The 55,685-nt window shown below is 66.1% G+C and carries 52 protein-coding genes, 1 other RNA gene and 1 pseudogene (2 of these 54 running past the window's edge); 40 read left to right on the top strand and 14 right to left on the bottom strand.

Annotated elements, in window-relative coordinates; all coding sequences use genetic code 11:
- The 3 genes in view from F3I62_RS06040 to F3I62_RS06030 are tightly spaced (at most 52 nt apart) and all read left to right on the top strand, a layout consistent with a single transcriptional unit that may run on beyond the window.
- Nucleotides 1-590, top strand: the 3' portion of a protein-coding gene (locus tag F3I62_RS06040) for an iron ABC transporter permease (protein WP_160489036.1). 394 nt of this gene lie to the left of the window's left edge; only the last 590 of its 984 coding nucleotides appear in the window; its start codon lies beyond the left edge, outside the window; it ends in the stop codon at nt 588-590.
- Complete coding sequence (locus F3I62_RS06035; protein WP_160488768.1) at nt 590-1,357, top strand: heme ABC transporter ATP-binding protein; 768 nt, start codon at nt 590-592, stop codon at nt 1,355-1,357. The genes F3I62_RS06040 and F3I62_RS06035 overlap by 1 nt, the downstream gene beginning before the upstream one ends.
- A 52-nt stretch (nt 1,358-1,409) precedes the next feature.
- Entirely contained in the window at nt 1,410-2,294 is an 885-nt protein-coding gene (locus F3I62_RS06030; RefSeq protein WP_160488767.1) for a ChaN family lipoprotein, read from the top strand.
- Between the two features lie 125 nt (nt 2,295-2,419).
- Here F3I62_RS06030 and algW read toward each other — a convergent pair whose 3' ends face one another.
- Nucleotides 2,420-3,562: a Do family serine endopeptidase AlgW gene (gene algW / locus F3I62_RS06025; RefSeq protein WP_160488766.1), complete on the bottom strand. Its 1,143-nt coding sequence runs from the start codon at nt 3,560-3,562 to the stop codon at nt 2,420-2,422.
- 112 nt (nt 3,563-3,674) lie between these two features.
- On the opposite strand from algW, the gene F3I62_RS06020 reads away from it, so the two are divergent.
- From F3I62_RS06020 to cysN, 3 genes are all read left to right on the top strand, one after another.
- Complete coding sequence (locus tag F3I62_RS06020; RefSeq protein ID WP_160488765.1) at nt 3,675-4,433, top strand: Nif3-like dinuclear metal center hexameric protein; 759 nt, start codon at nt 3,675-3,677, stop codon at nt 4,431-4,433.
- Nucleotides 4,434-4,564: 131 nt separating this feature from the next.
- The gene (gene cysD / locus F3I62_RS06015) at nt 4,565-5,482 is read left to right on the top strand and encodes a sulfate adenylyltransferase subunit CysD (RefSeq protein WP_160488764.1); all 918 of its coding nucleotides are present in this window, start codon (nt 4,565-4,567) and stop codon (nt 5,480-5,482) included.
- Between the two features lie 12 nt (nt 5,483-5,494).
- Nucleotides 5,495-7,393 carry a sulfate adenylyltransferase subunit CysN gene (gene cysN / locus F3I62_RS06010; protein WP_160488763.1) on the top strand — a complete coding sequence of 633 codons (1,899 nt, stop codon included), beginning with the start codon at nt 5,495-5,497 and terminating at the stop codon, nt 7,391-7,393.
- A 219-nt stretch (nt 7,394-7,612) separates the two neighbouring features.
- Here cysN and F3I62_RS06005 read toward each other — a convergent pair whose 3' ends face one another.
- Nucleotides 7,613-8,047 (bottom strand): ZapG family protein, encoded by a 435-nt coding sequence (locus tag F3I62_RS06005; RefSeq protein WP_160488762.1) that lies wholly within the window; start codon nt 8,045-8,047, stop codon nt 7,613-7,615.
- Nucleotides 8,048-8,185: 138 nt separating this feature from the next.
- Between F3I62_RS06005 and F3I62_RS06000 the strand changes: the two genes are divergently transcribed.
- The 3 genes from F3I62_RS06000 (at nt 8,186) to zapE (ending at nt 11,610) form a co-directional block, all read left to right on the top strand.
- On the top strand, nt 8,186-8,809 hold the full coding sequence (locus F3I62_RS06000; RefSeq protein WP_160489035.1) for an alpha/beta fold hydrolase: 624 nt from the start codon (nt 8,186-8,188) through the stop codon (nt 8,807-8,809).
- Between the two features lie 199 nt (nt 8,810-9,008).
- The gene (locus tag F3I62_RS05995; RefSeq protein WP_160488761.1) at nt 9,009-10,355 is read left to right on the top strand and encodes a tryptophan--tRNA ligase; all 1,347 of its coding nucleotides are present in this window, start codon (nt 9,009-9,011) and stop codon (nt 10,353-10,355) included.
- A gap of 160 nt (nt 10,356-10,515) precedes the next feature.
- Nucleotides 10,516-11,610 (top strand): cell division protein ZapE, encoded by a 1,095-nt coding sequence (zapE, locus tag F3I62_RS05990; protein WP_160488760.1) that lies wholly within the window; start codon nt 10,516-10,518, stop codon nt 11,608-11,610.
- A gap of 55 nt (nt 11,611-11,665) precedes the next feature.
- Here zapE and F3I62_RS05985 read toward each other — a convergent pair whose 3' ends face one another.
- Nucleotides 11,666-12,568 carry a GlxA family transcriptional regulator gene (locus F3I62_RS05985; RefSeq protein ID WP_160489034.1) on the bottom strand — a complete coding sequence of 301 codons (903 nt, stop codon included), beginning with the start codon at nt 12,566-12,568 and terminating at the stop codon, nt 11,666-11,668.
- A 234-nt stretch (nt 12,569-12,802) separates the two neighbouring features.
- On the opposite strand from F3I62_RS05985, the gene F3I62_RS05980 reads away from it, so the two are divergent.
- Nucleotides 12,803-13,939: an acyl-CoA dehydrogenase family protein gene (locus tag F3I62_RS05980; protein ID WP_160488759.1), complete on the top strand. Its 1,137-nt coding sequence runs from the start codon at nt 12,803-12,805 to the stop codon at nt 13,937-13,939.
- A 57-nt stretch (nt 13,940-13,996) separates the two neighbouring features.
- Here the strand turns inward: F3I62_RS05980 and F3I62_RS05975 are convergent, their stop codons facing one another.
- On the bottom strand, nt 13,997-15,034 hold the full coding sequence (locus F3I62_RS05975) for an NADP(H)-dependent aldo-keto reductase (protein ID WP_160488758.1): 1,038 nt from the start codon (nt 15,032-15,034) through the stop codon (nt 13,997-13,999).
- 277 nt (nt 15,035-15,311) lie between these two features.
- On the opposite strand from F3I62_RS05975, the gene rplM reads away from it, so the two are divergent.
- The 7 genes from rplM (at nt 15,312) to F3I62_RS05940 (ending at nt 20,124) form a co-directional block, all read left to right on the top strand.
- A complete protein-coding gene (gene rplM / locus F3I62_RS05970; RefSeq protein WP_016490991.1) occupies nt 15,312-15,740 on the top strand; it encodes a 50S ribosomal protein L13 in 429 nt (142 codons plus the stop codon).
- A 14-nt stretch (nt 15,741-15,754) separates the two neighbouring features.
- Nucleotides 15,755-16,147: a 30S ribosomal protein S9 gene (rpsI, locus tag F3I62_RS05965; RefSeq protein WP_160488757.1), complete on the top strand. Its 393-nt coding sequence runs from the start codon at nt 15,755-15,757 to the stop codon at nt 16,145-16,147.
- Between the two features lie 250 nt (nt 16,148-16,397).
- Nucleotides 16,398-16,991, top strand: coding sequence for a ubiquinol-cytochrome c reductase iron-sulfur subunit (gene petA / locus F3I62_RS05960; RefSeq protein ID WP_160488756.1), 594 nt, complete (start codon nt 16,398-16,400; stop codon nt 16,989-16,991).
- Entirely contained in the window at nt 16,991-18,202 is a 1,212-nt protein-coding gene (locus tag F3I62_RS05955; protein WP_160083456.1) for a cytochrome bc complex cytochrome b subunit, read from the top strand. The genes petA and F3I62_RS05955 overlap by 1 nt, the downstream gene beginning before the upstream one ends.
- Complete coding sequence (locus F3I62_RS05950; RefSeq protein WP_160488755.1) at nt 18,202-18,984, top strand: cytochrome c1; 783 nt, start codon at nt 18,202-18,204, stop codon at nt 18,982-18,984. Before F3I62_RS05955 ends, F3I62_RS05950 begins: the two co-directional genes overlap by 1 nt.
- 90 nt (nt 18,985-19,074) lie before the next feature.
- A complete protein-coding gene (locus F3I62_RS05945) occupies nt 19,075-19,692 on the top strand; it encodes a glutathione S-transferase N-terminal domain-containing protein (protein WP_160082409.1) in 618 nt (205 codons plus the stop codon).
- An 18-nt stretch (nt 19,693-19,710) separates the two neighbouring features.
- Complete coding sequence (locus tag F3I62_RS05940) at nt 19,711-20,124, top strand: ClpXP protease specificity-enhancing factor (RefSeq protein ID WP_160082407.1); 414 nt, start codon at nt 19,711-19,713, stop codon at nt 20,122-20,124.
- A 103-nt stretch (nt 20,125-20,227) separates the two neighbouring features.
- Here the strand turns inward: F3I62_RS05940 and F3I62_RS05935 are convergent, their stop codons facing one another.
- The 4 genes from F3I62_RS05935 to F3I62_RS05920 form a co-directional block, all read right to left on the bottom strand.
- Nucleotides 20,228-20,761: a BON domain-containing protein gene (locus F3I62_RS05935; RefSeq protein WP_160488754.1), complete on the bottom strand. Its 534-nt coding sequence runs from the start codon at nt 20,759-20,761 to the stop codon at nt 20,228-20,230.
- A complete protein-coding gene (locus F3I62_RS05930) occupies nt 20,758-21,351 on the bottom strand; it encodes a phosphoheptose isomerase (RefSeq protein WP_160082403.1) in 594 nt (197 codons plus the stop codon). The genes F3I62_RS05935 and F3I62_RS05930 overlap by 4 nt, the downstream gene beginning before the upstream one ends.
- A gap of 156 nt (nt 21,352-21,507) precedes the next feature.
- Complete coding sequence (locus tag F3I62_RS05925; RefSeq protein ID WP_160489033.1) at nt 21,508-21,858, bottom strand: YraN family protein; 351 nt, start codon at nt 21,856-21,858, stop codon at nt 21,508-21,510.
- A complete protein-coding gene (locus tag F3I62_RS05920; protein ID WP_160488753.1) occupies nt 21,851-23,668 on the bottom strand; it encodes a penicillin-binding protein activator in 1,818 nt (605 codons plus the stop codon). The genes F3I62_RS05925 and F3I62_RS05920 overlap by 8 nt, the downstream gene beginning before the upstream one ends.
- 90 nt (nt 23,669-23,758) lie before the next feature.
- On the opposite strand from F3I62_RS05920, the gene rsmI reads away from it, so the two are divergent.
- From rsmI to lpxC, 18 genes are all read left to right on the top strand, one after another.
- Nucleotides 23,759-24,664 carry a 16S rRNA (cytidine(1402)-2'-O)-methyltransferase gene (gene rsmI, locus F3I62_RS05915; protein ID WP_160488752.1) on the top strand — a complete coding sequence of 302 codons (906 nt, stop codon included), beginning with the start codon at nt 23,759-23,761 and terminating at the stop codon, nt 24,662-24,664.
- A gap of 40 nt (nt 24,665-24,704) precedes the next feature.
- Nucleotides 24,705-25,052: RNase P RNA component class A (gene rnpB, locus F3I62_RS05910), an RNA gene on the top strand.
- 311 nt (nt 25,053-25,363) lie between these two features.
- The gene (gene mraZ, locus F3I62_RS05905; protein ID WP_160488751.1) at nt 25,364-25,819 is read left to right on the top strand and encodes a division/cell wall cluster transcriptional repressor MraZ; all 456 of its coding nucleotides are present in this window, start codon (nt 25,364-25,366) and stop codon (nt 25,817-25,819) included.
- Between the two features lie 2 nt (nt 25,820-25,821).
- Nucleotides 25,822-26,763 (top strand): 16S rRNA (cytosine(1402)-N(4))-methyltransferase RsmH, encoded by a 942-nt coding sequence (gene rsmH, locus F3I62_RS05900; RefSeq protein ID WP_160488750.1) that lies wholly within the window; start codon nt 25,822-25,824, stop codon nt 26,761-26,763.
- Nucleotides 26,760-27,053: a cell division protein FtsL gene (ftsL, locus tag F3I62_RS05895; protein WP_160488749.1), complete on the top strand. Its 294-nt coding sequence runs from the start codon at nt 26,760-26,762 to the stop codon at nt 27,051-27,053. The genes rsmH and ftsL overlap by 4 nt, the downstream gene beginning before the upstream one ends.
- Nucleotides 27,050-28,801, top strand: coding sequence for a peptidoglycan D,D-transpeptidase FtsI family protein (locus F3I62_RS05890; protein ID WP_372240086.1), 1,752 nt, complete (start codon nt 27,050-27,052; stop codon nt 28,799-28,801). Before ftsL ends, F3I62_RS05890 begins: the two co-directional genes overlap by 4 nt.
- Nucleotides 28,801-30,264 (top strand): UDP-N-acetylmuramoyl-L-alanyl-D-glutamate--2,6-diaminopimelate ligase, encoded by a 1,464-nt coding sequence (locus tag F3I62_RS05885; RefSeq protein WP_160488748.1) that lies wholly within the window; start codon nt 28,801-28,803, stop codon nt 30,262-30,264. Before F3I62_RS05890 ends, F3I62_RS05885 begins: the two co-directional genes overlap by 1 nt.
- Nucleotides 30,257-31,624, top strand: coding sequence for a UDP-N-acetylmuramoyl-tripeptide--D-alanyl-D-alanine ligase (gene murF, locus F3I62_RS05880; RefSeq protein ID WP_160488747.1), 1,368 nt, complete (start codon nt 30,257-30,259; stop codon nt 31,622-31,624). The genes F3I62_RS05885 and murF overlap by 8 nt, the downstream gene beginning before the upstream one ends.
- Nucleotides 31,625-32,707, top strand: coding sequence for a phospho-N-acetylmuramoyl-pentapeptide-transferase (mraY, locus tag F3I62_RS05875; protein WP_160488746.1), 1,083 nt, complete (start codon nt 31,625-31,627; stop codon nt 32,705-32,707).
- A gap of 6 nt (nt 32,708-32,713) precedes the next feature.
- Nucleotides 32,714-34,060, top strand: coding sequence for a UDP-N-acetylmuramoyl-L-alanine--D-glutamate ligase (gene murD, locus F3I62_RS05870; protein WP_160488745.1), 1,347 nt, complete (start codon nt 32,714-32,716; stop codon nt 34,058-34,060).
- Complete coding sequence (ftsW, locus tag F3I62_RS05865; RefSeq protein ID WP_160488744.1) at nt 34,057-35,283, top strand: putative lipid II flippase FtsW; 1,227 nt, start codon at nt 34,057-34,059, stop codon at nt 35,281-35,283. The genes murD and ftsW overlap by 4 nt, the downstream gene beginning before the upstream one ends.
- Nucleotides 35,273-36,343: an undecaprenyldiphospho-muramoylpentapeptide beta-N-acetylglucosaminyltransferase gene (gene murG / locus F3I62_RS05860; RefSeq protein WP_160488743.1), complete on the top strand. Its 1,071-nt coding sequence runs from the start codon at nt 35,273-35,275 to the stop codon at nt 36,341-36,343. The genes ftsW and murG overlap by 11 nt, the downstream gene beginning before the upstream one ends.
- Before the next feature lie 34 nt (nt 36,344-36,377).
- On the top strand, nt 36,378-37,778 hold the full coding sequence (gene murC, locus F3I62_RS05855; protein ID WP_218572768.1) for a UDP-N-acetylmuramate--L-alanine ligase: 1,401 nt from the start codon (nt 36,378-36,380) through the stop codon (nt 37,776-37,778).
- Nucleotides 37,775-38,716 carry a D-alanine--D-alanine ligase gene (locus F3I62_RS05850; protein ID WP_160488741.1) on the top strand — a complete coding sequence of 314 codons (942 nt, stop codon included), beginning with the start codon at nt 37,775-37,777 and terminating at the stop codon, nt 38,714-38,716. Before murC ends, F3I62_RS05850 begins: the two co-directional genes overlap by 4 nt.
- 3 nt (nt 38,717-38,719) lie before the next feature.
- Entirely contained in the window at nt 38,720-39,577 is an 858-nt protein-coding gene (locus F3I62_RS05845; RefSeq protein ID WP_160488740.1) for a cell division protein FtsQ/DivIB, read from the top strand.
- 20 nt (nt 39,578-39,597) lie between these two features.
- Nucleotides 39,598-40,845, top strand: a complete 1,248-nt coding sequence (ftsA, locus tag F3I62_RS05840) for a cell division protein FtsA (RefSeq protein ID WP_160488739.1) — start codon at nt 39,598-39,600, stop codon at nt 40,843-40,845.
- A 55-nt stretch (nt 40,846-40,900) separates the two neighbouring features.
- A complete protein-coding gene (gene ftsZ, locus F3I62_RS05835) occupies nt 40,901-42,097 on the top strand; it encodes a cell division protein FtsZ (protein ID WP_160488738.1) in 1,197 nt (398 codons plus the stop codon).
- Nucleotides 42,098-42,209: 112 nt separating this feature from the next.
- Complete coding sequence (lpxC, locus tag F3I62_RS05830) at nt 42,210-43,121, top strand: UDP-3-O-acyl-N-acetylglucosamine deacetylase (protein WP_160488737.1); 912 nt, start codon at nt 42,210-42,212, stop codon at nt 43,119-43,121.
- Nucleotides 43,122-43,181: 60 nt separating this feature from the next.
- Here lpxC and F3I62_RS05825 read toward each other — a convergent pair whose 3' ends face one another.
- A complete protein-coding gene (locus F3I62_RS05825) occupies nt 43,182-43,637 on the bottom strand; it encodes a DUF721 domain-containing protein (protein WP_160488736.1) in 456 nt (151 codons plus the stop codon).
- Nucleotides 43,638-43,874: 237 nt separating this feature from the next.
- On the opposite strand from F3I62_RS05825, the gene secA reads away from it, so the two are divergent.
- The 4 genes from secA to F3I62_RS05805 all read left to right on the top strand — a co-directional run bounded on the left by secA (nt 43,875) and on the right by F3I62_RS05805 (nt 49,611).
- On the top strand, nt 43,875-46,613 hold the full coding sequence (gene secA, locus F3I62_RS05820; protein WP_160488735.1) for a preprotein translocase subunit SecA: 2,739 nt from the start codon (nt 43,875-43,877) through the stop codon (nt 46,611-46,613).
- 121 nt (nt 46,614-46,734) lie between these two features.
- Nucleotides 46,735-47,952, top strand: coding sequence for a bifunctional glutamate N-acetyltransferase/amino-acid acetyltransferase ArgJ (gene argJ, locus F3I62_RS05815; protein WP_160488734.1), 1,218 nt, complete (start codon nt 46,735-46,737; stop codon nt 47,950-47,952).
- An 85-nt stretch (nt 47,953-48,037) separates the two neighbouring features.
- Nucleotides 48,038-48,670, top strand: coding sequence for a glutathione S-transferase family protein (locus tag F3I62_RS05810; protein ID WP_160488733.1), 633 nt, complete (start codon nt 48,038-48,040; stop codon nt 48,668-48,670).
- Entirely contained in the window at nt 48,667-49,611 is a 945-nt protein-coding gene (locus F3I62_RS05805) for a Nudix family hydrolase (RefSeq protein ID WP_160488732.1), read from the top strand. Before F3I62_RS05810 ends, F3I62_RS05805 begins: the two co-directional genes overlap by 4 nt.
- A 58-nt stretch (nt 49,612-49,669) precedes the next feature.
- Here the strand turns inward: F3I62_RS05805 and F3I62_RS05800 are convergent, their stop codons facing one another.
- The 4 genes and pseudogenes from F3I62_RS05800 to F3I62_RS05785 all read right to left on the bottom strand — a co-directional run.
- Nucleotides 49,670-50,254 carry a cob(I)yrinic acid a,c-diamide adenosyltransferase gene (locus F3I62_RS05800; protein WP_160488731.1) on the bottom strand — a complete coding sequence of 195 codons (585 nt, stop codon included), beginning with the start codon at nt 50,252-50,254 and terminating at the stop codon, nt 49,670-49,672.
- Nucleotide 50,255: 1 nt separating this feature from the next.
- Entirely contained in the window at nt 50,256-52,277 is a 2,022-nt protein-coding gene (locus F3I62_RS05795; RefSeq protein WP_160488730.1) for a PAS domain-containing sensor histidine kinase, read from the bottom strand.
- Nucleotides 52,278-52,323: 46 nt separating this feature from the next.
- Entirely contained in the window at nt 52,324-53,235 is a 912-nt protein-coding gene (locus F3I62_RS05790) for a putative 2-dehydropantoate 2-reductase (RefSeq protein WP_160488729.1), read from the bottom strand.
- Between the two features lie 10 nt (nt 53,236-53,245).
- Nucleotides 53,246-54,223 (bottom strand): annotated as a pseudogene (locus F3I62_RS05785) (response regulator); the annotation flags it as partial.
- 138 nt (nt 54,224-54,361) lie between these two features.
- Between F3I62_RS05785 and F3I62_RS05780 the strand changes: the two are divergent.
- Nucleotides 54,362-54,841 carry a YajQ family cyclic di-GMP-binding protein gene (locus tag F3I62_RS05780; RefSeq protein WP_160488727.1) on the top strand — a complete coding sequence of 160 codons (480 nt, stop codon included), beginning with the start codon at nt 54,362-54,364 and terminating at the stop codon, nt 54,839-54,841.
- 42 nt (nt 54,842-54,883) lie between these two features.
- On the opposite strand, the gene F3I62_RS05775 is transcribed toward F3I62_RS05780, so the two are convergent.
- A protein-coding gene (locus F3I62_RS05775; RefSeq protein WP_160488726.1) for an AmpG family muropeptide MFS transporter crosses the window boundary here: on the bottom strand, nt 54,884-55,685 show its end. The gene runs 809 nt beyond the window's last position; the window shows 802 of its 1,611 coding nt (coding positions 810-1,611); its start codon lies beyond the right edge, outside the window — the gene reads right to left on this strand; its stop codon occupies nt 54,884-54,886.

Here is a 55,685-nt window from a genome sequence, read left to right as displayed (position 1 = left end):
GCTTCGGTCGCCGCGACGGGCAGACCCACGTCGCCACCCTGCTCCTGGCCGGGGTGGCGCTGACCGCCATGGCCGGCGCCGGCGTCGGCCTGTTCACCTACCTGGCCGACGACGCCACCCTACGCAGCCTGACCTTCTGGAACCTCGGCAGCCTCAACGGTGCCAGCTACTCGCGGCTGTGGCCGCTGCTGCTGGTGACTGTCGGCGTGGCCATCTGGCTGCCGCGGCGAGCGGCGGCGCTGAATGCGCTGCTGCTGGGCGAATCGGAGGCGCGCCATCTGGGCTTCGATGTCGAGCGGGTCAAGCTGGAACTGGTACTGTGCACGGCGCTGGGCGTCGGCGCGGCGGTGGCGGCGGCCGGGCTGATCGGCTTCATCGGCCTGGTGGTGCCGCACCTGATGCGCCTGCTGGTCGGCCCCGATCACCGCGTGCTGCTGCCGGCCTCGCTGCTGGCCGGCGCCAGCCTGCTGCTGCTCGCCGACCTGGTCGCGCGCCTGCTTCTGGCCCCGGCGGAACTGCCGATCGGCATCGTCACCGCGCTGCTCGGCGCGCCGTTCTTTCTCTATCTATTGCTGCGGGGGCGCACCTGATGTTGCGGGCCAAGAACCTGGCGGTGCAGCGCGGCCCTTGCACCGTGCTGGCGGATGTCGACCTGGAACTGCACCCCGGCGAAGTGCTCGGCGTACTCGGGCCCAACGGCGCGGGCAAGAGCACCCTGCTCGGCGCCTTGTGCGGCGAGCTGAAAGCGGCCCGTGGCGAGGTCAGCCTGGCCGGCCGGCCTCTGGCCGAGTGGTCCGGGCCGGCGCGGGCGCGGCGCCTGGCGGTGCTGCCGCAGAGCTCGACGCTGAGCTTCGCCTTCGCGGTGGAGCAGGTGGTCGGCCTCGGCCGTCTGCCCCATGCCAGCGGGCGGCAGCGCGACGACGAGATCGTCGGCGAAGCCCTGCGCGCCGCCGATGCCGCGCACCTGGTCGGGCGCAGCTACCTGGCGCTGTCCGGCGGCGAACGCCAGCGCGTGCACCTGGCGCGGGTGCTGGCACAGCTGTGGCCGGGCGCGGCGGGGCAGACCCTGCTGCTCGACGAGCCGACCTCGATGCTCGACCCGCTGCACCAGCACACCACCCTGCAGGCCGTGCGCGAGTTCGCCGGGCGCGGCGCGGCGGTGCTGGTGATCCTGCATGACCTCAACCTGGCGGCGCGCTATTGCGACCGTATCCTCCTGCTGCAGCGCGGCCGGCCCCACGGCCTGGGCACGCCGGATGCGGTGCTCGACGCGGCGGGGCTGGAGGCGGTGTTCGGCTTGCAGGTGCTGATCCAGCGCCATCCCGAACGGGGCCACCCGCTGATCGTGGCGCGCTGATGGGTTTATCCAGCGGCCTGGGCTGCTGGTGCGGATAGCCAAGGAAACGTCCATGCGTATGCTGTCGCTCTGTGCTCTTTTCCTGCTGGCGGCCTGCCAGTCCCGCGGCGTGCTGCCGCCACCAACGCCGATTGCCACCGAGGGGCGCGACCATCCCCAGCTGGGGCAGATTATCGATCTGGCCAGCGGTGAGCGGCTGGCAGCGGAGCAGCTGGTCGAGCGCCTGGCCAAGGCGCCGCGGGTGCTGGTCGGCGAGCAGCACGACAACCCCGATCACCACGCCCTGCAGCTCTGGTTGTCGCGCGAGCTGGCCGCGCGACGCGCCCAGGGTAGCGTGCTGATGGAGATGATCAATCCGGATCAGCAGGCCAGGGTCGAGCAGGCCCAAGGGCTTGCCCGTGCCGGTGAAGGCCTCGGTGACCCCTTTGTCGCGCTGGCCTGGCAGCCGAGCTGGGCCTGGTCGCTGTACGGGCCGCTGGTGCAGTACGAGTTGCGCCAGCCCTATCCGCTGCTGGCGGCCAACCTCGATCGCGGCGAGATCCTGCAGATCTATCGCCAGCGCCCGGCGCTGAGCGGGCCGGCCTCCAGCGCGCCGGCGGTGCGGGAGCGGCTGCAGGCCGATATCCGCGAGTCGCACTGCGGCCTGCTGCCGGACAGCCAGCTGCCGGCCATGCTCGCCGTGCAGCAGCAGCGCGATCGGCGCATGGCCGAGCGCTTGCTGGCCGCGCCACAGCCGGCCCTGCTGCTGGCCGGGGCCTTCCACGTGCGCAAGGACCTCGGCGTGCCGCTGCACCTGGCCGACCTGGGCGCGGCGCAGGGTAATGCCGTGCTGATCCTCGCCGAGGTGGGCGCCACGGTCGAGCCGGGCAGCGCCGACTACGTCTGGTACACCGCTGCCCAGCCGGCGCAGGATCACTGCGCGCAGTTGCGCCGCTGATGGGGGCGGAGAGTCCGCCTGCGTTGCAGCGCAGGAGCTTTGGCCTGGATCGCGGGTAAACCCGCGCCTATCAAAAGGCCTGGTCGGCGCCGAGGAAAAAGCCCGGCGGGTGCCGGGCTTGCTTGTTACTGGGTGCTCTGCGGTGGGCGCATGCCCACCTCGGCGCTCAGCGCGAGGGTCTCGCCCCCACGCAGCACCTCGATGGCGATGCTCTCGCCGGGCTTGGTGCGTGCCACCTGGTTCATCGAGCGGCGACCGTCGACCGCGGCTTCGCCGTCGATGGTCAGGATCAGGTCGCCCGGCTGCAGGCCGGCTTTCTGCGCCGGGCCGTCGCGGTAGATGCCGGCGACCAGGATGCCCGAATGCCCGCCCAGGCCGAAGGACTCGGCCAGCTCCGGGGTCAGCGGTTGCACCTCGATGCCCAGCCAGCCGCGGATCACCTGGCCGTGCTCGACGATGGCCTTCATCACCTCGGTGGCCAGCTTGACCGGGATGGCGAAGCCGATGCCCTGGGAGCCGCCGGACTTGGAGAAGATCGCCGTGTTGATGCCGATCAGGTTGCCGTGGGCATCGACCAGCGCGCCGCCCGAGTTGCCGGGGTTGATCGCCGCGTCGGTCTGGATGAAGTCCTCGTAGGTATTCAGGCCCAGCTGGTTGCGCCCGGTGGCGCTGATGATGCCCATGGTCACGGTCTGGCCGACGCCGAAGGGGTTGCCGATGGCCAGGGTGACATCGCCGATGTTGATCTGGTCGGAGCGGCCGAGGGTGATCGCCGGCAGGTCCTTGAGGTCGATCTTGAGTACCGCCAGGTCGGTTTCCGGGTCGCTGCCGATCACCCGGGCCAGGGTCTCGCGGCCGTCCTTGAGGGCCACCACTATCTGGTCGGCGCCGTTGACCACGTGGTTATTGGTCAGCAGGTAGCCTTCCGGACTCATGATCACCGCCGAGCCCAGGCTCGACTCCATGCGCCGCTGCTTGGGCAGGTTGTCGCCGAAGAAACGGCGGAACACCGGGTCGTCGAACATCGGCGCCGCCGAGCGGCTGACCACCTTGGTGGTGTACAGGTTGACCACCGCCGGCGCGGCCAGGCCGACCGCCTCGGCGTAGGACACCGGGCCTTCCTGGACCATGCCGTAGCGCGGCGCCTGCTGCAGGTTGACGTCCTGGCTGGGCAGGCCGACCCATTGCGGGTAACGCTGGATGATCAGCATCGCCAGCAGCAGGCCTGCCAGCAGGGGCCAGCCGTAGAAACGCAGGGCCTTGAGCATCGGGGGAGAGTCCTGGGGGTTGCGAGGGCACGGAGCGGCCCTTAAGGTGGCGGCATTATAGAGGGGCTCTGCGCCAGAAAGCAGTGCCTGCAACGGCTTGAGAGGAATCCGTATGGCCATCGCGCTGCGTACCCTGGTCGAGGAAGCCGACCGTTTCCTGAATGCCGCACGGATCGGCGACTACTGTCCCAACGGCCTGCAGGTCGAGGGTCGGCCCCAGGTGCGGCGCATCGTCAGTGGCGTCACCGCCAGCCAGGCGCTGCTGGATGCCGCGGTGGAGGCCGAGGCCGACGTGCTGCTGGTGCACCACGGCTACTTCTGGAAGGGCGAGGATGCCTGCATCACCGGGATCAAGCGCCGCCGCCTGCAGACCCTGCTGAGCCATGACATCAGCCTGCTGGCCTACCACCTGCCGCTGGACCTGCACCCGGAAGTCGGCAACAACGTGCAGCTGGCGCGTCAGCTCGACATCACCGTGGAAGGCCCGCTCGATGCCGACAACCCCAAGGTGGTCGGCCTGCTCGGTTCGCTGGCCGAACCCGTGAGCGCACGCGACTTCGCCCGGCGGGTGCAGGAAGTGCTCGGCCGCGAGCCGCTGCTGGTGGAAGGTGCGGGGATGATTCGGCGGATCGGCTGGTGCACCGGCGGTGGCCAGGGCTATATCGATAATGCCATCGCCGCCGGCGTCGATCTGTTTCTCAGCGGCGAGGCCTCCGAGCAGACCTTCCACAGCGCCCGCGAGAACGGCATCAGTTTCATCGCCGCTGGCCACCACGCCACCGAGCGTTACGGCGTGCAGGCCCTCGGCGAGTATCTGGCGCGGCGCTTCGCCGTCGAGCACCTGTTTATCGATTGCCCGAACCCCATATAAACCGCTGATTTTCCGGGCATAAAACTAGATCTTTTCGATCTAAGTAGTCGCCTGAATAGAAGCGGGCGCTGTGCTAGAGTGCGCCCTCGTCCACGGCCCGCCGGCCGTTCACTCCAGATCTGTGACTAGCCATGCTCGATAAACTGACGCACCTGAAACAGCTCGAGGCGGAAAGCATCCACATCATTCGTGAAGTGGCCGCCGAATTCGACAACCCGGTGATGCTGTACTCCATCGGTAAAGATTCCGCCGTGATGCTGCATTTGGCGCGCAAGGCGTTCTTCCCTGGCAAGCTGCCGTTCCCGGTCATGCACGTGGACACTCGCTGGAAGTTCCAGGAGATGTACAGTTTCCGCGAGAAGATGGTCAAAGAGTACGGCCTGGACCTGATCACCCACATCAACCCCGATGGTGTGGCGCAGGACATGAACCCCTTCACCTACGGCAGTGCCAAGCACACCGACGTGATGAAGACCGAGGGCCTCAAGCAGGCGCTGGACAAGTACGGCTTCGACGCCGCCTTCGGTGGCGCGCGCCGTGACGAAGAGAAGTCCCGCGCCAAGGAGCGCGTGTACTCCTTCCGCGACAGCAAGCACCGCTGGGACCCGAAGAACCAGCGCCCCGAGCTGTGGAACCTGTACAACGGCAAGGTCAAGAAGGGCGAGTCGATCCGCGTGTTCCCGCTGTCCAACTGGACCGAGCTGGACATCTGGCAGTACATCTATCTGGAGCAGATCCCGATCGTGCCGCTGTACTTCGCCGCCGAGCGCGAAGTGATCGAGAAGAACGGCACGCTGATCATGATCGACGACGAGCGCATCCTCGAGCACCTGTCGGACGAAGAGAAAGCCCGTATCACCAAGAAGATGGTGCGTTTCCGCACCCTCGGCTGCTACCCGCTGACCGGCGCGGTGGAGTCCACGGCGACCACGCTGACCGACATCATCCAGGAAATGCTCCTGACCCGAACTTCCGAACGCCAGGGCCGCGTGATCGACCACGATCAGGCCGGGTCGATGGAAGAAAAGAAACGTCAGGGCTACTTCTAAGGATTCTGCACCATGAGCCATCAATCCGATCTGATCAGCCAGGACATCGTTGCGTACCTGGCCCAGCACGAACGCAAAGAGCTGCTGCGCTTCCTCACCTGCGGCAACGTCGACGACGGCAAGAGCACCCTGATCGGGCGCCTGCTGCACGACACCAAGATGATCTACGAAGACCATCTGGAAGCCATCACCAAGGATTCCAAGAAAGTCGGCACCACCGGCGATGAAGTGGACCTGGCGCTGCTGGTCGACGGCCTGCAGGCCGAGCGCGAGCAAGGCATCACCATTGACGTGGCGTACCGCTACTTCAGCACTGCCAAACGCAAGTTCATCATCGCCGACACCCCCGGCCATGAGCAGTACACCCGCAACATGGCGACCGGCGCCTCCACCTGCGACCTGGCGATCATCCTGATCGACGCGCGTTACGGGGTGCAGACCCAGACCAAGCGCCACAGCTTCATCGCCAGCCTGCTGGGCATCAAGCACATCGTCGTGGCCATCAACAAGATGGACCTCAAGGGCTTCGATCAGGGCGTATTCGAGCAGATCAAGGCCGACTACCTGAAGTTCGCCGAAGGCATCGCGCTCAAGCCGAGCTCGCTGCACTTCGTGCCGATGTCGGCGCTGAAGGGCGACAACGTGGTGAACAAGAGCGAGCAGTCGCCCTGGTACACCGGCCAGTCGCTGATGGAAATCCTCGAAACCGTGGAGGTGGCCGGTGACCGCAACTTCGACGACCTGCGCTTCCCGGTGCAGTACGTCAACCGTCCCAACCTGAACTTCCGCGGTTTCGCCGGCACCCTGGCCAGCGGCATCGTGCGCAAGGGCGACGAAGTGGTCGCGCTGCCGTCGGGCAAGGGCAGCAAGGTCAAGTCCATCGTCACCTACGAAGGCGAGCTGGAGCATGCCGGCCCGGGCCAGGCGATCACCCTGACCCTGGAAGACGAGATCGACGTGTCCCGCGGCGACATGCTGGTGCATGCCGACAACCGTCCGCAGATCAGCGACAGCTTCGACGCCATGCTGGTGTGGATGGCCGAGGAGCCGATGCTGCCGGGCAAGAAGTACGACATCAAGCGCGCCACCAGCTACGTGCCGGGCTCGATCGCCAGCATCGCCCACCGGGTCGATGTGAATACCCTGGAAGAAGGCCCGGCGAGCAGCCTGCAGCTCAACGAGATCGGCAAGGTCAAGGTCGCCCTGGATGCACCGATCGCCCTCGACGGCTATGCGCAGAACCGCACCACCGGTGCCTTCATCGTCATCGACCGGCTGACCAACGGCACCGTCGGTGCCGGCATGATCATCGCCGCACCGCAGGCCCACCCGGCCGGCGGTCACCACGGCAAGCTGGCCCATGTATCCACCGAAGAGCGTGCCACCCGCTTCGGCCAGCAGCCGGCCACCGTGCTGTTCAGCGGCCTGTCCGGCGCCGGCAAGAGCACCCTGGCCTATGCCGTGGAGCGCAAGCTGTTCGACATGGGCCGCGCCGTGTACGTGCTGGATGGGCAGAACCTGCGTCACGACCTGAACAAGGGCTTGGCGCAGGATCGCGCCGGGCGCACCGAGAACTGGCGGCGTGCCGCCCACGTCGCGCGGCAGTTCAACGAGGCCGGCCTGCTGACCCTGGCCGCCTTCGTCGCCCCGGATGCCGAAGGCCGCGAGCAGGCCAAGGCGCTGATCGGCAACGAGCGCCTGCTCACCGTCTACGTGCAGGCCTCGCCGGCCGCGTGCCGCGAGCGTGATCCGCAGGGCCTGTATGCCGCCGCTGGCGACAACATCCCGGGCGAGTCCTTCCCCTACGACGTACCGCTGGATGCCGATCTGGTGATCGACACCCAGAGTCTGTCGGTGGAGGAGGGCGTCAAGCAGGTGCTCGATCTGCTGCGTAGCCGCGCCGCGATCTAAGCCTATGGTGGTCATAAAAGCCCCGCTCATGCGGGGCTTTTTTGTGTGCGGTTGGTGGCGGCACTATCCGTAGGGCGTGTCAGGCTTCGCGGCTGAAGCCGCTCCTGCAAGAGCCCTGGGCCCTGGCGACAGCGGGCTGAGTGCCCGTACTTGGCTCGTGTCGCGTCCAATAAAAAAGCCCCGCATTGGCGGGGCTTTTTCTCGGCGGTTAGTCGCAGATCAACGCTTGAGGCCGAAGGTCTCGTCCAGCGTGCCCGGAGCATCCGGCGCTTTCGGGGCGTAGTCCTTGGGTGCTTCGTTGCTTTTCGGCGGGGTCAGGCGTTCGCGTTTTTCGCCGCCGTCTTCGGCCTGCAGGGCGGCGAGCAGGCGCTGGCGGGTCAGTTCGTCGAGGGCCAGGCGGTTGGCGCCGTCGGCCAGGTGTTCCTGCACTTCCTGGTAGCTCTGGGTGAGCTTCTTCACCAGGCTGGCGGTGGTGTTGAAGTGGGTCACCACTTCGCTCTGGTAGGAGTCGAAACGCTGCTGCATTTCATCCAGCTGGCGCTGGGTACGGCTGGGCGCGGCGTTGGGCAGCAGGCGCGCCAGGGCAAAGCCGATGGCGACGCCGCCCAGCAGGGCAATGGCGGTGAGCAACCAGGGCGATATCGTCTGTTCCACGAGTCCTTCCTCTCTATACGGCTTTGCTTTACGGTAGCGGCTCCAAACCGCGCTGTATACCGCTTGCGAGCCGTGTTGTGCGTTGTGCCTAACCAAGACGTGTCGACCCGACCCGGGGTCACGGAGTTCCCGCAGTTGATCCGCGAAACCCCTCTCTCCCTCGATGGCCCGTGCGGCCCGCTGGAAGCCCTCTACCTCGAAGTGCCGGACGCCAAGGGCGTGGCGCTGCTCTGCCACCCCAACCCGGTGCAGGGCGGCACCATGCTCAACAAGGTGGTCTCCACCCTGCAGCGCGCGGTGCGCGACATGGGCTACAGCACCCTGCGTTTCAACTACCGCGGCGTCGGCGCCAGTGCCGGCAGCCATGACATGGGCACCGGCGAAGTGGACGATGCCGAAGCGGCCGCGCGCTGGCTGCGTGCCGAGCATCCACAGTTGCCGTTGAACCTGTTCGGCTTCTCCTTCGGCGGCTTCGTCGCTGCGGCCCTGGGCGGCCGCCTGGAGGCCCAGGGTGCCGGCGCGCAGCGACTGTTCATGGTCGCCCCGGCGGTGCAGCGCCTGCAGGCGCCGGAGCAGCTGCCCGAGCGCGCCACACTGACGGTGATCCAGCCGGAGCAGGACGAAGTGATCGATCCCGCCCTGGTGTTCGCCTGGTCGGCGGCGCTGCAACGTCCTCATGAGCTGCTGAAAGTGGCAGAATGCGGCCACTTTTTTCACGGCAAGCTTCCCGAGCTTAAAGACCTGGTGCAGCCGCGCTTATGATCTGCTGCGCGTCGGCCATGCGTCGTTAAAAACAGGCTCGGAAGCAGCTTGCTGCTGACGCGCTTCAGCGCGGCCCGAAGGGCGAGTTCAACGAGCAATGCTCATTTACCAAAGTAAACTCCGCTTCCTCGCCTGTTTTTGCCTAGCCTGGCTCTAGCTCGCGAGATCATAAGTCGGCTCAAGTAAAGCGAACCCGAACATGACCACCCGAATCCTGACTGGCATCACCACCACCGGAACCCCGCACCTGGGCAACTACGCGGGCGCCATTCGCCCGGCCATCGTCGCCAGTCGCGCGGCCGATGCGGACTCGTTCTACTTCCTCGCCGACTACCACGCGCTGATCAAGTGCGACGACCCGGCGCGCATCCAGCGTTCGCGCCTTGAGATCGCCGCCACCTGGTTGGCCTGTGGCCTGGACGTGAACAAGGCGACCTTCTACCGCCAGTCCGACATCCCCGAGATTCCCGAGCTGTGCTGGCTGCTCACCTGCGTGGCCGGCAAGGGCCTGCTCAACCGCGCCCACGCCTACAAGGCCTCGGTGGACAAGAACATCGAGCAGGGCGAAGACCCGGATGCCGGCATCACCATGGGCCTGTTCAGCTACCCGGTGCTGATGGCCGCGGACATCCTGATGTTCAACGCGCACAAGGTGCCGGTCGGGCGCGACCAGATCCAGCACGTGGAGATGGCCCGCGACATCGGCCAGCGCTTCAACCACCTGTTCGGCCAGGGCCGGGAGCTGTTTACCCTGCCGGAAGCGGTGATCGAGGAGGAAGTGGCGACCCTGCCGGGCCTCGATGGGCGCAAGATGAGCAAGAGCTACGACAACACCATCCCGCTGTTCGGTTCGGCCAAGCAGCTCAAGGATGCCATCGCCCGCATCGTCACCGACTCCCGGCTGCCGGGCGAGGCCAAGGATCCGGACAACTCGCACCTGTTCACCCTGTTCCAGGCTTTCGCCACCCCGGCCCAGCAGGCCGAGTTCCGCGCCGAGCTGCTCGCCGGCCTGGCCTGGGGCGAAGCCAAGCAGCGCCTGTTCCAGCTGCTCGACAACGAACTGGGCGAGGCGCGCGAGCGTTACCACGCGCTGATCGAGCGTCCGGCGGATCTGGAGGACATCCTCCTCGAGGGTGCGGCCAAGGCGCGCAAGACCGCCACCCCGTTCCTCGGCGAACTGCGCGAGGCGGTGGGCCTGCGTTCCTTCCGCAGCCAGGCGCAGAGCGGCGAAGCCGGCAAGAAGAAGGCGGCCAAGAGCGCGCGCTTCGTCAGCTTCCGCGACGAGGACGGCAGCTTCCGTTTCCGCCTGCTGGATGCCGCCGGCGAGCAGTTGCTGCTGTCCAGGTCCTTTGCCGATGGCAAGGCGGCGGGCCAGGCCAGCAAGCGCCTGCAGTCCGGCGAGGCGCTGGATGTGCGCGAGCAGGGCGAAGGCTTCGGCCTGTGGCTGGATGGCGAGCTGGTCGGCGAAAGCCCGGCCTTTGCCGATGCCGCGGCCCGTGACGCGGGTATTGCCCGCCTGCGCGAGGCTTTGGCGCCGCAGGAATAAGCGCTGCGTAGGTTGGGTTGAGGCGCGTAGCGGCGAAGCCCAACATGGCCATGCCGCCACTGTTCGTTGGGCTTCGCCGCGCTCAACCCAACCTACGATTGCCAAGCACGGGGTGCGTCGTTAAAGTGACCGCCCCGTTTTTGTTACCGAATTTCCCATCATGACTCCTCTTGCGCGCTACCAGGCCGACCTGCAACGGCCGGACTTCTTCCACGACGCCGCCCAGGAAACTGCCGTGCGTCATCTGCAGCGCCTGTACGACGACCTGGTGGCCGACTCCAAGAGCAAGCCGGGCCTGCTCGGCGGCCTGTTCGGCAAGAAGCGCCAGGGGCCGGTCAAGGGCCTGTACTTCTGGGGTGGGGTCGGGCGTGGCAAGACCTACCTGGTCGATACCTTCTTCGATGCGCTGCCGTTCCCGCAGAAGATGCGTACGCACTTCCACCGCTTCATGAAGCGCGTGCACGAGGAAATGAAGACCCTCAAGGGCGAGAAGAACCCGCTGACCATCATCGGCAAGCGCTTCGCCGACGAGGCGCGGGTGATCTGCTTCGACGAGTTCTTCGTTTCCGACATCACCGACGCGATGATCCTCGCCACCCTGCTGGACGAGCTGTTCAAGAATGGCGTGACCCTGGTGGCCACCTCCAACATCGTCCCGGACGGTCTGTACAAGGACGGCCTGCAGCGCGCGCGCTTCCTGCCGGCGATCGCCCTTGTCAAGCAGCACACCGAGGTGGTCAACGTCGACAGTGGCGTCGATTACCGCCTGCGGGCCCTGGAGCAGGCCGAGCTGTTCCACTGGCCGCTGGATGCCGAGGCCGAGGTCAGCCTGGAGAAGAGCTTCCGCAGCCTGCTGCCCGAGCACTGCGTGGTGGAAGAGAACAAGGCGCTGATGATCGAGAACCGCGCGATCATGGCGCGCAAGGAAGGCGACGACGTGGCCTGGTTCGAGTTCCGCGAGCTGTGCGACGGCCCGCGCAGCCAGAACGACTACATCGAACTGGGCAAGATCTACCACGCGGTGATCCTGGCCAACGTCGAGCAGATGGGCGTGGCCAAGGACGACATGGCGCGGCGCTTCATCAACCTGGTGGACGAGTTCTACGACCGCAACGTCAAGCTGATCATCTCCGCCGAAGTGGAACTGAAGGACCTGTACACCGGCGGGCGCCTGAGCTTCGAGTTCCAGCGTACCCTCAGCCGTCTGCTGGAGATGCAGTCCCACGAGTTCCTGTCGCGGGCGCACAAGCCATAAATCGGCCTGTGCCGATGTGAAAAAGGGGTTGCCAGTCGGCAACCCCTTTTGCGTTTCAGGCGCCGTCCTTGTGCAGGAACTGCCGGCGATACTGGTTGGGTGACAGCTCGGCGTGCTGGCGGAACAGGCGGGCGAAGAAGCTGGCGTCGTCGTAGCCGACTTCGTAGCTGATGGTCTTGATGCTCTTGCGCGTGGAGCTGAGCAGGCTCTTGGCCGTCTCGATGCGCAGGCGCTGCAGGTAGTGCAGTGGCTTATCGCCGGTCGCGGCCTGGAAGCGGCGCATGAAGTTGCGGATGCTCATGCCGTGCTCGCGGGCCACGTCCTCGATACGGAATTTCTCGGCGAAGTGTTCTTCCAGCCACTGCTGGACCTGCAGGATGGCCACGTCCTGGTGCAGCTTCTGTCCACCGAAGCCGATGCGCCCCGGGCTGTAGCTGCGCTGGGTCTCGTAGAGGATGTCGCGGGCCACGCCCTGGGCGATGGAGGCGCCGCAGTAGCGTTCGATCAGGTAGATGTACATGTCGCAGGCCGAGGTGACGCCGCCGGCGCAGTACAGGTTGTCGGCGTCCGACAGGTGCTTGTCCTGGTTGAGCAGAACCCTGGGGAAGCGCTCGGCGAATTCGCGGAAGAAGCGCCAGTAGGTGGTCGCCTCCTTGCCGTCGAGCAGGCCGGCCTCGGCCATCCAGAATACCCCGGTGGCTTCGCCGCACAGGGCGGCGCCGGCGGCATGCTGTTCGCGCAGCCAGGGAATGATCTGCGGGTAGCGCTGGCGCAGCTCGTCGAAGTCGCCCCAGAAGGCCGGCAGGATGATCACGTCGGCGGCTTCCAGCGTGCCATCCACCTGGATATTGGCCTGGCTGAAGCTGGTCACGGCCTGGCCGTCGGGGCTGACCACGCGGATCTGGAAGTTGGTGGCCTGGTCCAGGCCTTGCTGCTTGCTGTAGCGCAGGCCGGCCATGTGGAAGAAATCGCGCGCCTGCATCAGGGTGGCGGCGAATACGCCCTCGGTGGCGAGGATGCAGATGCGGGTCTGGGCGGTTGTCGCAGGCATGGCAATTATTCTTATTGGTGGTGAAACGGTCATTCAGTGGCTGGATCGTCTTATTTTTTGTCGCATGTGTCCAGTGTCTAGTCCTCCTGGCCTGGCCTAGAGTGAAGCTCACTCCATGACCACTCAGATGCAGGTGTAACAATGATTCCAAGAACCCTGTTCAGTCACGAGCACGAGCAGTTTCGCGAGTCCGTGCGTAAATTCTTCGAGCAGGAGGCCGTGCCGTTCCACGCCCAGTGGGAGAAGGACGGTCACATCGATCGCGCCCTGTGGAACAAGGCCGGTGAGGCCGGCATGCTCTGCTCGCACATCCCGGAAGAATACGGCGGCATGAGCGCCGATTTCCTCTACAGCGCCGTGGTGATCGAGGAGCAGTCGCGCCTGGGGCTGTCCGGCATCGGTTTCTCCCTGCATTCGGATATCGTCGCGCCGTACATCCTGCATTACGGCTCCGAGGAGCAGAAACACAAGTACCTGCCGAAACTGGTCAGCGGCGAGCTGGTCACCGCCATCGCCATGACCGAGCCGGGCACCGGCTCCGACCTGCAGGGGGTGAAGACCACCGCCGTGCTGGACGGCGACGAGTACGTGATCAACGGCTCGAAGACCTTCATCACCAACGGCTTCCTTGCCGATCTGGTGATAGTCGTCGCCAAGACCGATGCCAAGGCTGGGGCCAAGGGCATCAGCCTGTTCCTGGTCGAGGCCAACACCCCGGGCTTCGCCAAGGGCAAGCGCCTGGAAAAGGTCGGCATGAAGGCCCAGGACACCTCCGAGCTGTTCTTCCAGGACGTGCGCGTGCCCAAGGAAAACCTGCTGGGCAAGGAGGGCATGGGCTTCGTCTATCTGATGCAGGAGCTGCCGCAGGAGCGCCTGACCGTGGGCCTGCTGGCCATCAGCTCGGCCGAGGCCGCGCTCGAGTGGACCAAGGACTACACCCGCGAGCGCAAGGCATTCGGCAAGGCGGTGGCGGACTTCCAGAACACCCGCTTCAAGCTGGCCGAGATGGCCACCGAGATCCAGATCGGTCGGGTGTTCGTCGACCGCTGCCTGGAACTGCACCTGCAGGGCAAGCTGGATGTGCCGACCGCAGCGATGCTCAAGTACTGGAGCACCGACCTGCAGTGCAAGGTGATCGACGAGTGCGTACAGCTGCATGGCGGCTACGGCTACATGCTGGAGTACCCGATCGCCCGCGCCTGGGCCGATTCGCGGGTGCAGCGCATCTACGCCGGCACCAACGAGATCATGAAGGAAATCATCAGTCGCGCGCTCTGAATCGGCGCTGACAGAAAAAAGCCCGGCAGATGCCGGGCTTTTTTCTTGGCGTGAAGATCAGGGCGCCGGATTGGGCTGTTCGCGGTGGATCGCCTCGATGGCCTCCAGCAGTTCCTCGCTCAGCTCCAGGCTCATGCTGCCCAGGTTGCTTTCCAGTTGCTCCAGGCTGGTGGCGCCGATGATGTTGCTGGTGACGAAGGGCTGGCGAGTGACGAATGCCAGGGCCATCTGTGCCGGATCCAGGCCGTGTTCCTGGGCCAGCCTGACATAGCGGCTGCAGGCAGCCTGGGATTGCGCATTGGTGTAGCGCGAGAAGCGGCTGAACAGGGTGATCCGTGCGCCTGCCGGGCGGGCGCCGTTGTCGTACTTGCCGGAGAGCATGCCAAACGCCAGAGGCGAGTAGGCCAGCAGGCCGCACTGTTCGCGCATCGCCACCTCGGCCAGGCCTACCTCGAAGCTGCGGTTGAGCAGGTTGTAGGGATTCTGCACCGACACCGCACGCGGCAGGCCCAGGCTGTCGGCCAGTTGCAGGTACTTCATGGTGCCCCAGGGGGTTTCGTTGGACAGGCCGATATGGCGGATCTTGCCGGCCTTGACCTGTTCGCCGAGCACTTCCAGGGTTTCCTGCAGCGGGGTGAAGTCCTGTTCCTGGTGGTGATAGCCGAGCTGGCCGAAGAAGTTGGTGCTGCGCTCCGGCCAGTGCAGTTGGTACAGGTCGATCCAGTCGGTTTGCAGGCGCTGCAGGCTGGCGTCGAGCGCGGCGACTATATGCGCGCGGTTGTGCTTGAGCTGGCCGTCGCGGATGTAGTCGATGCCATTGCCGGGGCCGGCCACCTTGCTGGCCAGAATCCACTCGCTGCGGTTGCCGCGGGCCTTGAAGTAGTTGCCGATGATCCGTTCGGTGGCGCCATAGGTCGTGGCGCGAGGCGGTACCGGGTACATCTCGGCGGTGTCGAGGAAGTTGATGCCGGCGGCGCGGGCGCGGTCGATCTGGGCGAAACCCTCGGCCTCGTCGTTCTGTTCGCCCCAAGTCATGCTGCCCAGGCACAGGGCGCTGACCTTGAGATCGCTGCGGCCCAGTTGACGGTATTCCATGCGCTGCTCCTTGGCTGTGGCGGAAACGGCAAGCATAAAGCAGGTTGCTATTTTTGCAGTAATCGGCATAATTTCGCGGCTTTCTCGGCGGGGATGCCTAGCCTGTTCGAGAAAGAAGGTGGGGATGCCTAGCCCGCCGAAACCCCCGCCGTAGCGGACGCGCTGACCCGAGCCCCCGATAGCGTCTGTTTTCCGGCCGTCTTTGACTTGTCAAAGCAAGCACTATTCAGTAAGATCCGCCGTCTTATTTTCAGGGCGGCCCCTGAGGCTATAGCGAATGAAGACTTTTACTGCAAAACCGGAAACTGTTAAGCGCGACTGGTACGTCGTCGACGCTGCCGGCCAGACCCTGGGTCGTCTGGCCACTGAAATTGCAAGCCGTCTGCGTGGCAAGCACAAGCCGGAATACACCCCGCACGTTGATACCGGCGACTACATCGTCGTCATCAACGCCGAACAGGTGCGTGTGACCGGTGCCAAGACCACCGACAAAATGTACTATTCGCACTCCGGTTTCCCGGGTGGCATCAAGGAAATCAACTTCGAGAAGCTGATCGCCAAGGCCCCCGAGCGCGTGATCGAGACCGCGGTCAAGGGCATGCTGCCGAAAAACCCGCTGGGTCGCGACATGTACCGCAAGCTGAAGGTGTACAAGGGTGCTGTTCACCCGCACACCGCTCAGCAGCCCCAAGAACTGAAGATTTAACGGAATAGTTCATTATGTCGGCGACTCAAAATTACGGCACTGGCCGTCGCAAGACCGCTACCGCACGCGTCTTCCTGCGTCCGGGTACTGGCAAGATCTCCATCAACAACCGCACCCTGGATACCTTCTTCGGTCGCGAAACCGCTCGCATGGTCGTGCGTCAGCCGCTGGAGCTGACCGAGACCACCGAGAAGTTCGACATCTATGTCACCGTTCTCGGTGGTGGTGTCAGCGGTCAGGCCGGTGCGATCCGTCACGGTATCACCCGCGCCCTGATGGACTATGACGAAGGTCTGCGTCCGGCCCTGCGTAAAGCTGGCTTCGTGACTCGCGATGCCCGTGAAGTTGAACGTAAGAAAGTGGGTCTGCGTAAGGCGCGTAAGCGTCCTCAGTACTCCAAGCGTTAATCGCTGCTGCGTTCAAAAGCGCCCAGTTTCCTTTCGGAGCTGGGCGTTTTTTATGGGCGCCTATATACCCTGCGACAACGTGCCGCATTGGTGAATGCCGCGGCTGGCAAGGCTTCCGGGCAATTTGTATCCGGTAATTACCTTGTCAGAAAAGGGGCTTTTCTTTACCATTCGGCAAATTTTGTGCGGCTAGCTTTTTACCTAGTAGAGGCCTGAACAACAGGCCACAAAGCTGATGGGAGACGACTGAATGAGCAATGACGGCGTGAATGCAGGCCGGCGTCGCTTCCTGGTAGCGGCCACCTCTGTGGTGGGCGCTGCCGGAGCGGTGGGTGCTGCGACTCCGTTCGTGGGGTCATGGTTCCCCAGTGCCAAGGCGAAGGCCGCTGGTGCACCGGTGAAAGTGAATATCAGCAAGGTCGAGGCCGGCCAGCAGATGATTGCTGAATGGCGTGGCCAGCCGGTGTTCATCGTGCGCCGTACCGAGGAAATTCTCGGTAACCTGGCCAAGCTCGAGGGCGTTGTCGCCGACCCGGAATCTGCTGCTTCGGTGCAGCCGACCTATGTCGACAAGAAGACCCGCTCGATCAAGCCCGAACTGCTGGTGCTGGTCGGTCTGTGCACGCACCTGGGCTGCTCGCCATCCTTCCGTCCGGAAGTGGCGCCTGCCGACCTCGGTGCCGAGTGGGTGGGCGGCTACTTCTGCCCTTGCCATGGCTCCCGCTACGACCTCGCAGGCCGTGTCTACAAGGCCCAGCCTGCGCCCTTGAACCTGCCGGTGCCGCCGTACTCGTACGAGTCGGATGATGTCATCGTCGTCGGCGTGGACCAGGAGAAGGCATGATGAACAAGTTCATGGCATGGGTCGATGCGCGCTTCCCCGCGACCAAGATGTGGGAAGACCATCTGTCCAAGTATTACGCTCCGAAGAACTTCAACTTCTTCTATTTCTTTGGCTCCCTGGCACTGCTGGTGCTGGTCAACCAGATCGTTACCGGTATCTGGCTGACCATGAGCTTCACCCCGTCGGCCGAAGAAGCCTTCGCTTCCGTCGAATACATCATGCGTGATGTGGAGTTCGGCTGGATCATCCGCTACCTGCACTCCACCGGCGCCTCGGCGTTCTTCGTGGTGGTGTACCTGCACATGTTCCGCGGCCTGCTCTACGGCTCCTACCAGAAGCCGCGCGAGCTGGTGTGGATCTTCGGCATGCTGATCTACCTGTGCCTGATGGCCGAAGCCTTCATGGGCTACCTGCTGCCGTGGGGCCAGATGTCCTACTGGGGTGCCCAGGTGATCATCTCGCTGTTCGGTGCCATTCCGGTGATCGGTGATGACCTGACCCAGTGGATCCGTGGTGACTACCTGATTTCCGGCATCACCCTGAACCGCTTCTTCGCCTTGCACGTGATCGCCCTGCCGATCGTCCTGCTCGGCCTGGTCGTGCTGCACATCCTGGCGCTGCATGAAGTCGGTTCGAACAACCCGGACGGCGTCGACATCAAGAAGAAGAAGGACGAGAACGGCATTCCGCTCGACGGCATCGCCTTCCATCCCTACTACACCGTGAAAGACATCGTCGGCGTGGTGGTCTTCCTGTTCGTCTTCTGCGCCATCGTGTTCTTCTTCCCGGAGATGGGTGGCTACTTCCTCGAGAAGCCGAACTTCGAACAGGCCAACCCGTTCAAGACCCCGGCCCACATCGCCCCGGTGTGGTACTTCACGCCGTTCTACGCGATCCTGCGCGCCGTTCCGGACAAGCTGCTCGGTGTTATCGCCATGGGCGCCGCCATCGCCGTGCTGTTCGTCCTGCCGTGGCTGGATCGTAGCCCGGTCAAGTCGATGCGCTACAAGGGCTGGCTGAGCAAGATCTGGCTGCTGGTGTTCTGCGTATCCTTCGTGATCCTTGGCGTGCTCGGCGTGCTGGCCCCGACTCCGGGTCGTACCCTGCTGTCGCAGATCTGCACCGCGCTGTACTTCGCCTACTTCATCCTGATGCCGTTCTACACCCGGATGGAGAAGACTAAACCGGTTCCGGAAAGGGTGACTGGCTGATGAAAAAGCAATTTATCGCACTGATGTTCGCTGTACTGCCGGCCTTTGCTCTGGCTCAGGCGGCGCTCGAGTATCCGAATGACCATGTCGACATCGACCTGGCCGACAAGGCTGCCCTGCAGGATGGCGCGCGTACCTTCGCCAACTACTGCATGGGTTGCCACAGTGCCAAGTTCCAGCGCTACGAGCGCGTGGCCAAGGACCTGGGCATTTCGGAAGAGCTGATGATGGACAACCTGGTCTTCACTGGCGCCAAGATCGGCGACCACATGAAGATCGGCATGCAGCCCAACGATGCCAAGGTCTGGTTCGGCGCTGCGCCGCCCGACCTGACCCTGGTCGCTCGTGTGCGTGGCACCGACTGGCTGTACACCTACCTGCGCACCTTCTATGAGGACCCGACTCGTCCTTACGGGGTGAACAACAAGGTGTTCCCGAACGTCGGCATGCCGAACGTGCTGGTTGGCCTGCAGGGCCGCCAGGTCATCGGTTGCAAGCAGGTTCAGGTGGTCGAGCACGGCAAGAAGCAGTACGACCCGCTGACCGGTGCGCCGATCACCCACGAAGCCTGTGATCAGTTGACCGTTGTGCCGAAAACCGGCGCGCTGACCGAGGCGGAGTTCGACCAGAAGATCCACAACCTGGTGACCTTCCTGGCCTACTCGGCCAACCCGGTCAAGCTGGAAAGCCAGCGCATCGGTGTCTATGTGCTGCTGTACCTGGCCTTCTTCTTCGTGTTCGCCTACCTGCTCAAGCGCGAATACTGGAAGGACGTGCACTGATCCATCGCGTTACCGCTATAGACGCACGCGCCCATAATGGGCGCGTGCGTTTTTCTGTTTCTGCAATCTGGTTTTTTAAGGAGGGGCATCATGGCCGCACCGAATAAGTTGGCCTGCTATTCCGACCCCGCCGATCACTACTCCCATCGCGTGCGCCTGGTGCTGGCCGAGAAGGGCGTGAGTGCCGAGATCATCGACGTCGCTCCGGGCCGTTGCCCGCCGCAGCTGGCCGAAGTCAACCCATACGGCAGCGTGCCGACCCTGGTTGACCGCGATCTGGCGTTGTACGAGTCGACCGTGGTGATGGAATATCTGGACGAGCGTTATCCCCATCCGCCGCTGCTGCCGGTCTACCCGGTGGCGCGGGCCAACAGCCGCCTGCTGATCCATCGCATCCAGCGTGACTGGTGCAAGCAGGTCGACCTGATCCTCGATTCGCGCAGCAAGGAACCGGCCCGGGTCCAGGCGCGCAAGGAATTGCGCGAGAGCCTGACCGGTGTATCCCCACTGTTTGCCGATAAGCCGTTTTTTCTCAGTGAAGAACTGAGTCTGGTAGATTGCTGCTTATTGCCGATTCTCTGGCGCTTGCCGCTGCTGGGGATCGAGCTGCCGAAGCCGGCCAAGCCACTGCTCGACTACATGGAGCGGCAGTTCGCCCGTGAGGCGTTCAAGGCCAGTCTGTCCGATGTCGAACGCGACATGCGCTAACTCAGGAGGTCGTCCGTCATGAATTCCAGTCGTCCCTACCTGGTGCGAGCCCTCTACGAGTGGATCCTCGACAACGATTGCACGCCGCATCTGCTGGTCAGCGCGGAGTTTCCGGGGGTGCGCGTGCCACCGGGCTTCGCCAGCGATGGGCAGATCGTGCTCAACGTGTCGCCCAGTGCCGTGCGCAACCTGCACATGGACAACGAGGCGGTCAGCTTCGAGGGGCGTTTCGGCGGGGTGGCCCATTCGCTGTTCATCCCGGCCGGCGCCATGCTGGCGATCTATGCGCGGGAGAACGGGCAGGGCATGGTCTTCGAGCTGGAACCGCCGGTCGACGAGGACGATGACGAGCAGGGACCGGATGACGATGGTCCGTCCGGCGGTGAGCCGTCGCGGCCGAGTGGGCGGCCGAGCCTGAAGGTGGTCAAGTAAGTCTTGGTGGATCATTCGGATAGAAACGACAAGGGCGCCTAGGGCGCCCTTGTCGTTTCTGTGTCGTGCAGTTCCGGGGCGGCGAACCCCGCTAGGCGCTGCCTCAGTTGGTGTACTGGAACAGCTTGACGATCTTCTGCACGCCGGATACGCCGGCGACCACGTTGCCGGCGCTGGCGCCTTCGGCGCGGGTCACCAGGCCCATCAGGTAGACGATGCCGTTCTCGGTGATCACCTTGATCTTGGCGCTTGGCACCGTGCTGTCGGCCAACATCAGGGTCTTGATCTTCGAAGTCATCAGCGCATCGTTGCTGCGAGCCAGGGCCGATGTCGGCTGCAGCACCTGCAGTTCATTGTGGATCTTGGTCACGCCCTGGACGTTGCGCGCCGCCTGGGCGGCCTTGTCCTTGAGCTCGGCGCGCGGGGTCTGGCCGGCGAGCAGGATCACCCCGTTGTAGCTGGTGACCACCACGTGCGAGGTCGGGCTGGTCAGATCCGGGTGCGCGCGCGACACGGCCGAGCTGACGTCCGGGCCGAGGAACTGGTCGTCGATCTTGTTGCCGATGCTGCGGTTGCTGCAGGCGCCCAGCAGCAGGCTGAGGGCGAGGGTGGCAAGAATCAGTGGATTGCGGGTCATTCTTCACTCCCGAACAGTTGGCGGTCGATCAGGTCGCACAGGCAGTGGATAGCCAGCAGGTGCACTTCCTGAATGCGTGCGGTGACCTTGGAGGGCACGCGAATTTCCACGTCTTCCGGTAGCAGCAGCGAGGCCATGCCACCGCCGTCGCGCCCGGTCAGAGCTACGACCACCATTTCGCGATCATGTGCGGCCTGGATGGCCTGAATCACGTTGGCCGAGTTGCCGCTGGTGGAAATCGCCAGCAGCACGTCGCCGGGTTGGCCGAGGGCACGGATCTGCTTGGAGAACACCTCGTTGTAGCTGTAATCGTTGGCGATCGAGGTGATGGTCGAGCTGTCGGTGGTCAGGGCGATGGCCGGCAGGCTCGGGCGCTCGCGCTCGAAGCGGTTGAGCAGCTCGGAGGAGAAGTGCTGGGCATCACCGGCGGAGCCGCCGTTGCCGCAGCTGAGAATCTTGCCCTCGTTGAGCAGGGCGTTGACCATCACCTGGCTGCCATGCTCGATGAACGGTACCAGCACTTCCATGGCCTGCTGCTTGGTGTCGATGCTGGCCTGGAACATCTGGCGGATTCGGGATTGCATGTCCATCGGATAAGACCTTCGGTGTACGGGCTGGGTCAGCCTCTACGGTGAGGGAGTGCCATAAGGCGTGGCGAATTATAACGACTCGCATCTGGCGTGCTGTCCGGCTTTTTACCCGACTTGCCCGGTGCGGGTCGACAGGAAAGCGTTGATCGGGGCGATTCAGGTCTCAAAAGCGTTCTTTAGCCAGTCCAGTTGCGTGGGGTCGAGGGCGACCACGTCAAAGCGGCAGGGCTGCCTGGCCCAGCGGCTTTCCTGCTGCAGGAAGTGCTGGGCGGCGTGGATCAGGCGTTGCTGCTTGCGCAAATCGACGCTTTCCAGGGCGCCGCCCCAGGCGGCATGCCGGCGGTAGCGGACTTCGACGAATACTACTGTATCGCCGTCGAGCATGACCAGATCGAGCTCGCCGCCGCGGCAGCGCCAGTTCTGCGCCAGCAGGCGCAGGCCGTGCCGCAGCAGGTGGTCGCGCGCCTGGGTTTCGGCGACGCGACCGCTGTCGTTCGGCTTACTGATTGTTGCTGTCCGACAGGCGCTGGACCTGGCCGTCGTGGAACTCGGCCCAGGGCAGCTGGCGTTCGATGCGCTGGGCGCTGTTCAGGCTGAGGTTGCCGGACAGGCCTTCGACCCGGCTGTCGGGCATGGCCTGGAGTTGGCTCAGGCGCGGCGCCAGGCGGTAAGCGTCGACGCCCATGGCGTACAGGCGGCCGAGGCTGCCGGCGGCCTGCGGCCACTGGCTGTCGACCTGCTGGCGCAGGGCGTCGTTGCTGTCCAGCAGCCAGGGTGTTTCGCAGAAGCGGATGCCTTCCAGGTCCTGGTACTGGCTCGGGTTCTGCCCGCCGGCATACAGGTGCGAGGTGGCGTACACCGGCACGTCGCCAGCGTACTGGAAGGCCAGGGTCGGCTTGATCTGCTGGGCCTGCTGCGGGGTGGCGGCGAGGAAGATGAAGTCGACGTCCTGGCGGCGCGCTGGCACCGCGGCGATGGCGCCGCCCAGGGTGTTCTGCAGGCGCTTGGCGCGTGCCTCGCTTTCGCGCAGCTGGAACAGGTCGGCGATCTGCTGGGCCAGCTGCACCGGCTGGTCGACGTGCTCGGCGGCGATCAGGGTGCCGCCGGCGGCCTGCCAGCTCTGCTGGAAGGCGGCCAGCACGCGGTTGCCCCATTCGCCGCTGGGCACCAGGGCCACGGCGCGGCGCATGCCGTCGGCCCAGGCGCGGCGGGCTACTTCTCGGGCTTCGTCTTCGGCGGCCAGGCCGAACTGGAACAGCTGCGCCGGCGCTTCGCGGCCGGCGTCGCTGTAGTTCAGGGCCAGGGTGGTGATCGGCAGCTGCGGGCGTTCGCTGAGCTGCTTGACCAGTGGCTTCTCCAGCGGGCCGATCACCAGTTGCGCGCCGTCGGCCTGGGCCTGGCGGTAGAAGTCATCCAGCGAGGCGAGGCGCGAACTGTCGTAGAGCAGCACTTCCGGCGGGTTCTGGCCGGCCTGCTGGGCCTGGTAGTGGGCGGCCATGAAGCCGTCGCGCAGGGCGCGGGCGACGGAGGCCAGCTGGCCTTCCTGGGGCAGCAGCAGGGCGACCTTCTGCAGCGGCTGGCCGGCCAGGCTCTTCAGCTTGTCCAGGGCCTGCGGCAGCTGTTGCGCGGCCGGGTGTTGCGGATGCTGCTGGCGCCAGGCGTCGATGGCGGCCAGCTGCTGGTCCGGGGTGCCGGCGCTCTTGGTGGCCAGGGCCAGGCTCAGCCAGCCATCCAGGTCGCTGTCGCCGGAGGATTGCAGCTGGCTCTGCGGCAGGCTGGCGACCAGGGTCCAGATCGCTTCGTGGTTGCTGGCGGCCGCGGTGCCATCGAGCAGCGGGGCGATGTACACGCGTTCGCGGGCGGCGGCGAGGGGCTGGCCGTCGGCCTCCAGGGCGCGGGCGCGGACCAGTTGGGTGCGCACCTGTTGCTCGACCGGCAGTTCGCCGAGGCGTTCCAGGCTCGGGTGGCTGAGGGCCTGGAGCGCGGCCTTGGGCTTGTTGCGGGCCAGGGCCAGTTCGGCGGCGAGGGTGCTGGCGAAGATCTGCTGGGCCGGCTTCAGGCTGTCCAGGGCGATCTCGTCGAGGATGCGCGTGGCGCGTCCCAGATCTTGCTGCTGGTAGGCCAGGTCGGCGGCGGACAGGCGCAGCAGGGCGGCCTCTTCCGGCATTTCGCTGGCATCGGCCTGTTGCAGCAGTTGTTCGATGCTGGCTTGCGGGGTGCGTGGCAGCTCGCCCAGGTTGGACGACGGGGTGCTGGCGCAGGCGGCCAGCAGGCCGGCGAGGCAAAGGGCGGAAAGCGGGCGCAGGCGGGCGATCATCTAAACGTTCCTGGTACTGGATCCAATGAGTGCGCGATTGTACCCAAGGCCCGCAGCCCGTGCGATGTCGGTGCAGCGAAACGGGCTACAATGCGCGCTTTCCGTGGTCATCGAGGGTCGCCCGTGAGCGTTTCCACTGCTTCTGTAACCGCTACCGGCACGCTGTATGTAGTTGCCACCCCGATCGGCAACCTGGATGACATCAGCGCCCGCGCCCTGCGCATCCTGCGTGAGGTGGCGCTGATCGCTGCCGAGGACACCCGCCACTCCATCCGTCTGCTGCAGCATTTCGGCATCGCCACGCCGCTGGCGGCCTGCCACGAGCACAACGAGCGCGACGAGGGCGGGCGTTTCCTCACCCGCTTGCAGGCGGGCGAGGACGTGGCGCTGATTTCCGATGCGGGCACGCCGCTGATCTCCGACCCCGGCTATCACCTGGTGCGCCAGGTGCGGGCGGCCGGGATCCGCGTGGTGCCGGTGCCGGGCGCCTGCGCGCTGATCGCCGCCCTGTCGGCGGCCGGCTTGCCGTCCGATCGTTTCAGCTTCGAGGGCTTCCTGCCGGCCAAGACCGTCGGGCGCCAGGCGCGCCTGCAGCAGGTGGCACAAGACCCGCGCACCCTGATCTTCTACGAGGCGCCGCACCGCATCCTCGAGTGCCTGGCCGATATGCGCGAGGTGTTCGGCGCCGATCGACCGGCGGTGCTGGGGCGCGAGCTGACCAAAACTTTCGAGACGCTCAAGGGGCTGCCGCTGGGCGAGTTGCACGACTGGGTGGCGGCCGACAGCAACCAGCAGCGTGGCGAGTGCGTGGTGCTGGTGGCCGGCTGGCAGGCGCCGGAGGGGGATGAGGCGATCAGTGGCGAGGCGCTGCGCGTGCTCGACCTGCTGCTCGGCGAGATGCCGCTCAAGCGGGCGGCGGCGTTGGCGGCGGAGATCACCGGAGTGCGCAAGAACCTGCTCTATCAGGTGGCGCTGGAGCGGCAAAAGGACGCTTGAGCTTGTCCTGCGGCGCTCGGCTGGGTACCCTTGGCGGCGGAGAGTCGATCGGACAGTCGCTGCCTTCGCAAGAAGGGGGAGGAAAGTCCGGGCTCCATAGGGCGGAGTGCCAGGTAATGCCTGGGAGGCGCGAGCCTACGGAAAGTGCCACAGAAAATAACCGCCTAAGCGCGCAAGCGCCGGTAAGGGTGAAAAGGTGCGGTAAGAGCGCACCGCACGGCTGGCAACAGTCCGTGGCTAGGTAAACCCCACTCGGAGCAAGACCAAATAGGGTTCCATTGGCGTGGCCCGCGCTGGAACCGGGTAGGTTGCTAAAGGCGTGCAGTGATGTACGTCGTAGAGGAATGACTGTCCTCGACAGAACCCGGCTTACAGATCGACTCTCCACCTTTTCTCTTCTATCCGCTTCACCCCGCATCCCGCATTTGTAATACCGAAAAAATCTTACTCTTAAGAAACTACTTTAAGTTCGAAGTTCAGCATCATGAACTGGCTGAAATTCGCCTCTGAAAAACCCTCGATTTGCCTCTCCAAATCCCCCGCTTAGTTCGCTAAATCTCCGTCCTGTAAGGATTTTTCCCTGTTTGCGCGCCTTGACGCTGGGGGCGCTGCATTCCTATAGTGTGCCGAAGTGGCACAAAGTGGCACGAAGTGGGTCGTATGGGCACGGAAAGCTAATTACAGTGGGGGAACGCAGCCTTGTTTCGCGGAGCTAACGCCATCAGTCTCGACGCCAAAGGGCGACTCGCGATGCCGAGCCGGTATCGTGACGAGCTCGTTTCGCGTTGTGCCGGCCAGCTCATCGTCACCATCGATGCCGTCGATCCCTGCCTCTGCGTATACCCGCTGCCTGAGTGGGAGCTGATCGAGGCCAAGCTGCGCGAACTGCCTTCCCTGCGTGAAGAAACCCGTCGCCTGCAGCGCCTGTTGATCGGTAATGCCGTGGACATCGAACTGGACGGCAGCGGCCGCTTCCTCGTGCCGCCGCGCCTGCGCGCCCATGCCGGCCTGGACAAGCACGCCATGCTGGTCGGCCAACTGAACAAATTCCAACTGTGGAACGAGGATGCCTGGAACGCACTTGCCGATGCCGACCTGGCTGCCATCAAACAACCCGGTGCTCTGCCGGACGACCTGCGTGATCTGATCCTGTGACCATGACCAATAGCTTCCGCCATATCACCGTGCTGCTCGACGAAGCCGTCGACGGCCTCGCCGTGCGCGCGGATGGCTGCTATCTGGACGGCACCTTCGGGCGGGGGGGGCACAGCCGGCTGATCCTGGAAAGGCTCGGGCCAGATGGTCGCCTGCTGGGTTTCGACAAGGACCCGCTGGCGATTGCCACGGGAAATGCACTGGCGGCCGAAGACGGCCGCTTCGTCGTTGTACAGCGCAGCTTTGCCGAGCTGGGCGAGGAGGTCGCTCAGCGCGGCCTGGCGGGCCGGGTCGATGGCATCCTGCTCGACCTCGGCGTGTCCTCGCCGCAGCTGGACGATGCCGCGCGTGGCTTCAGCTTCCTCAATGACGGTCCGCTGGACATGCGCATGAACCCGGATGCCGGCGTCAGCGCCGCCGAGTTCATCGCCAGCGCCAGCGCCGAGGAGATCGCCCGGGTCTTCAAGGAATACGGCGAAGAGCGTTTCGCCAAGCGCATGGCCCGTGCCGTGGTCGAGCGCCGAGCGCTCAAGCCGTTCGAGCGTACCGCCGACCTGGCCGCCGTACTCACCGAGGCCAATCCGGCCTGGGAGAAGGGCAAGAACCCGGCGACCCGCGCCTTCCAGGGCCTGCGCATCTACATCAACAACGAGCTGGGCGACCTCGAGGCGGGCCTCGATGCCGCGCTGGAAAGCCTGGCCGTGGGTGGGCGCCTGGTGGTAATCAGCTTCCACTCGCTGGAAGACCGCATCGTCAAGCAGTTCATGCGCCGTCACGCCAAGGGTGAGGCGGACAACCTGCCGCGCGACCTGCCGATCATCCCCAAGGCCTTCGAGCCGCGTCTCAAGCTGCTGGGCAAGCCGCAGTTCGCCTCCGAGGCCGAGCTCAATGCCAACCCGCGCTCGCGCAGCGCGGTCATGCGCGTGGCGGAGAAGCTGCGATGAGCCGCCTGTTCGCCAAGCCCTTGCCGCCCGGCAGCCTGCTGCTGTTGCTGCTGTTCATTGGCGTGCTGCTGTCGGCCCTCGCCGTGTCCTACAGCGCGCACTGGAACCGCCAGCTGCTCAACGCCCTGTACGCCGAGCTCAGCGTGCGCGACAAGGCGCAGGCCGAGTGGGGCCGGCTGATCCTCGAGCAGAGCACCTGGACCGCACACAACCGCATCGAGACGCTGGCCAGCGAGCAGCTGCACATGCGGATCCCGGAAGCGGCCGAAGTGCAGATGGTGGCGCCATGATGGGTCTCGAAGGCGCCCTCTACCCCTGGCGTTTCCGCCTGGTGCTGGCCCTGCTGGCGCTGATGGTGGGGGCCATCGCCTGGCGCATCATCGACCTGCACGTGATCGACCACGATTTCCTCCAGGCCCATGGCGATGCGCGCAGCGTGCGGCACATCCCGATCCCGGCCCATCGCGGCCTGATCACCGACCGCAATGGCGAGCCGCTGGCCGTCAGTACGCCGGTGATCACCCTGTGGGCCAACGGCAAGGAACTGGCCAAGGCGCAGAACCGCTGGACCGACCTGGCCGCCGCCCTGGGCCAGGAGCCGCAAGCCTTTGCCAAGCGCCTGCAGCAGGCCAGCGAGCGCGAGTTCATGTACCTGGTGCGCGGCCTGACCCCGGAGCAGGGCCAGGCCATCCTCGACCTGAAAGTGCCGGGCGTATACAGCATCGAAGAGTTCCGCCGTTTCTACCCGGCCGGCGAAGTGGCCGCCCATGTGATCGGCTTCACCGACGTCGACGACCGTGGCCGCGAAGGCATGGAGCTGGCCTTCGACGAGTGGCTGGCCGGTGTGCCGGGCAAGCGCCAGGTGCTCAAGGATCGCCGCGGCCGCCTGATCAAGGATGTCCAGGTCACCCAGAACGCCAAGGCCGGCAAGACCCTGGCGCTGTCCATCGACCTGCGCCTGCAGTACCTGGCCCACCGCGAGCTGCGCAATGCCCTGGTGGAAAACGGCGCCAAGGCCGGCAGCCTGGTGATCATGGACGTGAAGACCGGCGAAGTGCTGGCCATGGCCAACCAGCCGACCTACAACCCGAACAACCGGCGCAACCTGCAACCGGCAGCCATGCGTAACCGCGCCATGATCGACGTGTTCGAGCCGGGCTCCACGGTCAAGCCGCTGTCGATGAGCGCCGCCTTGCAGAGCGGGCGCTGGAAGCCGGAAGACATCGTTGAAGTCTGGCCCGGTTCCCTGCAGATCGGCCGCTACACCATCAAGGACGTGTCCAAGACCCAGGGCCGCGAGCTCAACCTGACCGGCATCCTGATCAACTCCAGTAACGTCGGCATGAGCAAGGTCGCCTTCGATATCGGCGGCGAGTCCATTTACAGCATGATGCAGCAGCTGGGCCTGGGTCAGGATACCGGCCTGGGTTTCCCCGGCGAGCGCGTCGGCAACCTGCCCAACCACCGCAAGTGGCCGAAGGCGGAAACCGCGACCCTGTCCTATGGCTACGGCCTGGCGGTAACCGCCGTGCAGCTGGTGCATGCCTATGCCGTGCTGGCCAACGACGGGCGCAGCGTGCCGCTGACCATGACCCGCGCCGATCGCGTACCCGAGGGCGTGCAGGTGATGTCGGAAGACGTGGCGAAAACCATGCAGGGCATGCTGCAGCAAGTGATCGAAGCGCCGCGCGGGGTATTCCGCGCCCAGGTGCCGGGTTACCACGTTTCCGGCAAGAGCGGCACGGCGCGCAAGGCCAGTGTCGGCACCAAGGGCTACACGGCCAACGCCTACCGCTCGATGTTTGCCGGCTTCGCGCCGAGCAGCGACCCGCGCATCGCCATGGTCGTGGTCATCGACGAGCCGAGCAAGGCCGGCTACTTCGGTGGTCTGGTCTCGGCGCCGGTGTTCAGCAAGGTCATGGGCGGCACGCTGCGCCTGATGAACATCACCCCGGACAACCTGCCGCCGCCGGTCGCGCCAACGCCTGTTGCGCCGCAAACCGCCGCGACGGCCAGTAACAATGGAGGGCGGATCTGATGCCCATGCCACTCAACCAGCTGCTGCCCCAGGCCCAGTCGGCCACCTTGATTCGCGAACTGACCCTGGACAGCCGCAAGGTGCGTCCGGGCGACCTGTTCCTCGCCGTGCCCGGCACCGCCCAGGATGGCCGTCTGCATATCGCCGACGCCGTGGCCCGCGGTGCCGCCGCCGTGGCCTATGAAAGCGAAGGCGCAGCGGCGATGACCGCCAGTAGCGCCGAGCTGGTGCCGATCAAGGGCCTGGTCGGCCAGCTGTCGGCCATCGCCGGGCGTTTCTACGGCGAGCCGAGCCGTGCCCTGCGCCTGGTCGGCGTCACCGGCACCAACGGCAAGACCAGCGTCAGCCAGCTGCTGGCCCAGGCCCTGGACCTGCTCGGCGAGCGCTGCGGCATCGTCGGCACCCTCGGCACCGGCTTCTACGAGGCCCTGGAAAGCGGCCGCCACACCACCCCGGACCCGGTGGCGGTGCAGGCCATCCTCGCCGACCTCAAGCAGGCCGGTGCCCGCGCCCTGGCCATGGAAGTTTCCTCCCACGGTCTGGAGCAGGGCCGCGTGGCTGCGCTGGACTTCGACGTGGCGGTGTTCACCAACCTGTCGCGCGATCACCTCGACTATCACGGTTCGATGGAAGCCTACGGCGCGGCCAAGGCCCGGCTGTTCGCCTGGCCGGACCTGCGTTGCCGGGTGATCAACCTGGACGACGCCTTCGGTCGCCAGCTGGCCGCCGAACAGCATGAATCGCGCCTGATCGGTTACAGCCTGGACGACAGCAGCGCCTACCTCTACTGCAGCGAAGCCAGCTTCGACGACCACGGCGTGCGTGCCCGCCTGGTCACCCCGCAAGGCGAGGGCAACCTGCGCAGCCCGCTGCTGGGGCGCTTCAACCTGAGCAACCTGCTGGCCGTGGTCGGCGCGCTGCTCGGCCTGAACTACCCGCTGGACGAGATCCTCGCGCTGCTGCCACGGCTGCAAGGCCCGGTCGGGCGCATGCAGCGTTTCGGCGGCGGCCGGCTGCCGCTGGTGGTGGTGGATTACGCACACACCCCGGATGCCCTGGAGAAAGTCCTCGAAGCCCTGCGCCCGCATGTCACCGGCCGCCTGCAGTGCCTGTTCGGCTGCGGCGGCGACCGCGACAGCGGCAAGCGCCCGCTGATGGCTGCGGTGGCCGAGCGCCTGGCCGATGCGGTGCTGGTCACCGACGACAACCCGCGCACGGAAGATCCGGCGCAGATCATCGAGGATATCCGTGCGGGCTTCGCCAGGCCCGAACAGGTCGAATTCATTCACGGTCGCGGCCAGGCGATTGCCCGGCTGATCGCCGCCGCGCAGGCCGGCGACGTGGTGGTGCTGGCCGGCAAGGGCCACGAGGACTACCAGGAGATCAATGGCGTGCGCCAGCCGTTCTCCGACCTGGACGAGACCGCCAAGGCCCTGCAGGCCTGGGAGGCTGCCCATGCTTAAGCCGCTGCTGCTCAGTGAAGTGGCACCCGCCCTGCACGCTCGCCTGCACGGTGCCGACGTGGCGTTCTGCGCCGTGTCAACCGACAGCCGCAAGATCGAGGCCGGCCAGTTGTTCGTCGCCCTGAGCGGGCCGAACTTCGACGGCCACGACTACCTGGCCGAGGTGGCAAGCAAGGGCGCCGTGGCCGCGCTGGTCGAGCGCGAAGTGGCGGGTGTCGATCTGCCGCAGCTGATCGTCGGCGACAGCCGGGTCGGCCTGGGTCGCCTCGGCGCCCTGAATCGCCAGGCCTACGGCGGCCCGTTGGCCGCCGTGACCGGCTCCAGCGGCAAGACCACGGTCAAGGAAATGCTCGCCAGCATCCTGCGTGCCGGCCTGCACGGCCCGGTTCTGGCCACCCGCGGCAACCTGAACAACGACCTCGGCGCGCCGCTGACCCTGCTCGAGCTGGCGCCCGAACATGTCGGCGCGGTGATCGAGCTGGGCGCCAACCATGTCGGCGAGATCGGCTACACCGTCAGCCTGACCCGGCCGCAGGTGGCGATCATCACCAACGCCGGGATCGCCCATGTCGGCGAGTTCGGCGGTCCGGACAAGATCATCGAGGCCAAGGGCGAGATCATCGAAGGCCTGGCCGCCGATGGCGTGGCCGTGCTCAACCTTGACGACAAGGCTTTCGCCACCTGGCAGGCGCGCGCACGTGGCCGTCGCGTGCTGAGCTTCGCCCTGGGCGACAGCCGCGCCGATTTCCACGCCGCCGAGCTGGCCCGCGATGCCCGCGGCTGCCTGGCCTTCACCCTGCACAGCCCGGTCGGCCAGGCGCGCATCCAGCTCAACCTGCTGGGCGAGCACAATGTGGCCAACGCCCTGGCCGCCGCCGCCGCGGCCCATGCTCTGGGCGTGCCGCTGGTCGGGATCCAGGCCGGGCTGGAAAGCCTGCAACCGGTCAAAGGCCGCGCCGTTGCTCAGTTGGCGACGAACGGTGCGCGGGTGATCGACGACACCTACAACGCCAACCCGATTTCGATGTGCGCCGCCGTTGATATACTCGCCGCCTTCCCCGGTCGCACCGTTCTGGTGCTGGGGGATATGGGCGAGTTGGGCGAGTGGGCCGAGCAAGGCCATCGCGATGTCGGCGCCTATGCCGCCGGCAAGGTCGACGCGCTGTATGCCGTGGGCCCGCTGATGGCCCATGCCGTCAAGGCATTCGGTACGGAAGGACATCACTTCGCCGATCAAGCCAGCTTGATCGCGGCACTTCGCCGCGAATCGGGCGACACCACCATTCTAATTAAAGGTTCGCGCAGCGCGGCGATGGAAAAAGTCGTCGCGGCTCTCTGTGCATCGGGGGAGGCTCACTAAATGCTGCTGCTGCTGGCGGAGTACCTGCAACAGTTCTACACCGGTTTCGGTGTGTTCCAGTACCTGACCTTGCGCGGGATTCTCGGGGTGCTGACCGCCCTGGCCCTGTCGTTGTGGCTCGGCCCGTGGATGATCCGCACCCTGCAGATCCGCCAGATCGGCCAGGCGGTGCGCAACGACGGCCCGCAGTCGCACCTGTCGAAGAAGGGCACGCCGACCATGGGTGGCGCGCTGATCCTCTCGGCCATCGCCGTCAGCACCCTGCTCTGGGCCGACCTGAGCAACCGCTACGTGTGGACCGTGCTGGCCGTGACCCTGCTGTTCGGCGCCATCGGCTGGGTCGACGACTACCGCAAGGTGATCGAGAAGAACTCGCGCGGCCTGCCAAGCCGCTGGAAATACTTCTGGCAGTCGGTGTTCGGCCTGGGCGCGGCGATCTTCCTCTATATGACCGCGCAGAGCCCGGTGGAAACCACCCTGATCCTGCCGGTGCTGAAGGACGTTGCCATTCCGCTGGGCGTGGGCTTCGTGGTGCTGACCTACTTCGTCATCGTCGGCACCAGCAACGCGGTCAACCTGACCGACGGCCTCGACGGCCTGGCCATCCTGCCGACCGTGCTGGTGGCCGGTGCGCTGGCGATCTTCTGCTACCTGTCGGGCAACATCAAATTCGCCGATTACCTGCTGATCCCCTACGTACCGGGCGCCGGCGAGCTGATCGTGTTCTGCGCCGCGCTGGTCGGTGCCGGCCTGGGTTTCCTCTGGTTCAACACCTACCCGGCCCAGGTCTTCATGGGCGACGTGGGAGCTCTCGCGCTGGGCGCCGCGCTCGGCACCATCGCCGTGATCGTGCGTCAGGAAATCGTCCTGTTCATCATGGGCGGCGTGTTCGTCATGGAGACCCTGTCGGTGATCATCCAGGTCGCCAGCTTCAAGCTGACCGGCAAGCGCGTGTTCCGCATGGCGCCGATCCACCACCATTTCGAACTCAAGGGCTGGCCCGAACCCCGGGTGATCGTGCGCTTCTGGATCATCACCGTGATCCTCGTGCTGATCGGCCTTGCCACCCTGAAACTGAGGTAATAGACAGTGTCGCTGATCGCTTCCGACCAGTTCCGCATCGTTGTCGGCCTCGGCAAGAGCGGCATGTCCCTGGTGCGCTTCCTGGCGCAGCAGGGCGTGCGCTTCGCCGTGGCCGACACCCGCGCGAACCCGCCGGAGCTGGCGACCCTGCAGCGCGACTACCCGCAGGTGGAAGTGCGCTGCGGCGAGCTGGACGTGGACTTCCTGTGCCGCGCCTCGGAGCTGTACGTCAGCCCGGGCCTGGCCATCGCCACCCCGGCGCTGCAGGCCGCGGCCGCGCGCGGGGTCAAGCTGTCCGGCGACATCGAACTGTTCGCTCGCCATGCCAAGGCGCCGATCATCGCCATCACCGGTTCCAACGCCAAGAGCACCGTGACCACCCTGGTCGGCGAGATGGCCGCGGCGGCCGGCAAGAAGGTCGCGGTCGGCGGCAACCTCGGCACCCCGGCGCTGGATCTGCTGAGTGACGAAGTCGAGCTGTACGTGCTGGAACTGTCCAGCTTCCAGCTGGAAACCACCGACCAGCTGAATGCCGCGGTGGCCACCTGCCTGAACGTCAGCGAAGACCACATGGATCGCTACGCCGGCATGCCGCAGTACCACCTGGCCAAGCACCGCATCTTCCGCGGCGCCAAGCAGGTGGTGGTCAATCGCGACGACGCCCTGTCGCGGCCGCTGATCGCCGATCAGGTGCCGTGCTGGGAGTTCGGCCTGGGTAAGCCCGACTTCAAGCGCTTCGGCCTGATCGAGGAGGGCGGCGAGAAGTTCCTGGCCTTCCAGTTCGACAGCCTGCTGCCGACCTCCGCGCTGAAGATCCGCGGCGCGCATAATCAGTCCAATGCCCTGGCGGCCCTGGCCCTCGGCCATGCCGCCGGCCTGCCGCTGGCGCCGATGCTGGCGACCCTGCAGACCTTCGCCGGCCTGGCCCACCGTTGCCAGTGGGTGCGCGAGCTGCGCGGGGTGAGCTATTACGACGACTCCAAGGCCACCAACGTCGGCGCCGCCCTGGCCGCCATCGAAGGCCTGGGCGCCGATATCGCCGGCAAGCTGGTGCTGATCGCCGGTGGCGACGGCAAGGGCGCCGATTTCTCCGCCCTCAAGGCGCCGGTGGCCCGGTTCTGCCGCGCCGTGGTGCTGCTCGGCCGCGATGCCGAGTTGCTGGCCGCCGCCCTCGGCGATGCCACGCCGCTGCTGCGGGTGGGGACCCTGGACGAGGCCGTGCAGCGCTGCGCCGAGCTGGCCCAGCCTGGTGATGCCGTGCTGCTGTCGCCGGCCTGCGCCAGCCTGGACATGTTCAAGAACTTCGAAGAGCGCGGGCGCCTGTTCGCCCAGGCGGCGGAGGGCCTGCAATGAAGCTGGAACGCCTGCTCGCCGCCCCGTCGCCGCTGCGCAGCCAGCGCGGCATCGACCTCGATTTCCCGCTGCTGGCCGGTTGCCTGGCCCTGCTTGGCCTGGGCCTGGTGATGATCACCTCGGCCTCCTCGGAAGTGGCCGCGGCGCTGTCCGGCAACCCGCTGTACCACATGGTCCGCCACCTGATTTACCTGGCCATCGGCCTGGGCGCCGGGTTCATGACCCTGCTGATTCCCATGGCCCTGTGGCAGCGCTTCAGTGGCACCCTGCTGCTGATCGCCTTCGTCCTGCTGATCCTGGTGCTGCTGCCGGGCATCGGTCGTGAGGTCAACGGTGCCAAGCGCTGGATCGGCTTCGGCCTGTTCAACCTGCAGCCGTCCGAGCTGGCCAAGCTGTTCACCGTGATGTTCATCGCCGCCTACCTGGTGCGCCGCCAGGAGGAAGTGCGCAAGCACCTGATGGGCTTCATCAAGCCGATGTTCATCCTCGGCCCGATCGCCGTGCTGCTGCTGGCCGAGCCGGACTTCGGCGCCACCGTGGTGCTGGTCGGCGCCTGCATCGCCATGCTGTTCCTCGGCGGCATCAACCTGCTGCGCTTCATCCCCCTGGCCAGCGGCGTGCTGGCCCTGGGCGTGGTGGTGATGACCAGCCAGAGCTACCGCCTGGCGCGCCTGACCAACTTCGTCGACCCCTGGGCCGACCAGTACGGCGCCGGCTACCAGCTGAGCCAAGCGCTGATCGCCTTCGGCCGCGGCGAGTGGCTGGGCGTCGGCCTGGGCAACAGCATCCAGAAGCAGTTCTACCTGCCGGAAGCGCACACCGACTTCGTCTTCGCCGTACTGGCCGAGGAGCTGGGCATGATCGGTGCGCTGCTGACCGTCGCGCTGTTCGTCTTCGTCAGCGTGCGTGCCCTGTACATCGGTCTGTGGGCGGAAAAGGCCAAGCAGTTCTTCTCCGCCTACGTGGCCTACGGCCTGGCTTTCCTGTGGATCGGCCAGGTGCTGATCAATATCGGCGTGAACGTCGGTCTGCTGCCGACCAAGGGCCTGACCCTGCCGTTCCTCAGCTACGGCGGCAGCTCCCTGGTGATCTGCTGCGTCAGCCTGGCGCTGCTGCTGCGCATCGAGTGGGAGCGGCGCACCCAGATCCAGCTGGGCAGCGCGGAGGTGGAATTCAGCGAGGCGGATTTCTTCGATCCCGAGGAGGTCGGCCATGCGCGGTAATGTCCTGATCATGGCCGGCGGTACCGGCGGCCACGTGTTCCCGGCCCTGGCCTGCGCCCGCGAATTCCAGGCGCGCGGCTACAGCGTGCACTGGCTGGGCACCCCGCGTGGCATCGAGAACGAACTGGTGCCGGCCGCCGGCCTGCCGCTGCACCTGATCCAGGTCAGCGGCCTGCGCGGCAAGAGCAAGCTGGCCCTGCTCAAGGCGCCGTTCCAGCTGCTGCGGGCCCTGTGGCAGGCGCGGCGGATCATGCGCGAGCTGCAGCCGGTGTGCGTGCTGGGCATGGGCGGCTATGTCACCGGCCCGGGCGGCCTGGCGGCCAGGCTCAATGGCGCGCCGCTGATCATCCAGGAGCAGAACGCCGTGGCCGGCACCGCCAATCGCAGCCTGGTGCCGTTTGCCAGCCGGGTCTGCGAAGGCTTCCCGAATACCTTCGCAGGCAGCGCCAAGCGCCGCACCACCGGCAACCCGGTACGCGAGGAGCTGTTCCTGGAAACCCCGCGCGACTCGCTGAGTAAGCGCAAGCCGCGCCTGCTGGTGCTGGGTGGCAGCCTGGGCGCCGAGCCGCTGAACAAGCTGCTGCCAGCCGCCCTGGCCAAGCTGCCGGCCGAACTGCGTCCGCAGGTGTTTCACCAGGCGGGCAAGCAACATGCCGAGATCACCGCGGAGCGTTATCGCGAAGTTGCGGTCGAAGCCGAGGTCGCGCCGTTCATCAAGGACATGGCCCATGCCTATGCCTGGGCCGATCTGGTGATCTGCCGTGCCGGCGCGCTGACCGTCAGCGAGCTGGCCGCCGCCGGGTTGCCGTCGTTTCTGGTGCCACTGCCGCACGCGATCGACGACCACCAGACGCGCAATGCCGAATACCTGGCGAAGGAGGGCGCGGCCTTCCTGCTCCCGCAACATGCGACTGACGCGGACACGCTTGCCGCGCAGCTGACCGAGGTTCTGATGCACCCCGAAAAACTCAAGGACATGGGCCGCATTGCGCGTCGCCTGGCCAAGCCCGATGCCACCCGTACCGTGGTGGAAACCTGCCTGGAGGTGGCCCGTGGCTAAGTCTCCCGCCGCTGCCCGTTCGGAAATCCGCCGCATGCGCCGCATCCGCCGCATCCACTTCGTCGGCATCGGCGGCGCCGGCATGTGCGGCATCGCCGAGGTGCTGCTCAACCTCGGTTACGAAGTCTCCGGCTCCGACCTCAAGGCCTCGGCCGTGACCGAGCGCCTGGAAAGCTTCGGCGCCATCATCTTCATCGGCCACCGCGCGGAGAACGCCGAGCAGGCCGACGTGCTGGTGGTGTCCAGCGCCATCAACACCAGCAACCCGGAAGTCGCCACCGCCCTGGAACGCCGCATTCCGGTGGTGCCGCGCGCCGAGATGCTCGCCGAGCTGATGCGCTACCGCCACGGCATCGCGGTGGCCGGTACCCACGGCAAGACCACCACCACCAGCCTGCTGGCCTCGGTGTTCGCCGCCGGCGGCCTGGACCCGACCTTCGTCATCGGCGGCCGTCTCAACGCCGCCGGCACCAACGCCCAGCTCGGCAGCAGCCGCTACCTGATCGCCGAGGCCGACGAGAGCGACGCCAGCTTCCTGCACCTGCAGCCGATGGTCTCGGTGGTCACCAACATCGACGCCGACCACATGAGCACCTACGGCGGCGACTTCAACGTCCTCAAGAAGACCTTCATCGAGTTCCTGCACAACCTGCCGTTCTACGGCCTGGCCGTGCTCTGCGTGGACGACCCGGTGGTGCGCGAGCTGCTGCCGCAGGTGGCGCGTCCGACCGTGACCTACGGCTTCGCCGAAGACGCCGACGTGCGCGCCATCAACGTGCGCCAGCAGGGCATGCAGACTCACTTCACCGTGCTGCGCCGCGACCGCGAGCCGCTGGACGTGTCGGTCAACATGCCGGGCAACCACAACGTACTGAACTCCCTGGCGACCATCGCCATCGCCACCGACGAAGGCATCGACGATGCCGCCATCGTCGCCGGGCTGTCCGGCTTCCAGGGCGTCGGCCGGCGCTTCCAGGTCTACGGCGATCTGCCGGTGGACGGCGGCAGCGTGATGCTGGTCGACGACTACGGCCACCACCCGCGCGAAGTCGCCGCGGTGATCAAGGCCGTGCGTGGCGGCTGGCCGGAGCGCCGCCTGGTGATGGTCTACCAGCCGCACCGCTACAGCCGTACCCGCGACCTGTACGACGACTTCGTCCAGGTGCTCGGCGACGCCAAGGTGCTGCTGCTGCTGGAGGTCTACCCGGCCGGCGAAGCACCGATCCCCGGCGCCGACAGCCGTCACCTGTGCCACAGCATCCGCCAGCGCGGCCAGCTGGACCCGATCTATGTCGAGCGTGGGGTCGATCTGGCGCCGCTGCTCAAGCCGCTGCTGCGTGCCGGCGACATCCTGCTGTGCCAGGGTGCCGGCGATATCGGCGGCGTGGCCCCTCAACTGATCAAGCACGCGCTGTTTCAAGGTGAGTCGAAATGAGTCTGCAATCCACCCTCGATCCCCAGGCCTTCGGCCGCGTCGCCGTGCTGTTCGGTGGCAAGAGCGCCGAGCGCGAGGTTTCGCTGAAATCCGGCGCTGCCGTGCTGCAGGCGCTGCAGGCGGCCGGCGTGGATGCCTTCGGCATCGATGTCGGCGATGACCTGCTGCAGCGCCTGACCAGCGAGAAGATCGACCGCGCCTTCATCGTGCTGCACGGCCGTGGCGGCGAAGACGGTGCCATGCAGGGCCTGCTGGAGTGCGCCGGCATCCCCTACACCGGCAGCGGCATCCTCGCCTCCGCCCTGGCCATGGACAAGCTGCGCACCAAGCGCGTGTGGCTGAGCCTCGGTCTGCCGACGCCGAACCACGCGGTGCTGGCGTCCGAAGCCGATTGCCGCGCGGCCGCCGCCGAGCTGGGCTTCCCGCTGATCGTCAAGCCGGCCCACGAAGGTTCGAGCATCGGCATGGCCAAGGTTGGTGATGTCGAGGCGCTGGTCAAAGCCTGGCGCGACGCCAGCCAGTACGACTCGCAGGTGCTGGTGGAGCAGTGGATCGCCGGCCCGGAGTTCACCATCGCCATGCTGCGCGGCCAGGTGCTGCCGCCGATCGGCCTGGGCACCCCGCACACTTTTTACGACTACGACGCCAAGTACCTGGCCAATGACACCCAGTACCGCATTCCCTGCGGCCTCTCGGCCGAGAAAGAGGCGGAATTGAAGGAGCTCACCGCGCGTGCCTGCGAGGCCGTGGGTACCCAGGGCTGGGCGCGCGCCGACGTGATGCAGGATGCCGCCGGCAAGTTCTGGCTGCTGGAGGTCAATACCGTGCCGGGCATGACCGACCACAGCCTGGTGCCGATGGCCGCCCGTGCCGCCGGCCTGGATTTCCAACAGCTGGTGCTGGCGATTCTCGCCGACAGCGTCGAGGCCAGGGGTTAAGTCATGGGCGTCACTCTCCGCCACCCGCAACCCATCGGCCGCGCTCCCCTGCGCCAGCCGGCGGCTGCGCGCGGCGCGAGCCGGATGGTGGCCAAGGAGCCGTTGTCCGCGCGCCTGCCGAAGCCGGACTTCAGCGGCCTGAAACGCCTGCTGTGGCCGCTGCTGCTGGTCGGCCTGGGTTTCGCCACCTACGAGCTGGCCCAGCGCCTGATCCCCTATGCCGATCGACCGATCGCGCGGGTCAGCGTGCAGGGCGAGCTGAGCTACATCAGCCAGCAGGCGGTGCAGGAGCGCATCGCGCCGTTCATCGCGGCTAGCTTCTTCACCGTCGACATGGCCGGCATGCGCGCCGAGCTGGAACGCATGCCGTGGATCGCCCACGCCGAAGTGCGGCGGGTGTGGCCGGACCAGGTGTCGATCCGCCTGGAGGAACAACTGCCGGTGGCGCGCTGGGGCAGCGAGGCGCTGCTGAACAACCAGGGCCAGGCCTTCGCCCCGCGCGAGCTGACCCACTACGAGAACCTGCCGCTGCTGTCCGGGCCGCAACGCGCCCAGCAGCAGGTGATGCAGCAGTACCAGGTGCTCAGCCAGATGCTGCGCCCGCTGGGCTTTTCCATCACGGCCCTGGAGTTGCGCGAGCATGGCAGCTGGTTCATCAGCACCGGCCAGGGCGTGGAGATCCTCCTGGGGCGCGACCACCTGGTAGAGAAAATACGTCGCTTCAGCACCATCTACGACAAGGTGCTGAAAGAGCAGATCGCGAATATCGCGCGCATCGACCTGCGTTACGCCAACGGCCTGGCCGTGGCCTGGCGCACGCCGGTGGCGCCAACGGCGGCTGAACCCGCCGCCGTGCAGTGAATCGAGGAGAAAGTAGAACCATGGCAAGCGTGCAGAGCGGCAAGATGATCGTCGGCCTGGATATCGGCACCTCCAAGGTGGTGGCGCTGGTGGGCGAGGTGACTGCGGACGGCCAGCTGGAAATCGTCGGCATCGGCACCCACCCGTCGCGCGGCCTGAAGAAGGGCGTGGTGGTCAACATCGAGTCCACCGTGCAGTCGATCCAGCGCGCCGTGGAAGAGGCCCAGCTGATGGCCGGCTGCCGCATCCACTCGGCCTTCGTCGGCGTGGCCGGCAACCATATCCGCAGCCTCAACAGCCACGGCATCGTCGCCATCCGCGACCGCGAGGTCAGCCCGGCCGACCTCGAGCGCGTGCTCGACGCCGCCCAGGCCGTGGCCATCCCGGCCGACCAGCGGGTGCTGCACACCCTGCCGCAGGATTACGTGATCGATAACCAGGAAGGCGTGCGCGAGCCGCTGGGCATGTCCGGCGTGCGCCTGGAAGCCAAGGTGCATGTGGTGACCTGCGCGGTGAACGCGGCGCAGAACGTCGAGAAGTGCGTGCGCCGCTGCGGCCTGGAAGTCGACGACATCATTCTCGAACAGCTGGCCTCCGCCTATGCGGTGCTGACCGACGACGAGAAGGAACTGGGCGTGTGCCTGGTCGACATCGGCGGCGGCACCACCGACATCGCCATCTTCACCGAAGGTGCGATACGTCACACGGCGGTGATTCCGATCGCCGGCGACCAGGTCACCAATGATATCGCCATGGCATTACGCACCCCGACCCAGTATGCCGAGGAGATCAAGATTCGGTATGCTTGCGCCCTAGCCAAACTGGCCGGCGCCGGGGAAACCATCAAGGTTCCCAGTGTGGGCGACCGGCCACCGCGGGAACTGTCCCGTCAGGCGCTGGCCGAGGTTGTCGAGCCCCGTTACGACGAGCTCTTCACCCTGATTCAGGCCGAGCTGCGGCGCAGTGGCTACGAGGACATGATCCCTGCCGGGATCGTCCTCACCGGTGGCACCGCCAAGATGGAAGGTGCCGTCGAACTGGCCGAAGAGATCTTTCACATGCCGGTGCGTCTGGGCGTACCACACAGCGTCAAGGGACTGGCCGACGTCGTGCGTAATCCTATCTATTCGACAGGCGTGGGCCTGCTCATGTACGGCCTGCAGAAGCAGGCCGACGGCATCTCCATGTCTGGCGGCAGCCTGTATAGCGACGAACCCAAGGCACCCGTACTGGAGCGGCTGAAACGCTGGGTCCAGGGCAATTTCTGAAAGCAACACCGCGGTTAGCTGTAGGCGATACAACTAGAAAATAAGGAGAGGGGAAATGTTCGAACTCGTAGATAACGTTCCGCAAAGCGCAGTTATCAAGGTGATCGGCGTGGGTGGCGGCGGTGGTAATGCCGTCAATCACATGGTCAAGAACAACATCGAAGGCGTCGAGTTCATCTGCGCCAACACCGATGCGCAGGCGCTGAAGAATGTCGGCGCGCGCACCGTACTGCAGCTCGGCCCTGGTGTGACCAAGGGCCTGGGCGCCGGCACCAACCCGGAAATCGGCCGCCAGGCCGCCCTGGAAGACCGCGAGCGCATCGCCGAAGTGCTGAATGGCGCCGACATGGTCTTCATCACCACCGGCATGGGTGGCGGTACCGGTACCGGTGCGGCGCCGATCATCGCCGAAGTGGCGAAGGAGATGGGCATCCTCACCGTGGCGGTGGTGACCCGTCCGTTCCCGTTCGAAGGGCGCAAGCGCATGCAGGTCGCCGACGAGGGCATCCGTGCCCTGTCCGAGTGCGTCGACTCGCTGATCACCATTCCCAACGAGAAGCTGCTGACCATCCTCGGCAAGGACGCCAGCCTGCTGTCCGCCTTCGCCAAGGCCGATGACGTGCTGGCCGGTGCCGTGCGCGGCATCTCCGACATCATGCAGCGTCCGGGCCTGATGAACGTCGACTTCGCCGACGTGAAGACCGTGATGGGCGAAATGGGCATGGCGATGATGGGCACCGGCTGCGCCAGCGGTCCGAACCGTGCACGCGAGGCCACCGAAGCGGCGATCCGCAACCCGCTGCTGGAAGACGTCAACCTGCAGGGCGCCCGCGGCATCCTGGTCAACATCACCGCCGGTCTGGATCTGTCCCTCGGCGAGTACGCCGCGGTCGGCGAGATCATCGAGGCCTTCGCCTCCGAGCACGCCACCGTCAAGGTCGGCGCGGTGATCGATGCTGATATGCGCGACGAACTGCACGTGACCGTGGTCGCCACCGGCCTGGGCGCGCGCATCGAGAAGCCGGTCAAGGTGGTCGACAACACCATCGCCGCCGCTTCCGTCGCGCCGGCGGCGGTGATCAGCACTGCGCCGCGTGCTGCCGAGCCGCAGACCGTCAACTACAAGGACTACGAGCGTCCCACCGTGCAGCGTCAAAGCCACGCCGGTGCCGCCGCCGCAGCCAAGCTGAACACGCAGGATGACCTGGATTACCTAGACATCCCGGCCTTCCTGCGTCGCCAAGCTGATTGATGGAATTTATCAGGAGTATGAAGGTGATTGGTGTTCAGCAAAGGCCGGTTCTGCTATCATCGCCGGCCATTGTTGACAACAGTTCGCAACTAGCGCACAAGCAGCCAAAGCCATGATCAGACAACGCACCCTGAAAAACATCATCCGTGCCACCGGCGTTGGCCTGCACTCGGGGGAAAAGGTATACCTGACCCTCAAGCCGGCTCCGGTGGATAGCGGTATCGTGTTTCGTCGCACCGACCTCGACCCCGTCGTGGAAATCCCCGCCCGCGCGGAAAATGTCGGTGAGACCACCATGTCGACCACTCTGGTCAATGGTGACGTCAAGGTGGATACCGTGGAGCACTTGCTTTCGGCCATGGCAGGCCTGGGCATCGATAACGCCTACGTCGAGCTCTCGGCATCCGAAGTGCCGATCATGGACGGCAGCGCCGGCCCCTTCGTATTCCTGATTCAGTCCGCAGGTCTGGAAGAACAGGACGCGCCGAAGAAATTCATCCGCGTCCTGCGCGAAGTCACCGTGGAAGAGGGCGACAAGCGCGCCACCTTCCTGCCGTTCGACGGCTTCAAGGTGAGCTTCGAGATCGACTTCGACCATCCGGTATTCCGCGGTCGTACCCAGACCGCTTGTGTGGACTTCTCCAGCACCTCCTTCGTCAAGGAAGTCAGCCGCGCGCGTACCTTCGGTTTCATGCGCGACATCGAATTCCTGCGTTCGCAGAACCTGGCGCTCGGCGGCAGCGTGGACAACGCCATCGTGGTCGACGAGTTCCGCGTGCTCAACGAAGACGGCCTCCGTTACGAGGACGAGTTCGTCAAGCACAAGATCCTCGACGCCATCGGCGACCTCTACCTGCTGGGCAACAGCCTGATCGGCGAGTTCCGTGGCTTCAAGTCGGGCCACGCGCTGAACAACCGTCTGCTGCGCACCCTGATCGAGCAGAAAGATGCTTGGGAAGTGGTGATCTTCGACGACGCCAGCAACGCACCGATCTCCTACATGCGACCGGTTGCGGCCGGTTAAGCAGCAACACCCTCTTCTCGTTTGATTTAGGCCACCTCCGGGTGGCCTATTTTTTGTCCGCTATTCGCGTGGCTTGGCGTGGCTGGCCAGGCGTTCGAGGGCGGCGCGCAACCTGGGGTCGCTGATGCCTTCGGCGGCGCTGTTGAGGCTGTCGGCGGCGGCGCTGGAGAGTTCCACCTTGCGCCCGACATAGTCGACCTGGCCGGTCGGCGGGCGCACCTTGATCTGGATCTTCAGCAGCCCGGCGAACTCCGGCAGCACCTGCAGCTGGCGCTGCAGGCGGCGCTGCTGGTAGTGCAGGCGGGTGGCCCAGTGGCCGTTGCTGGTCAGCAGCAGCAGGCAGCCGTCGCGCCAGCTGGCGACCCGGCAGTGTTCGCGGGCGGCGGGCTCCAGCTGGCCGTCGACCAGCTCCTGCAGGCGGGCAATCCGCTGGGCCTGGTCGAACAGCGCCTGCAGCGGTCTGCTGGCATGCAGCAGCGCGGCAGACGCCTTGGCCGGCAACGGGCGGAAGGTCATGGATGGGGCATCGATGCAGTCATGGCTGCATGTTAGCAAACCAGGCCTTGCAGTGGACGGCGGGCATCCCCATATAGGAGGGATTCGCGGTTGCGGACTGTGCTCTGGTCGAGGGCATGATGCGCTTTCCTCGCCGACGTTTCCGAGTAGAATGCCCCCTTCGCACGCAGCCGAGCCGGCTGCAGGGCTGGCGTTCTACGTCGCCCATCATCCCAATTAGTGGAAGAATCTGCCGATATGTTTGCGCCGCTGTTGAAGAAACTCTTTGGAAGCAAGAACGAGCGTGAAGTCAAACGCATGCTCAAGGCAGTGACGGCGATCAATGCCCTCGAAGAGCAGATGCTGGCGCTCTCCGACGAGCAGCTGAAGGCCAAGACCGAGGAGTTCAAGGCGCGCCTGGCCAAGGGTGAGACCCTCGATCAGATTCTTCCGGAAGCCTTCGCCGTGGCCCGCGAGGCCGGCAAGCGGGTGATGGGCATGCGTCACTTCGACGTGCAGCTGATCGGCGGCATGACCCTGCACGAAGGCAAGATCGCCGAGATGCGCACCGGCGAGGGCAAGACCCTGGTGGGCACCCTGGCGGTGTACCTGAACGCCCTGGAAGGTCGTGGCGTGCACGTGATCACGGTCAACGACTACCTGGCCCGCCGCGACGCCAACTGGATGCGTCCGCTGTACGAGTTCCTCGGTCTCAGCGTCGGCATCGTTACCCCGTTCATGCCGCCGGAAGAAAAGCGCGCCGCCTATGCCGCCGACATCACCTACGGCACCAACAACGAATTCGGCTTCGACTACCTGCGCGACAACATGGCCTTCAGCCTGGACGAGAAGTTCCAGCGCGAGCTGAACTTTGCCGTGATCGACGAAGTGGACTCGATCCTCATCGACGAGGCGCGCACTCCGCTGATCATCTCCGGCCAGGCCGAAGACAGCTCCAAGCTGTACATGGAAATCAACAAGCTGATCCCGCGCCTCACCCAGCACATCGAGGAAGAGGAGGGCGTGGTCACCCAGGAAGGCCACTACAAGATCGATGAGAAGAGCCGCCAGGTCGAACTCAACGAAGCCGGCCACCAGTTCATCGAGGAACTGCTGACCAACGCCGGCCTGCTGGCCGAGGGCGAGAGCCTGTACTCGGCGCACAATCTGGGCCTGCTGACCCACGTGTATGCCGGCCTGCGCGCGCACAAGCTGTTCCACCGCAACGTCGAGTACATCGTGCAGCAGGACCAGGTGCTGCTGATCGACGAGCACACCGGCCGGACCATGCCGGGCCGTCGCCTGTCCGAGGGCCTGCACCAGGCCATCGAAGCCAAGGAAGGCCTGACTATCCAGGCCGAGAGCCAGACCCTGGCCTCGACCACCTTCCAGAACTACTTCCGCCTGTACAAGAAGCTGGCCGGCATGACCGGTACCGCCGACACCGAGGCCTTCGAGTTCCGCCAAATCTACGGCCTCGACGTGGTGGTGATCCCGACCAACAAGCCGCTGGCGCGCAAGGACTACAACGACCTGGTCTACCTGACCCAGGAAGAGAAGTACGCGGCGATCATCGCCGATATCAAGGAAATCCAGGCCCAGGGCCGGCCGATCCTGGTCGGTACCGCCTCGATCGAGACCTCCGAATACCTGTCGAGCCTGCTCAACAAGGCCGGCATGGAGCACAAGGTGCTCAACGCCAAGTACCACGAGAAGGAAGCCGAGATCATCGCCCAGGCCGGTCGCCCAGGCGCGGTGACCATCGCCACCAACATGGCCGGTCGTGGTACCGACATCCTCCTCGGCGGCAACTGGGAAGTGGAAGTCGCCAATCTGGACAACCCGACTGCCGAGCAGATCGCGCAGATCAAGGCCGACTGGCAGAAACGTCACCAGCAGGTGATCGAAGCCGGTGGCCTGTGCGTGATCGCTTCCGAGCGTCACGAATCGCGGCGTATCGACAACCAGCTGCGTGGCCGTGCCGGTCGCCAGGGTGACCCAGGCTCCAGCCGCTTCTACCTGTCGCTGGAAGACAGTCTGATGCGCATCTTCGCCTCCGACCGCGTGAAGAACTTCATGAAGGCCCTGGGCATGCAGTCCGGCGAAGCCATCGAACACAGCATGGTGACCAACGCCATCGAGAAGGCGCAGCGCAAGGTCGAAGGGCGCAACTTCGACATGCGCAAACAGCTGCTCGAATACGACGACGTGGCCAACGAGCAGCGCAAGGTGATCTACCACATGCGCAACAGCCTGCTGGCCGCCGACAACATCGGTGAGACCATCGCCGAGTTCCGCGAGGAAGTGCTCACCGCCGCGATCAACCAGCACATCGCGCCGCAGTCGCTGCCCGAGCAGTGGGATATCACCGGCCTGGAAGCGGCGCTGTTCAGTGATTTCGGCCTGCGCCTGCCGATCCAGCAGTGGCTCGACGAAGACGACCACCTGTACGAGGAAACCCTGCGCGCGCGCATCCTCGAGGAGCTGCTGGCCGCCTACCACGAGAAGGAAGAGCTGGCCGGCGCCGTGGCCCTGCGTACCTTCGAGAAGCAGATGCTGCTGCGGGTGCTCGACGACCTGTGGAAAGACCACCTGGCGACCATGGATCACCTGCGTCACGGCATCCACCTGCGCGGCTATGCGCAGAAGAACCCCAAGCAGGAATACAAGCGCGAGTCCTTCACCCTGTTCCAGGAGCTGCTCGACTCGATCAAGCGCGACACCATCCGCGTGCTGTCGCACGTGCAGATCCGCCGTGAAGACCCGGTCGAGGAAGAGGCGCGCCTGCGTCGCGAAGCCGAAGCCATGGCCCAGCGCATGCAGTTCCAGCATGCCGATGCTTCGGCAATGGCCCTTGCCGAGCCCGAGGCGGCAGGTGCAGACGAGGTGGCCCAGGCTGCCGCGCCGGTGCGCAGCGAGGTGAAAACCGGGCGCAACGAACCCTGCCCGTGCGGTTCCGGCAAAAAGTACAAGCATTGCCACGGTCAGATCGCCTGATCCGGCAGAACTCAGCTATATAAACAACGCCGCGACCGGCTCTGCCGCTCGCGGCGTTTTGCCACTGCCTGCCGGGCCCCTGCCCGGCGTTTGAACAGACTGCTTATTGAGGAGCGCATCCATGGCTGTTGGTCTTGGTCCCCTGCCGGTCCTGCACCCGGTTCCCGGTTTTGAACTCGGCATCGCCTCTGCCGGCATCAAGCGCCCCGGGCGCAAGGATGTGGTGGTGATGCGCTGCGCCGAAGGTTCGCGCGTGGCAGCCGTGACCACCACCAACGCCTTCTGCGCCGCCCCGGTGATCGTCACCCGCGAGCGCGTGCAGGGCGAGGTGCGTTACCTGCTGACCAACACCGGCAATGCCAATGCCGGCACCGGCGCCGATGGCCTGGCCAACGCCAAGCGCACCTGCGCCGCGCTGGCCGCACTGACCGGCGTGGCCGCCGAGGCAGTGCTGCCGTTCTCCACCGGGGTGATCGGCGAGCCGTTGCCGGTGGCGAAGATCGAGGGCGCCCTGCAGGCCGCCCTCGACGATCTGTCGGAAAACCACTGGGCCGAAGCCGCCACCGGCATCATGACCACCGATACAATGCCCAAGGGCGCCAGCCGCCAGTTCCAGCATGACGGCGTGACCGTCACCGTGACCGGCATCAGCAAGGGCGCCGGGATGATCCGGCCGAACATGGCGACCATGCTCGGCTACATCGCCACCGACGCCAAGGTCGCGCGCAGCGTGCTGCAGGACCTGGTGCGCGATGCGGCGAACAAGTCGTTCAACCGCATCACCATCGACGGCGATACCTCGACCAACGACTGCTGCCTGCTGATCGCCACCGGCCAGGCGGCGCTGCCGGAAATCACCGAGGCCGCCGGCGAACTGTTCGCCAAGCTCAGGCAGGCGGTGTTCGAGGTGTTCATGGAAGTCGCCCAGGCCATCGTCCGCGACGGCGAAGGCGCGACCAAGTTCGTCACCGTCCAGGTCAACGGCGGCGGTACCCACCAGGAGTGCCTGGATGTCGGTTACGCGGTGGCCCATTCGCCGCTGATCAAGACCGCGCTGTTCGCCTCAGACCCCAACTGGGGGCGCATCCTCGCCGCCGTCGGCTATGCCGGCGTGCCGCAACTGGACGTGAGCAAGATCGACGTGTTCCTCGGCGAGGTGTGCATCGCCAGCAAGGGCGGCCGCGCCGCCAGCTACACCGAGGCGCAGGGCGCCGCGGTGATGGCCCGCGAGGAAATCACCATCCGCATCGAGCTGGGTCGCGGCACCTGCAGCGAGACCATCTGGACCACCGACCTGTCCCACGAGTACGTCAAGATCAACGCCGAATACCGCACCTGAGCCGCGCGGCGTTGCACTCGAGTTGACACAGGGGGCGCCGCGGCGTCCCCTGTGCATTCCGCCCACCCTTGTCAGGAGAACCGACATGGCCCTGCAACTGGTCATTGGTGACAAGAACTTCTCGTCCTGGTCGCTGCGCGCGGCGCTGGCCCTGGAACTGACCGGCGAGCCCTACGACGAGCTGAAAGTGCGCCTCTATCAGGCCGACAGCCGCGAGCAGATCCTCGCCCATTCGCCGACCGGCAAGGTGCCGCTGCTGAAGACCGAGGAAGGGCCGATCTGGGATTCCCTGGCGATCGCCGAATACCTCGCCGAGCGCTTTGCCGAGTCCCACCTGTGGCCGCGCGGACAATATGCGCGGGCGGTGGCGCGCGCGGTGTGCGCCGAGATGCACAGCGGTTTCCTCGGCCTGCGCAGCCACCTGTCGATGGACATGCGTCGTGACGAGGCCCTGGCGCAGATCCCGGCCGAGGCGCAGGCCGACATCGCACGCATCTGCCAGCTGTGGGCCGACTGCCGTGCCCAGTTCGGCCAGGACGGGCCGTTCCTGTTCGGCCATGCCAGCATCGCCGATGCCTTCTTCGCGCCGGTGGCCAGCCGTCTGCGCAGCTACCGCGTGGCCCTGCCGGATGTGGCGGCGGCCTATGTCGAGACCATCTACCACTGGCCGGCCTTCCAGCGCTGGTACCAGGCGGCATTGCAGGAGACCCGGGTGTGAAGCGTGTGCATGTGGCCGCGGCGGTGATCCGCGGTGCCGATCGGCAGATCCTCCTCGCCAGGCGCGCGGCGGAGCAGCATCAGGGCGGCCTGTGGGAGTTTCCCGGGGGCAAGGTCGAGGCCGGCGAGGTGGTGCGCGATGCGCTGGCGCGCGAGCTGGCCGAGGAACTGGGGATCGAGGTGCGCCAGGCGCGGCCGCTGATCCAGGTGCACCACGACTACCCGGACAAGCAGGTGCTGCTGGATGTCTGGGAGGTCTCCGCATTCGGCGGCGAGCCGCACGGTGCCGAGGGCCAGCCGCTGGCCTGGGTCAGCCCGCAGCAGCTGGACGACTACCCGTTCCCGGCGGCCAACCAGCCGATCGTGACGGCGGCGCAGCTGCCCGAGCGCTACCTGATCACCCCGCAAGGGCTGGAACCCGGTGAGCTGCTGCGCGGCGTGCGCCAGGCCCTGGCCGAAGGCGTGCGCCTGGTGCAGTTGCGCGCGCCGAATATGTTCGATGCGCAGTACCGCGATCTGGCGGTGGATATCCAGGGCCTGTGTGCCGGCAAGGCCCAGCTGATGCTCAAGGGGCCGCTGGAGTGGCTGGGCGACTTCCCGGCGGCCGGCTGGCACCTGACCGCCGCCCAGCTGCGCCAGTATGCGGCCAAGGGCCGGCCGTTCCCGGCCTCGCGCTGGCTGGCCGCGTCCTGCCACGGGGCCGAGGAGCTGGCGCTGGCGGCGCAGATGGGCGTGGATTTCGTCACCCTGTCGCCGCTGCAGCCGACCCAGACCCATCCGGACGCCGCCCCGCTGGGCTGGGACAAGGCCGCCGAGCTGCTGCGCGGCAGCAATATCCCAGCCTACCTGCTCGGCGGCGTCGGCCCCGAGCACCTGGAGCAGGCCTGGCAGGCCGGTGCCCAGGGCGTCGCCGGCATCCGCGCATTCTGGCCGCAGACTTAAACTTTAGGAGCGAGCTTCTGCTCGCGATCCGGTTATCCCAAAGCTTGCGCGCTCGCCCCTACGGTGCGGACGGCTTTTCCGCGGCCTGCCAGAGCACCTCACCGACCTGCGTGCGCCGTGCGATCAGGCGGGCGGCGACGAACAGCAGGTCGGACAGGCGGTTGACGTAGGCCATGCCCACGGCGCGCAGCGGCTCCACTGCATTCAGGTGCTGGCAGCGTCGTTCGGCATTGCGCGCCAGGCTGCGGCAGACGTGGGCCTGGGCGACCAGGCGCGAGCCGCCGGGGAGGATGAAGTTCTGCAGTGGGCCGACTTCCTCGTTCCAGCGGTCGATGGCCGCCTCCAGGCGCTGCACCTCGCCTTCCTGCAGGGCCTGGTAGTCGGGCATGGCCAGTTCGCCGCCGAGGTCGAACAGGCGGTGCTGGCAGGGCGCCAGGACTGCGCTGACCTCGCTCAGGCCCGGCCACATGGCTTGCTGTTCGGCCAATTCGGCCAGCAGCAGGCCGAGCTGGCTGTTCAGCGTGTCCAGTTCACCCATGGCTTCCACGCGCGGGTGGTCCTTGCCCACGCGACGGCCGTCGGCCAGGCCGGTTTCGCCCTGGTCGCCGGTTTTCGTATAGATCTTGCTCAGGCGGTAGCCCATCTCAGGTGCTCGTGTTGTCGGTGGTGGAGGTCAGGGGCAGGCGCAGGGTGAAACAGGTGCCCTGGCCCGGCAGGGAGTGCACCTCCATCTGCCCCTTGTGGTTGTTGGTGATGATGAAGTAGGACACGGACAGGCCGAGGCCGGTGCCCTGGCCGACTTCCTTGGTGGTGAAGAAGGGCTCGAAGATGCGCTTGCGCACATGCTCGGGCATGCCGATGCCGTTGTCCTCCACCTGGATTTCCGCCCACGGCGGGTTGAGGCGGGTGCGCAGGATGATGCGCCCCGGCTCGTCCGCGACCTCGCGCTGGTGGATGGCCTGGGCGGCGTTCTTCAGCAGGTTGAGCAACACCTGCTCCAGCTCGTTGGCGGTGGCCAGCACCGGCCCCAGCTGGTCGTCGAATTCGCGCTGGATGAGCAGGGTCTTGAAGTCGAAGCTGTCGGTCAGGTCGAAGTCGTTGCCGGCGATTTCCAGGGCCTGGTCGATCAGTGCCGGTAGCTGGCAGGGCGCCATCTGCCGGTTGCTGCGCCGGCTGAAGCTGAGCATGTGGCTGACGATCTTCGCCGCCCGCGAGCCGGCCTGCTGGATGCCGTCGAGCAGCTGCGGAATCTCGCGGGCCTCCAGGTAGGCGCTGACATCCTCGAGGGCGATGCCGACCTCGACCGCCTGCTCCTGGTTCTTCGCCAGCTCCGGCGAAAGCCGGCGGCGGATGTTCTGCACGTTGTGCAGGATGGCACCCAGCGGGTTGTTGATCTCGTGGGCCATGCCGGCGGCCAGGCCGCCGACCGAGAGCATCTTCTCCGACTGCACCATCATGTCTTCCAGGGACAGGCGCTGGGTGATGTCGTCGATACGGATCACCACGCCGCGGCCGCTGCCGCCCATCAGCGGGTAGAAGGTCAGCTCGTAGTGGTGCGGCTCCTCGTTGCGGCTCCAGGTGACGCGTTCGATCTTCTCTACCCGGTGCTGTTCGGCGGTGCGCCGGAGCTGCGGCAGGAAGGGCTTGAGCGGCGGGAAGGCGAGGAATACCGGCTGGTTCAGCGCCTCGTCCAGGCGCGTGCCGGAAAGCGCGCTGGCCTCCTGGTTCCACTGGGTGACGTAGAGCTGCTCGTCGAGGGCGATCAGGGCCGAGGGCATGGAGTCGATGATGCTGTTGAGGTATTTCTGGAAGCCGGTGAGCTTCTTCTCGATCTTGCCGCGCACCTGCACTTCCAGTTCCAGCTTGCGGTTGGAGTGGCGGGTTTCCTCGGCCAGGCTCTGCGCCTGGTCGAAGGCGGCCTGGGCGTCGTCGCGGGCGCGCTTGAGCTGCTGCTCGCGCGCCTCCATGCGGCTGAGCATGGTGTTGAAGGCGTCGGCCAGGCTGCCGATCTCGTCCTGGTTGCCGCGGGCGACGCGCAGGGCGTAGTTCTCTTCGCGGGTGACCTGGCGGGTGAGTTCTTCCAGATGGCGGATCGGCCGGGTGATCAGGCGCCTGATCTGCCGGGCGATCAGGGTCCAGAGCAGGATGCTGAATGCCAGGATCACCCCGCTGGCGGTCAGGGTGCCGGTGTAGAACACCCCGGGCAGCTCGCCGGAGGCCACCAGCAGCAGGTGGCCGGGCAGCTTGCCCGGTTGTGGCAGTTCGATCAGCTGGGTGGCGCGCAGTTCGCCCTGGCGCCAGCTCTCCAGCTCTTCGCTGTGCGCCGGCAGCTGCAGCGGGTCGCCCAGTTGCAGTTCGGCGAGGCGCAGGCCGTGACTGTCGTAGAGCGCGGCGGCGCGCAGCGGGCTGTAGCTGTCGAGGTGGTGCAGCAGGGCGCTGGCGGCGGCCGGCGAGGCCAGGGCCTTCTGGCTGACTTCCGGGGTGGCGATCAGCCGGCCGAGGGTGTGCAGGGCCTGGGGTGCCACGCTTTCCTGGGAGATCCAGTAGGCGGCGCTGATAAAGGCCAGGTTGGCCACCAGCAGCACGGTGGCCAGCAGGGCCAGCAGGGCGGCGAGTAGTTTGCGGCCGACCGGCAGGTTATCGAGGCGCTGGCGCAGACGGGTCAAGGGCGCAGGTTTCCGCGGAGTGAGGAAGGGGCAGGGTAGCGCGGGCTCAGGTGACGGGCAATCCGCGGGCGGCCAGGTGCGCCCTCAGGCGCTGCTGCAGGGCCAGCAGGCGGGGCACGGCCAGCTGCCGGCCGGCGGCTGCCTGGCAAGCGTAGCCGAGCAGGTAGGCGATTTCCGTGCGCCGGCCGGCAGCGACATCCTGGTACATGGAGGAGTAGTTGGCAGCGGTGGCGGCAATTACCCGCTGCACCTCGGCGTGCAGGTCCTCGGCGGCACTGTCCTGGCCGCAGGCGCGCAGCAGCGTGGCCAGTTCCTGGCAGAGGGCGGCGACTTCGTCCGGCCACGCGGCCAGGCCGCCATTGCGGCAGTCGTGCAGCACGGTCAGCGGGTTGATCGCGCAGTTCAGGGCCAGCTTGCGCCACAGCTTGGCGAGGATCTCGGCGCTCCAGTCGTGGGCGATGCCGGCCTGCTGCAGGTCGGCGAGCCAGGCCGGCGGCCGGGCCTGACCGGGGATGCCGAGCCAGGTATGGCCCTGGCCGGCGAACACCACGCGAAAGTCGCCATCGCGGAAGGCCCCTTCGGTGCTGCTGGCGAGGATGCAGCGCGCTCGCGGCAGGCGCGCGGCGACCGCGTCCTGGCTGCCCAGGCCGTTCTGCAGGAGGATGATCTCGGCGTCCGGGGTCAGTCGCGGAGCCAGTGCGGCGGCGGCCTGTTCGGCATCGTAGGCCTTGCAGGCCAGCAGCAGGCGCTGCACCGGGGCGCCGGCAGCGGCAGTCTCGCCGGGAATCGGATAGAGCCGGGCCTGGTCGTTCTCCACCAGGCTCAGGCCGCCGGCGGCGCGGTAGGCGGCCAGGCGCGGTGCATCGCGCAGGATCAGGCGCACCGGCAGGCCGGCGCGGGCCAGGCGGGTGGCCCACAGGCTGCCGAGGCTGCCGGCACCGAGGATGTGCCAGGTCACTGCGGGGCGGTCACTGCGGCAGCGGCAGGCGCAGCGCGGTGACCCGGCCGCTGGCGTAGGAGTCCGGCAGCAGCGCACTGGCGCGGTCGAGCAGGGTGTTCGGTTCGAGCGGCAGCGACTTGGCGTCGAGGCCGACCAGGCTGATCCCCGCCTTGAGGGTGATGAAGCCTTCGCTGGTCTTGAAGGCCTTGAGGTTGAGGCCGTCGTACAGGCGCTTGAAGCTGCTCGGCGAGCACTCCTGCAGGTCGTCGAGCAGGGTGATCAGGGCGAAATGGTTGTCGTCCATCCGCGCCAGCACGTCGAGGGGGCGTACCAGCTGCTGCAGGCGCCGGGCCACGCCGTGCAGCAGCTCGTTGTAGAAGCCGTTGCCGTACTGCTGGCGCAGGGTGTTGGCCTCCTGCAGGCCGATCAGCAGGTAGCACACCGCGCCGCCGCGGGACTCGACCTGGCGCAGGCTGTCGGCCAGCTTCTGCTTGAGGTAGCGCGGGTTGCCCAGGCCGGTGAGCGGGTCGACCAGGTTGCGCTGCTCCAGGCTGGAGATGTTCTGGATCAGCATGCGGTTCTCCTGCAGCAGGCGCTGCAGGGTGTTGCACAGGCGGTCGGCGGCATACACGCGCGGCACCAGTTGCTCGTTCATCGAGGCCTTGCTGATGAAGTCGTCGACGCCGCGGTCGAAGGCTTCCACCAGCACGTTGTCGCCTTCCTTGCCGGTGAGCAGGATGACGTAGGTGTAGTGGTCGGCGGTCTCGTCCAGCTGGCGTACCCGGCCGGTCAGGTCCAGGCCGTCCATCTCCGGCATCAGCCAGTCGGCCAGCAGCACGCTGGCCGGGCGCAGCTCGAGTTGCTGCAGGGCCTCGGCGGCGCTGCTGGCGAAGCGGACATCCAGATAGCCGGCTTGGCTCAGCGCGCGACCGATCATGGCGCTGGAAAACTTGGCGTCGTCCACCACCAGAATGCTGAGATGGGGGTTGGGCATGATGGGCTCACTGGCAGGGAACTGGGGCGCCGTCGGTACTTCGCCGAACGGGGCGTGCGGGTGTGGTTATAATGAGCGCGCAAATTTTATCGTCAAGCCAGGCGCGCTCTGTCCGTGATATGGATCGCGCCGTCCATCTGGAGGAATTCCATGCCTTCGTTCGACGTGGTGTCCGAACTGGATAAACACGAACTCACCAACGCCGTGGACAACGCGGTGAAAGAGCTGGAGCGGCGCTTCGACCTGCGCGGCAAATGCAGCTTCGAAAGCAAGGACAAGACCATCACCCTGACCGCCGAAGCCGAATTCATGCTTGAGCAGATGCTCGACATCCTGCGCAGCAACCTGATCAAGCGCAAGATCGACAGCCAGTGCATGGAACTCAAGGACCCCTACGCGTCCGGCAAGGTGACCAAGCAGGAGGTGACCTTCCGCGAGGGCATCGACAAGGAGTTGGCGAAGAAGATCGTCGCCCATATCAAGGACAGCAAGCTCAAGGTGCAGGCCGCCATCCAGGGCGAGCAGGTACGCATCACCGGCAAGAAGCGCGACGACCTGCAGGAGGCCATCGCCGCCCTGCGCGCCAAGGACTTCGGCATGCCGCTGCAGTACAACAACTTCCGCGACTGATAGTGCGGGAGCATGAAAAAGGCCGGCTTATGCCGGCCTTTTTCATGGGCGCTCGGACGCCTCCGCGGGTGGCGGAGCGCCGTTGGCCTGGCCGCGCTCGCGGCGCCATTGCAGGAGGATGAGCAGCAGCGTGGGGATGCCGAGCAGGGCAGTGACCAGGAAGAACTGGGCATAGCCGAGTTTCTCCACCAGCAGCCCGGAGGAGCCGCCGACCAGGCGTGGCAGCAGCAGCATGATCGAGCTGAGCAGGGCGTACTGGGTGGCGGAGAACTTCAGGTTGGTCAGGCTCGACAGGTAGGCGACGAAGGCCGCGGTGGCCAGGCCGGAGCTGAGGTTGTCGAGGGCGATGGTCAGCACCAGCATGAGCATGTGCGGGTCCAGGGCCAGCAGCAGCTCGGCCACGGTCTGTTCGGCATAGCGCGCGCGCTCGGCGACTTCGCCCAGGCGCGACAGGCTGGCGAACAGCAGGTTGGTCGCGGCGGATGCCGCCCCGCCCAGCAGCAGGATCGGCAGGATGCCGAAACGCACGATCAGCAGGCCGCCGATGGCGGCGCCGAACAGGGTCATGAACAGGCCGAACAGCTTGCTGACGCTGGCGATCTGGCTCTTGGCGAAGCCCATGTCGATGTAGAAGACGTTGGCCATCACCCCCATCACCGTATCGGACATGCGGTAGGTGGCGATCAGCCCGAGCAGCAGCAGCGCCTGCCAGCGGTAGCGCAGGATGAAGTCGTTAATCGGCGTGAGCACCGGCCCCAGGCCGCGACGGCCCATGCGCGACAGGCAGGCGGCGGTGAGGATGGTGTACAGCAGGAAGCGCAGGGTGGCGCGGTCGTCGCGCAAC

This window comes from Pseudomonas sp. R-28-1W-6 (assembly GCF_009799925.1).
In the GTDB taxonomy this organism is placed as follows: Bacteria; Pseudomonadota; Gammaproteobacteria; order Pseudomonadales; family Pseudomonadaceae; genus Aquipseudomonas.
The sequence above is the reverse complement of the archived record's forward strand: the minus strand, read 5'-3'. Positions and strand labels throughout refer to the sequence as shown.

Bases quoted from the DNA above. Each gene is read 5' to 3' on its own strand.
- F3I62_RS05945 (WP_160082409.1), top strand. From the start codon at position 19,075: ATGGCCGCACCGAATAAGTTGGCCTGCTATTCCGACCCCGCCGATCAC.
- F3I62_RS05950 (WP_160488755.1), top strand. From the start codon at position 18,202: ATGAAAAAGCAATTTATCGCACTGATGTTCGCTGTACTGCCGGCCTTT.
- F3I62_RS05980 (WP_160488759.1), top strand. From the start codon at position 12,803: ATGATTCCAAGAACCCTGTTCAGTCACGAGCACGAGCAGTTTCGCGAG.
- F3I62_RS05935 (WP_160488754.1), bottom strand. From the start codon at position 20,761: ATGACCCGCAATCCACTGATTCTTGCCACCCTCGCCCTCAGCCTGCTG.
- F3I62_RS05780 (WP_160488727.1), top strand. From the start codon at position 54,362: ATGCCTTCGTTCGACGTGGTGTCCGAACTGGATAAACACGAACTCACC.
- ftsA (WP_160488739.1), top strand. From the start codon at position 39,598: ATGGCAAGCGTGCAGAGCGGCAAGATGATCGTCGGCCTGGATATCGGC.
- ftsZ (WP_160488738.1), top strand. From the start codon at position 40,901: ATGTTCGAACTCGTAGATAACGTTCCGCAAAGCGCAGTTATCAAGGTG.
- rplM (WP_016490991.1), top strand. From the start codon at position 15,312: ATGAAGACTTTTACTGCAAAACCGGAAACTGTTAAGCGCGACTGGTAC.
- rsmH (WP_160488750.1), top strand. From the start codon at position 25,822: ATGACCAATAGCTTCCGCCATATCACCGTGCTGCTCGACGAAGCCGTC.
- F3I62_RS06035 (WP_160488768.1), top strand. From the start codon at position 590: ATGTTGCGGGCCAAGAACCTGGCGGTGCAGCGCGGCCCTTGCACCGTG.
- F3I62_RS05850 (WP_160488741.1), top strand. From the start codon at position 37,775: ATGAGTCTGCAATCCACCCTCGATCCCCAGGCCTTCGGCCGCGTCGCC.
- F3I62_RS05810 (WP_160488733.1), top strand. From the start codon at position 48,038: ATGGCCCTGCAACTGGTCATTGGTGACAAGAACTTCTCGTCCTGGTCG.
- murC (WP_218572768.1), top strand. From the start codon at position 36,378: ATGCGCCGCATCCGCCGCATCCACTTCGTCGGCATCGGCGGCGCCGGC.
- F3I62_RS05845 (WP_160488740.1), top strand. From the start codon at position 38,720: ATGGGCGTCACTCTCCGCCACCCGCAACCCATCGGCCGCGCTCCCCTG.
- cysD (WP_160488764.1), top strand. From the start codon at position 4,565: ATGCTCGATAAACTGACGCACCTGAAACAGCTCGAGGCGGAAAGCATC.
- lpxC (WP_160488737.1), top strand. From the start codon at position 42,210: ATGATCAGACAACGCACCCTGAAAAACATCATCCGTGCCACCGGCGTT.
- zapE (WP_160488760.1), top strand. From the start codon at position 10,516: ATGACTCCTCTTGCGCGCTACCAGGCCGACCTGCAACGGCCGGACTTC.
- F3I62_RS05975 (WP_160488758.1), bottom strand. From the start codon at position 15,034: ATGGAATACCGTCAACTGGGCCGCAGCGATCTCAAGGTCAGCGCCCTG.
- argJ (WP_160488734.1), top strand. From the start codon at position 46,735: ATGGCTGTTGGTCTTGGTCCCCTGCCGGTCCTGCACCCGGTTCCCGGT.
- petA (WP_160488756.1), top strand. From the start codon at position 16,398: ATGAGCAATGACGGCGTGAATGCAGGCCGGCGTCGCTTCCTGGTAGCG.
- F3I62_RS05930 (WP_160082403.1), bottom strand. From the start codon at position 21,351: ATGGACATGCAATCCCGAATCCGCCAGATGTTCCAGGCCAGCATCGAC.
- ftsW (WP_160488744.1), top strand. From the start codon at position 34,057: ATGAAGCTGGAACGCCTGCTCGCCGCCCCGTCGCCGCTGCGCAGCCAG.
- F3I62_RS05985 (WP_160489034.1), bottom strand. From the start codon at position 12,568: ATGGCCGGCCTGCGCTACAGCAAGCAGCAAGGCCTGGACCAGGCCACC.
- murG (WP_160488743.1), top strand. From the start codon at position 35,273: ATGCGCGGTAATGTCCTGATCATGGCCGGCGGTACCGGCGGCCACGTG.
- F3I62_RS05825 (WP_160488736.1), bottom strand. From the start codon at position 43,637: ATGACCTTCCGCCCGTTGCCGGCCAAGGCGTCTGCCGCGCTGCTGCAT.
- F3I62_RS05955 (WP_160083456.1), top strand. From the start codon at position 16,991: ATGAACAAGTTCATGGCATGGGTCGATGCGCGCTTCCCCGCGACCAAG.
- rpsI (WP_160488757.1), top strand. From the start codon at position 15,755: ATGTCGGCGACTCAAAATTACGGCACTGGCCGTCGCAAGACCGCTACC.
- F3I62_RS05800 (WP_160488731.1), bottom strand. From the start codon at position 50,254: ATGGGCTACCGCCTGAGCAAGATCTATACGAAAACCGGCGACCAGGGC.
- cysN (WP_160488763.1), top strand. From the start codon at position 5,495: ATGAGCCATCAATCCGATCTGATCAGCCAGGACATCGTTGCGTACCTG.
- F3I62_RS05940 (WP_160082407.1), top strand. From the start codon at position 19,711: ATGAATTCCAGTCGTCCCTACCTGGTGCGAGCCCTCTACGAGTGGATC.
- rsmI (WP_160488752.1), top strand. From the start codon at position 23,759: ATGCGCGCTTTCCGTGGTCATCGAGGGTCGCCCGTGAGCGTTTCCACT.
- F3I62_RS05885 (WP_160488748.1), top strand. From the start codon at position 28,801: ATGCCCATGCCACTCAACCAGCTGCTGCCCCAGGCCCAGTCGGCCACC.
- F3I62_RS06020 (WP_160488765.1), top strand. From the start codon at position 3,675: ATGGCCATCGCGCTGCGTACCCTGGTCGAGGAAGCCGACCGTTTCCTG.
- secA (WP_160488735.1), top strand. From the start codon at position 43,875: ATGTTTGCGCCGCTGTTGAAGAAACTCTTTGGAAGCAAGAACGAGCGT.
- F3I62_RS06030 (WP_160488767.1), top strand. From the start codon at position 1,410: ATGCGTATGCTGTCGCTCTGTGCTCTTTTCCTGCTGGCGGCCTGCCAG.
- F3I62_RS05890 (WP_372240086.1), top strand. From the start codon at position 27,050: ATGATGGGTCTCGAAGGCGCCCTCTACCCCTGGCGTTTCCGCCTGGTG.
- ftsL (WP_160488749.1), top strand. From the start codon at position 26,760: ATGAGCCGCCTGTTCGCCAAGCCCTTGCCGCCCGGCAGCCTGCTGCTG.
- mraY (WP_160488746.1), top strand. From the start codon at position 31,625: ATGCTGCTGCTGCTGGCGGAGTACCTGCAACAGTTCTACACCGGTTTC.
- algW (WP_160488766.1), bottom strand. From the start codon at position 3,562: ATGCTCAAGGCCCTGCGTTTCTACGGCTGGCCCCTGCTGGCAGGCCTG.
- F3I62_RS05995 (WP_160488761.1), top strand. From the start codon at position 9,009: ATGACCACCCGAATCCTGACTGGCATCACCACCACCGGAACCCCGCAC.
- F3I62_RS05920 (WP_160488753.1), bottom strand. From the start codon at position 23,668: ATGATCGCCCGCCTGCGCCCGCTTTCCGCCCTTTGCCTCGCCGGCCTG.
- murF (WP_160488747.1), top strand. From the start codon at position 30,257: ATGCTTAAGCCGCTGCTGCTCAGTGAAGTGGCACCCGCCCTGCACGCT.